Genomic DNA, 57002 nt, shown 5'->3' with positions numbered 1-57002 from the left:
TTCGCCTCGGTGCTGGGTGATCTGTTCGAGAGCCTGATCAAGCGCCACGCCGGTGCCAAGGACTCGGGCAACCTGATTCCGGGCCATGGTGGCGTGCTCGACCGTGTCGATGGCGTCCTCGCCGCCGTGCCGGTGTTCGCGCTGGGCAAGGAAATCTTCGGGTTCTGACCATGAATGCTGTCGCAGACCTGCGCCGGGTCGCCGTGTTCGGCGCCACCGGCTCGATTGGCGCCTCCACGCTGGACGTGATCGCCCGCCACCCGCAGCGCTACCAGGCCACCGTGCTTGCCGCCGGCCGCCAGGTGCAGGCGCTGCTGGCGCTGTGCCGCGAGCATCGCCCTGCGCATGCGGTGATCGCCGATGAGTCGTTGTACACGGAGCTGCGCGACGGCCTGCGCGAGGCAGGGCTGGCCACACAGCCCCATGCCGGCCATGCCGCGCTGGACCAGCTGGCCGCCAGCGATGCCTGCGACACTGTGGTAGCCGCCATCGTCGGTGCGGCCGGGCTGTCTTCCACCCTGGCCGCCGCTGCCGCCGGCAAACGCATCCTGCTGGCCAACAAGGAATCCCTGGTGCTGGCTGGCGAACTGCTGACCCGCACCGCCGAGCGCGCCGGCGCCGAAATCATCCCGATCGACAGCGAACACAGCGCGATCTTCCAGTGCCTGCGCTCGCGCGACGCCAGTGCCGACGGCGCGGGTGTGCGCCGCATCCTGCTGACCGCCTCGGGTGGCCCGTTCCGCGGCCGCAGCCGCGCAGCGCTGGCCGAGGTCACCCCGGCCCAGGCTGTTGCACATCCAAAATGGTCGATGGGCCCGAAGATCTCGGTCGATTCGGCGACGTTGATGAACAAGGGCCTGGAAGTGATCGAGGCCCATCACCTGTTCGCCGTCCCCGGTGAGCGCATCGAGGTGCTGGTGCACCCGCAGAGCCTGGTCCATTCGCTGGTTGAATTCGTCGACGGTTCCACCCTTGCACAGATGGGCCTGCCGGACATGCGCACCACCCTCGCCGTTGGCCTGGGCTGGCCGCAGCGCATCGAATCGGGCGTGGCCGGGCTGGACCTGCTGGCCCAGGGCCGGCTGGATTTCGAGGCCCCGGACACCGATGCCTTCCCCTGTCTGGCCCTGGCCTGGCAGGCGATGCAGGCCGGTGGCACCGCGCCGGCAGTACTGAACGCCGCCAATGAGGAGGCGGTTTCAGCGTTTCTTCAGGGCCGGATCGGTTTCCTGACCATCCCGGCGCTGGTTGCTAACGCTCTTTCAACACTGCCGACCCAGCCAGCCGATACACTGGAGGTCCTGTTGTCCGCGGACCAGCGGGCACGCCAGCTGACCCTGAACACCATCGCCGCCGCCTGAACGACCGCCTCGCCCAGCATGACGACGCCGCCCCTGCCCGCCAATGTGAGCCTGCATGACTGACTTCATCGGATCGGTCTGGTGGATGATCGTCAGCCTCGGGCTGCTGGTCACCTTCCACGAGTTCGGGCACTACTGGGTGGGGCGCCTGTGCGGGGTCAAGGTACTGCGCTTCTCGGTCGGCTTCGGCCGCCCCCTGTGGTCGCGCCGCGACCGGCACGGCACCGAGTTCGCCATCGCTGCCATCCCGCTGGGCGGCTACGTCAAGTTCCTCGACGAACGCGAGGTTGAAGTACACCCGCACGAGCGTGGCCAGGCCTTCAACCACAAGACGGTGTGGCAGCGCATTGCCATCGTCGCCGCTGGACCACTCGCCAACCTGCTGCTGTGCATCCTGCTGCTGTGGGCCATGTTCGTGATCGGCAAGCAGGACTACTCGCCCACTGTCGGCCGCGCCACCGGCATCGCCGCCAGCGCCGGCCTGTCCAGCGGCGATCGCGTGCTGCGCGTGGACGAACGCCCGGTGGTTACCCTGGGCGAGGCCAGCATGGCATTGACCGCCGCCGCGATGGACCGTCGCGACGTAAAGCTCGAGGTACTGGACCCCACCGACCAGGTACGCGTACGGACCCTGCCGCTGTCGCAACTGCCGCCCGGCTTTGATGAACGGCGCGTGCCGGTGCTGGCCGGACTGTACTGGCAGTCATGGCTGCAGCCGGCCCAGGTGGAGTCGCTGACCGCCGATTCGGTCGTGGCCGGGCAACTGCAGCCGGGTGACCTGATTGTGGCCATCGACGGGCAGCGCATCGACGGCGCCGATCAGGTCATCGGGGAAATCCAGGCCCTCGGCCGCGCCGGTGGCCCCGGCATGATCGAAGTCCTGCGCGGCGGCGAGCGCCTAGCGCTTGAAGTGACCCCACGCCAGGGCAAGGATTCCAAGGGCGGGCCGATCTGGCAGATCGGCGTGCAGTTCCCGACCTCGTTCAGCCCTCCCTATGACACCCTGCTGCGCTACGGCCCGCTCGACGCGGTGACCGTGGCCGTGCGCGAAACCGGGCGCCTGGCTGCCGATTCGCTGGGCATGATGGGCCGCATCATCACCGGCAAGGCTTCGCTGCAGAACGTTTCCGGGCCTGTCACCATCGCCCGCGTGGCCAACATCTCGGCCAAGCGCGGCCTCGACTGGTTCCTGCAGTTCCTTGCCCTGCTGTCACTCAGCCTGTGCATCATCAACCTGCTGCCGATCCCGATCTTGGACGGCGGCCACCTGCTGTATTACCTTATCGAGTTGGTCAAGGGCAGCCCGCTGAGCGAGCGTGCCATCGCCGCCGGCCAGTACATTGGCCTGGCGTTGCTGGCCGGGCTGATGGGGTTGGCGTTCTACAACGACATCCTCGGCCTGGTCCCGCGATGAACTTTTCCACGTTGTTGCCGTCTACAGCGTCGGCATCCCGCACCAATGAAATCGACCTTCCTACCGGACGTGACATGACGCGACTCCCCAATCGCCGCCTGCTGGCCCTCGCCCTCGCCGCCGTCACCGGCGCTCCCGCCCTGGCCCAGGCAGCCGAGCCCTTCACTGTCAGCGACATCCGCGTGGATGGCCTGCAGCGCATCAGCTCGGGCACGGTATTCACCTACCTGCCGGTGGAGCGTGGCGAGACGGTCACCGACAACAAGGTCGGCGAGACCATCCGCGCCCTGTACAAGACCGGTTTCTTCGAGGACGTGCAGCTGGACCGCCAGGGCAGCATCCTGGTGGTGACCGTCAAGGAACGCCCGGCGATCAACAAGCTGACCGTGACCGGCAACAAGGACATCAAGTCCGAGCAGCTGCTCAAGGGCCTTTCCGACATCGGCCTGACCGAGGGCGGCACCTTCGATCGCCTGAGCCTGGACCGCGTGACCCAGGAGCTGCGCCGCCAGTACAACGACCGCGGCAAGTACAACGTCGAGATCACCCCGACGGTGAGCCCGCTGGACCGCAACCGCGTGGACATCGCGATCGCCATCAAGGAAGGCAAGGCGGCCAAGATCCGTCACGTCAACCTGGTCGGCACCGAGAAGTTCGAGAGCAAGGACATCCTGGAGACCTGGGAGTCCAAGGAGCACAACTGGGCGTCGTGGTACCGCCGTGACGACCAGTACTCCAAGGAAAAGCTGTCCGGCGACCTGGAAAAGCTCAACTCCTGGTACCTCGACCGCGGCTATGTCGACTTCAGCATCGATTCGACCCAGGTGTCGATCAGCCCCGACAAGCGCGACATGTTCCTCACCGCCGGCGTGACCGAGGGTGCGCAGTACAAGATTTCTGAGATCAAGGTCAGCGGCGACACCATCCTCCCGCAGGAAGACGTCGAGCGCATGGTGATCCAGAAGTCCGGCGACACGTTCTCGCGTGCACTGCTGGAATTCAGCTCGGATACCATCACCAACTCGCTGTCCAACATCGGCTACGCGTTCGCCAAGGTGAACCCGATTCCGACCACCAATCGTCCCGAGCAGACCGTGGCGATCAACATGCAGGTCGTGCCCGGCCCGCGCGTGTCGGTGCGTCGCATCCTGTTCCGTGGCAACACGCGCACCTCCGACGAAGTGATGCGTCGCGAAATGCGCCAGTTCGAGAACAGCTGGTATTCGCAGGCCGCGATCGACCGCTCAAAGATCCGCCTGCAGCGTCTGGGCTACTTCGAGTCGGTGGACGTGGAAACCCCGGCCGTCAGCGGCAGCAACGACCAGGTCGACGTCGTCTACAACGTCAAGGAAACCACGTCCGGCAGCTTCGTCTTCGGCCTGGGCTACTCCCAGTCCTATGGCATGACCACCTCGGTGCAGCTGTCGCAGAACAACTTCCTGGGCGGCGGCAACCGCGTCTCGGTCGAAGCCTCGCGCAGCAGCTACCTGCAGCGCTATGGCTTCAGCTACACCAACCCGTACTTCACCGATGACGGCGTGTCGCTGGGCTACAACCTGTCCTGGCGCGAGCTGGACTATTCCGACTTCAATACCGCGCAGTACAACAGCACCAATGGTTCGGCGCAGGTGGTGTTCGGCGTGCCGATCACCGAGACCGATACCGTCTCGCTGATGTTCGGCATCGACAGCAACCAGATCACCACCTACCAGGGTTCGACCCCGCAGTCGATCATCGACTACATCAATGCGGTGGGCAAGCGCACGTTCCACGCCTGGCGCACCGAACTGGGCTGGGCGCGCGACTCACGCAACGACTACTTCATGCCGACCCGCGGTACCTACCAGCGCATCGGCCTGGAGACCACGCTACCGGGTTCGACCATCGAGTACTACAAGCTGAACTACCAGATCAGCAAGTACTGGCCGATCATGCCGTCGCTGGTGATCAATACCCGTGCAGAAGTGGGCTACGGTGATGCCTATGGCAACGACTACACCCGCACGCTGACCAACCCGGACGGCACCACCCGTACGGTAACCGCCAGCGGCCTGCCGTTCTTCGAGAACTTCTACGCCGGCGGTACCAACTCGGTGCGTGGCTTCGAAGACAACACCCTCGGCCCGCGCGAAGTCACCAACGGCTATCCGGAAGGCCAGCCGCTGGGTGGTTCGCTGAAAACCGTCGGTTCGGTCGAAGCCTACTTCCCGCGCCTGTTCGACAGCCCGTCGGCACGCGTGTCGGCCTTTGTCGACTTCGGCAACGTCTACAACGGCGTGGACAACTTCAAGGCCAACGAACTGCGCGTGTCCACCGGCGTGGCCCTGCTGTGGCGCGCTCCGGTCGGCCCGATCTCGATCAGCTACGCCTTCCCGCTGAAGAAGGAAGACGATGACAAGATCGAACGGCTGCAATTCACGTTCGGTGGCCAGTTCTGAGGAACGTCGTTCCTCAGAACTGATCCACCTCCGGTGAATTGCCCACGCATTTCACCTATCCCCCGCGCCGCTGGCGCGCCCCCCTTAACAAAGGGGGGCTCTCCACCAGACGGGGTGCGAAGCGCCGGGCTCTGCCCGGCGTTTTCGTTTTCTGTTGATTGCCGCGCTCACACGCATTGAGCCGAGCATGGCTCGGCTCTACAGGAAACGGGTTTCGAGGACTGGCCGCCCGCATGAAACTGTCCAGAGGCGGCGGGTGGCCCTGGGCAGGACCGTTGGCGCCATGGATGGCGCCACCGAGCACCATGGAGGGGATCTTGCGTGTCCTGACCAGAGCCACCCGTCGCCTCCGCCCGGTAGCAGGCAGACGCCATGAAACCGCCCCCGCATGACCGCAATGCCGTCACACGTTAAACTCCCGCCGTGAATACTCCCACCTACACCGCCCAGCAACTCGCCGAGCAGTTCGGCCTGCAGGTCCATGGCGACCCCGCCACCGCCATCCATGGCGTGGCCACCCTCGCCCATGCCGGTCCTGGCCAGCTGACCTTCCTCGCCAATCCACGCTACCGCGCCCAGCTGGCCGACAGCCAGGCCTCGCTGGTGGTCCTGCGTGCCGACGACGCCGAGGCCGCCCCCGGCGCCGCGCTCGTGGCCAAGGACCCGTACACCACCTTCGCCAAGATCGCCGCGCTGTTCGACATCGCACCGACGCGCCCGCCGGGCATCCATCCCAGCGCCGTCATCGATCCCAGCGCCCAGGTCGCCGCCAGCGCCCATATCGGTCCCTTCGTCTCCATCGGGGCGCGCAGCGTGGTTGGTGAGAACTGCATCATCGGCACCGGCAGCGTGATCGGCGAAGACTGCAGCCTGGACAACGGCTGCGAGCTGATCGCGCGGGTCACCCTGGTCACCCGGGTCAAGCTCGGCAAGCGCGTTCGCGTGCATCCCGGCGCCGTACTCGGCGCCGATGGCTTCGGCCTGGCCATGGACGCCGGCAAGTGGATCAAGGTGCCGCAGCTCGGCGGCGTGCGCATCGGCGACGATTGCGAAATCGGCGCCAACACCTGCGTTGACCGTGGCGCGCTGGAAGATACCGTGCTGCACGAAGACGTGCGCCTGGACAACCTGGTGCAGATCGCGCACAACGTGCAGATCGGCGCGCACTCGGCCGTCGCCGGCTGCACGGGCATCGCCGGCAGTGCCAAGATCGGCCGCTACTGCCTGCTCGGCGGCCACGTCGGCGTGGTCGGCCACCTCGAGATCTGCGACAAGGTCGTGATCACCGGCAAGTCGGTGGTCCGCAATTCCATCCATGAGCCGGGCGAGTACTCGTCCGGCACCCCGTTGACCGACAACCGCACGTGGCGCAAGAACGCCGCGCGCTTCAAGCAGCTGGACGCATTGGCTCGCCGCGTCCTGGCTGCTGGCAAGGAGAAAGAATGAACGACACGCTGCAGCTTCCGATCGACGTCTGCCAGATCCAGGAACTGCTCCCGCACCGCTACCCGTTCCTGCTGGTAGACCGGGTGCTTGAGCTCGACATCGAGGCCAAGCGCATCCTTGCGCAGAAGAACGTCAGCATCAACGAGCCGTTCTTCCAGGGTCACTTCCCGGGCCGCCCGATCATGCCCGGCGTGCTGATCATCGAAGCGCTGGCGCAGGCCGGTGGCGTGATGACCCAGCTCACGCTCGGCCGTGACTCGCAGTCCAAGCTGTTCTACATGGTCAAGGTGGAAAACGCTCGCTTCAACAAGCAGGTCGTTCCCGGCGATGTGCTGATGCTGGATGTGCAGATGAAGCGCCTGATCCGCAACATGGGCTGGTACTACGGCGAAGCCAAGGTCAACGGTGAAGTCGTTGCCTCGGCCGAAGTCATGTGTGCCGGCGCCAAGGGCTGATCCACTGGAGGCAGGAATGACTGACAACGCACCGCGGATCCACCCGACCGCCGTCATCGACCCGGCCGCGCGCCTGGCCGATGACGTCCAGGTGGGCGCGTTCACCCTGATCGACGCCGATGTGGAAATCGGTGCCGGCACGGTGATCGGCCCCCACTGCAGCATCCACGGCCCGACGAAGATCGGCCGTGACAACCGCTTCATCGGCCACGCGGCGGTCGGTGGCGAGCCGCAGGACAAGAAGTTTGCCGGCGAACGTACCGAACTGGTGATCGGCGACCGCAACGTGTTCCGCGAGTTCGTCACGCTGAACCGTGGCACCGGCGGCGGCGGCGGCATCACCACCATCGGCGACGACAACTGGATGCTGGCCTACACGCACGTGGCGCATGACTGCCATGTCGGCAACTTCTGCGTGTTCTCCAACAACACCACCCTGGCCGGCCACGTGACCGTGGGCGACTACGTGATCATCAGCGGCTTCGCCGGTGCCCATCAGTTCTGCCGGATCGGCGCACATGCCTTCCTCGGCATGGGGGCGCTGACCAATGGCGACGTTCCGCCGTTCACCATGGTCGGCACCGATTCGCTGGGCCGCCCGCGCGGCATCAACAGCGAAGGCCTGAAGCGCCGCGGCTTCGATGCCGAGCGCATTTCCGCCATCAAGCGTGCCTACCGCACCCTGTACGTGGCGGGCCTGCCGCTGGCCGAAGCCAAGGTGCAGCTGACCGAACAGGCGCGTGACAGCGATGACGTGAAGGCCATGCTGGACTTCATCGAGCACGCCGAGAGGCCCTTGCTGCGATGAGCAGCACGACCGGCCAGGCGCCGGCCGGCGCCGCTGTGATTCCGCTGGCCTCGATGACCGGCAGCGTCCCCGCGCAGCGGGTGCTCAGCGAGCGCCCGTTGCGGATCGCACTGGTGGCCGGTGAGGCCTCCGGCGATCTGCTCGGTGCGGGCCTGGTTCGCGAACTGAAAGCGCGCTTCCCAAATGCCGAATTCGCCGGCATCGGTGGCGACGCCATGCGCAGCGCCGGCTGCCAGACCTGGCACGATGCCAGCGAGCTGGCGGTGATGGGCCTGACCGAAGTACTGCGCCATCTGCCGCGCCTGCTGAAGCTGCGCTCGGCGTTCCGCCAGCGTGCGCTGGACTGGCAGCCGGACGTGTTCATCGGCATCGACGCCCCCGACTTCAACCTGGGCATCGAGCGCTGGCTGAAGCAGCGTGGCGTGCGCACCGTGCATTACGTCAGCCCCTCCGTCTGGGCCTGGCGTGAGAAGCGTGCCGAGAAGATCGGCAGCAGCGCCGACCTGGTGCTGTGCCTGTTCCCGATGGAACCGCCCATCTATGCCAAGCACGGCATCGACGCGCGCTTCGTCGGCCATCCGATGGCTGACGACATTCCGCTGCAGGGCAACCGCGAGGAAGCACGCGCCGCGCTTGGCCTGCCGACCTCGGCCAAGGTGCTGGCGGTGCTGCCGGGCAGCCGCCTGGGCGAAATCTCGCGCCTGGGCGAGCCGTTCTTCGAAGCCGCCTGGCAGGTCTCCGAGCGCATCCCCGGCCTGCACGTGGTGGTGCCTGCCGCCAACCCTGCATGCAAGCGGCTGATCGAAGAGCAGCTGTCGCGCTCGGCGCTGCCGGTCGCGTACTCGCATGTGCTCGACGGCCAGGCCCGCAACGCCATGATCGCCGCCGACGTGGTGGTGCTGGCGTCCGGTACCGCGACCCTGGAAGCGATGCTGGTGAAGCGGCCGATGGTGGTCGGCTACCGTGTCAACGAACTGACCTACCGTCTGGTCAAGGCATTCGGCCTGATCAAGGTCGACCGCTTCGCCCTGCCCAACATCCTGGCCGGGCAGGACCTGGCACCGGAACTGATGCAGCACGACTGCACGCCGGACAAGCTGGCCGCGGCCATCCAGCAGTGGTTCGACCACCCGCAACGGGTAACCGACCTGCAGGACACCTACGCCCGCCTGCACGAACGCCTGCGCCGCAATGCCTCGGCACGTGCAGCGGACGCGGTCGGCGAACTGCTGATGCGCGACCAGGCCCAGGCATGAGCCGCCGACACGCCGCAGCGGCCAGCCTCGCCCTGTTCGACGGTGCGGCGGTGGTCGAGCCGGAACGCCTGGTTGCCGGCGTCGATGAGGCCGGCCGTGGTCCGCTCGCCGGGCCGGTGGCGGTGGCGGCGGTGGTGTTCGACCCGGCACGGCCACGCATCAACGGCCTGGACGATTCAAAGCAGCTCACCGCGGTGCGCCGCGAGCAGCTGCATGACCGCATCATCGAGCGCGCCCTTGCCTGGCACGTGGTGCTGGTGGACGTGGATACCATCGACCGCCTGAACATCTACCAGGCCACCCTGCAGGGCATGCGCGATGTCGTCGCCGCGGTCGCCCACGTGGCCGGCTTCGCGCGCATCGACGGCAACGTGGTGCCCAAGGGCCTGGTACTGCCGGCGCAGGCGCTGATCGGCGGCGATGGCATCGACCGCGCGATCATGGCCGCATCGATCCTGGCCAAGGTCTCGCGCGACCGCTACATGCAGGATCTGCATGCGCGCCATCCTGAATATGGCTTCGACCAGCACAAGGGCTACGGCACCCCGGCGCACCTGGCCGCGCTGCGTGCGCATGGCCCCTGCGCCGAGCACCGGCGCAGTTTCGCGCCGGTGCGTGACTGCCTGGAATCCGCGCCGCCGGCCAGCGCCGCGATTGCCTGAACATCGCACGCAACCCGTCTGGAGCAGAGTCCCCCTGAGTCAGGGGGACGCGCCAACGGCGCGGGGGTCTGGGAGCGTGGTAAGACGGGGCCCGCGGTTCGCTTGCGAACCGTGGGGGGCGATAGCGCGAATGCGATATCGCCCACCGTCAAGTCCTTGTCGCCACCCCCTGCCCTCGCTACCCTGACCGGGCACTCCAGCGCTTCCCGACCCCGGCGACGATTCCCCCGTCAGCACCCGGGGCCCGCGCGCTCCAACCTGGTCCGGCATGTCCAACTCCCGCTTCGTACATCTCCACGTCCACACCGAGTTCTCGCTGGCGGACTCCACCATCCGTGTGCCGGCCAAGCCGGACCAGGCGGACCCGAAGAAAGCCAAGCAGGCCAACCTGCTGTCGCGCTCGGTGGAACTCGGCCTGCCTGCGCTGGCGGTGACCGACCTCAACAACCTGTTCGCGCTGGTCAAGTTCTACAAAGCCGCCGAAGGCGTGGGCATCAAGCCGATCGCCGGTGCCGACGTGCTGATCGCCGAGGAAGGCCAGGACCCGTGGCGGATGACCCTGCTGTGCCGCGATCGCGAGGGCTACCTGAGCCTGTCGCGGCTGCTGACGCGCGCCTGGATGGAAGGCCATCGCCCTGAAGGCGGCGTGGCCATCCACCCGGACTGGCTGAAGTCCGGCAACGCCAACCTGTTCGCATTGGCCGGGCGGCAGAGCCTGGCCGGGCGGTTGGCACTGGACGGCAAGCATGAGCTGGCCGAGCAGCAACTGGCCGACTGGCAGCGCGTGTTCGGCGATGGCCTGCACCTGGAACTGACCCGTACCGGCCGCGAGGGCGAGGAAACCTTCAACCAGTTCGCGCTGATGGCGGCCGGCCAGCGTGGCCTGCCGGTGGTGGCCAGCAACGATGTGCGCTTCCTGTCGCCGTCGGACTTCAGCGCGCACGAAGCGCGCGTGTGCATTTCCACCGGCCGCGTGCTGGATGACCCCAAGCGCCCCCGTGAGTACAGCGACCAGCAGTACCTGAAGTCGGCCGAGGAAATGTGCGCGCTGTTCGCCGACATCCCTGATGCGATCGACAATACGCTGGCGCTGGCCGAGCGCTGCAACATCGAGATGCGGCTGGGCACCTACTTCCTGCCCAACTATCCGGTGCCGGACGACGAGACGCTGGACACCTGGATCCAGAAGATGTCGCGCGATGGCCTGGAAGAGCGCCTGGAGAAGAATCCGCTGGCGCCGGGCAAGACCCGCGAAGAGTACTTCGAGCGCCTGGAGTTCGAGCTCAACACCATCATCAAGATGGGCTTCCCGGGCTACTTCCTGATCGTGGCCGACTTCATCCAGTGGGGCAAGAACCAGGGCATCCCGATCGGTCCCGGCCGTGGTTCGGGTGCCGGTTCGCTGGTGGCGTGGGCGCTGAAGATCACCGATCTGGACCCGCTGCCGTACAACCTGCTGTTCGAGCGGTTCCTGAATCCGGAACGCGTGTCGATGCCCGACTTCGACATCGACTTCTGCATGGACCGCCGCGACGAGGTGATCGACTACGTCGCGCGCAAGTACGGGCGCGAGCGCGTCAGCCAGATCATCACTTACGGCACCATGGCCGCCAAGGCGGTGGTGCGCGACTCCGGCCGCGTGCTGGGCTTCCCGTACGGCCTGGTCGACGGCGTCTCCAAGCTGATTCCGAACATCCTCGGCATCCACCTGAAGGATGCACTGGGCAAGGGCAAGGAAGGCCCCAGCTCGGAAATGGCGTCGGCCGAACTGATCCAGCGCTACGAGACCGAGGACGATGTCCGCGACCTGATCGATCTGGCGCTGCAGCTGGAAGACCTGACCCGCAACGCCGGCAAGCATGCCGGTGGCGTGGTGATCGGGCCCGAGCCGCTGAGCGAGTTCTGCCCGCTGTACGCCGAACACGACGAGAACGGCCTCGGCAAGAACCCGGTCACCCAGTTCGACAAGAACGACGTGGAAGAAGTCGGCCTGGTGAAGTTCGACTTCCTCGGCCTGCGCACGCTGACCATCATCGACTGGGCGGTGAAGGCGATCAACAAGCGCCACGAGCGCGCCGGCATTCCGCCGGTGGACATCGCCGCGATCCCGCTCGACGACACCCCCACCTATAAGGACATCTTCGCCAACGGCAATACCGGCGCGGTGTTCCAGTTCGAATCCTCGGGCATGCGCCGCCTGCTGAAGGACGCGCGCCCCGACCGTTTCGAAGACCTGATTGCGCTGGTGTCGCTGTACCGCCCCGGCCCAATGGACCTGATTCCTTCGTTCAACGCGCGTAAGCACGGCCAGGAAGAAATCATCTATCCCGATCCGCGCACCGAAGCCATCCTGAAGGACACCTACGGCATCATGGTGTACCAGGAGCAGGTGATGCAGATGGCGCAGATCGTCGGCGGCTACTCGCTGGGCGGCGCCGACCTGCTGCGCCGTGCGATGGGCAAGAAGGTGCCGGCCGAAATGGCCAAGCACCGCGAGATCTTCCGCGAAGGCGCGGCCAAGGACGGCGTGGACGAAGCCAAGGCCGATGCGATCTTCGACCTGATGGAGAAGTTCGCCGGCTACGGCTTCAACAAGTCGCACGCCGCCGCCTACGCGCTGGTCAGCTACCAGACCGCATGGCTGAAGCGCCACTATCCCGCCGAATTCATGGCGGCCACGCTGTCGTCCGATCTGGACAACACCGACAAGGTGGTCGGCTTCCTCGACGAAGTACGCAATCTCGGCCTGACAGTGCTGCCGCCGAAGGTGAACCAGTCGGCCTTCATGTTCGAAGCAGTGACGCCGGACACCATCCAGTACGGTCTGGGCGCGATCAAGGGCGTTGGCCAGGGCGCCTGCGAAGCGGTGGTGGACGAGCGCCTGAAAGGCGGCGAGTACACGGACCTGCTCGACTTCTGCACTCGCGTCGGCTCGGCCAAGCTCAACCGGCGCACGCTGGAAGCAATGATCAACTGTGGCGCGCTGGACGAGCTCGGTCGCAACCGTGCCTCGCTGATGCTGCAGCTGCCGGAAGTGATCAAGGCCACCGATCAGATGGCACGCGAGCGTGCCTCGGGCCAGAACTCGCTGTTCGGCGGGCCCGACCCGAGTACCGTCTCGATCCAGCTGGACCTCCCCGAAGCAGAGGAATGGCCGTTGCTGCAGCGCCTGAACGGCGAGCGCGACACGCTTGGCTTCTACCTCAGCGGCCATCCATTCGATCCGTGGCGCGACGATGTGCGCGACCTGGTCGGCAACGATCTGGGCGCGGTGGAGAAGATCTGGAGCGCCAACAGCGGCGGCGGCGGCGGCGAAAAGCGCTGGCGGCCCGAAGTGCAGACCGTGCTGGCCGGCCAGGTGGTCGGCGTGCGCCGCAAGGGCGAAAGCCAGATCTTCATCCAGCTGGAAGATGGGCGCGGCCGCGTCGAGTGCAGCGCGTTCTCCGACGCGATGGCCGAGTTCGGCCACCTGATGACCAAGGACCGCATCCTGGTGGTCAAGGGCGGCCTGCGCGAGGACGAATTCAATGGCGGCTACGCACTGCGCATCCGCCAGTGCTGGGACTTCGACGAGGTCTGCGCCAACTACGCTACGCGGCTGTCGCTGCGCCTGGACCTGCGCCAGCAGCGCCCGGTCTGGGAGCGCATCGACGCCCTGCTCGACCGCCATCGCCCCGGCCGCACCCCCCTGCGCCTGGACCTGCTGCTGAAGGGGCCGCAGGGCGGCGTCGCCGGCATGCTCGATGTGTCCGGGCAGAGCGCCGTACGCATCGATTCCAAGCTGATGGAGGCGCTGCGCGCCGACCCGGCCGTTCGAACGCTGAAAGTGCGTTACAGCCCGCCATGGGCGAGCTGAGGCCGGCCCACGCCCTGGGCTGACTGGCGCCCCTTGCCCGGCTGCGCTACCGTCGCCTTCCAGACGAAGGCGTACGGGTGGTTTGCACGCATTCGGCTAGAATTCCCCTCTTCTTTACACGACGGCTTCCGATGAATCCGAACTACCTCGACTTCGAGCAACCCATCGCCGACCTGGAAGCCAAGATCCAGGAACTGCGCAACGCCAGTGCCGGGCCGGCGGTCAATGTCGAGGCGGAAGTGCACGCGCTGCAGGACAAGCTGCGCATGCGCACCGCGCAGATCTTCCGCAACCTGACCTCGTGGCAGGTGCTGCAGCTGGCCCGCCACCCGTCGCGCCCGTACACCGCCGACTACATCCGCATCATCTGCGATGAGTTCCAGGAACTGGCCGGCGACCGCGCCTTCGCCGACGACAAGGCCATCATGGGCGGCCTGGCCCGCATCAATGGCCGCGCGGTGATGGTGATCGGCCACCAGAAGGGCCGCGACACCAAGGAAAAGATCAAGCGCAACTTCGGCATGCCCAAGCCGGAGGGCTACCGCAAGGCCCTGCGCCTGATGAAGATGGCCGAGCGCTTCGGCCTGCCGGTGCTGACCCTGATCGACACCGCCGGCGCCTGGCCGGGCATCGACGCCGAATCGCGCGGCCAGTCCGAAGCGATCGCGCGCAACCTGATCGAGATGGCCGAACTGAAGGTGCCGATCATCTGCACCGTGATCGGTGAAGGCGGCTCCGGCGGCGCGCTGGCGCTGGGCGTGGGCGACCGCACCGTGATGCTGGAGTACTCGGTGTACTCGACCATCACCCCGGAAGGCTGCGCTTCGATCCTGTGGAAGGACGCCGGCAAGGCCAAGGATGCCGCCGAGCAGCTGGGCCTGACCGCCCCGCGCCTGAAGAGCCTGGGCCTGGTCGACAAGGTCGTGCGCGAGCCCACCGGCGGCGCCCACCGCAACCCGACGCAGATGGCCAAGCGCCTGAAGGCCGTGCTGCTGAACGAACTGGACGCGCTGGACAAGCTGTCCACCGAGCAGCTGCTGGAGCAGCGCTATACCCGCCTGCGCAGCTACGGCACGTACGAGGCAGCCTGATCGCTACCTGGCGTCGGATAGAAAAGAGCCGGGCAGATGCCCGGCTTTTTTGTTCGAACGCCCTGGATCTCAGAACGGCTTGGCCAGCACCAGCCACACGATCGGAATGAAGGCCAGCAGCGGGATCTCGTTGATCCAGCGCAGCGCGCGCGACGACGGCAGCGCCCTGCCCTTGGCCACGCCCTTCAACAGGCGGCCGATCCAGCTGAAGTACACCAGCAGCAGCACCACCAGCCCCAGCTTGGCATGCAGCCAACCGGCACCACCGGGCGCGACCATGGTCGGGAAATCCGGGATGACCTTGTAACCCAGCCACAGCACCAGGCCGAGCAGGAATGCCAGGCCGAACATCGAGTGGCCGAAGCGGTACAGGCGTAGGCCTATCAGCTGCAGGCGCTCGGTCACGGCCTGCTGGCCTGCGGTCTCGGCCAGGTTCACCAGGATGCGCGGCAGGTAGAACACCGTGGCCATCCACGCCACCACGAACACGATGTGGAAGGTTTTCACCCAGTAGTAGCTCTGCATGCGCTCGCTCCAGCGGCTGGCGTAGATGGGCGGCCATTCTCGCACGCGGTGAACACCGCGCCCCACGCACCGCCGCCGCGACACATCGACGCATGGCGCGCCGCAACACCGTACGATAGGCGCCGTTTTCCCCGATCGCGCACCGCCCCATGGACAAGACCTACGACGCCGCCTACTTCCAACGCTGGTACCGCCGTGCCGACATCGGTGGCAGCGCCCGCCTGGCGCGCAAGGTCGCCCTGGCCGTGGCCAGCGCCGAGTACTACCTGGAACGACCGATCCGCAGCGTGCTGGACATCGGCTGCGGCGAAGGCGCCTGGCGCGCACCGCTGTTGAAGCTCCGTCCGAAGGTCGAATACCTGGGCTTCGACAGCAGCGAGTACGCTGTGCGCCGCTACGGCCGCACCCGCAACCTGAACCTGGCCGCCTTCGGCGACTTCGCCTGGCTGCGGCCCTGCGCCCCGGTCGACCTGCTGGTGTGTTCGGACGTGATGCACTATGTGCCCGACCGCGAGCTGCGCACCGGCCTGGCCGGCGTGGCCGAGCTGACCGGCGGCGTGGCCTTCCTGGAGACCTTCGCCGCCGAGGACGCGTTCGAAGGCGACCACGAGGGCTTCCAGGCCCGTCCGGCGCGCTGGTACCGCCGCACGCTGGCCCGGCACGGCCTGCTGCCGGTTGGGTCGCACTGCTGGCTCGGCCCCGCTCTGGCAGGCGATGCGGCCGCGCTGGAACGGATGTGAATCCGGATTCATTATTTTCAGTCAACTTAACCTGCGGGACACCGGGATGGGATATGCTGCGCGGCAACATATGACCATACATATTCGGTCGTCATGCTCTATCAACTGCACGAACTGACCCGCAACCTGCTCGCCCCCTGGGTGCACCAGGCCCAGGCCAACGCCAGGTTCTTCGCCAACCAGGGTCACTGGTGGTCGCAGATGCCGGGCGCTGATCGCCTGGCGGCGGTCAATGAACTCTTCCATCGCATCGGCAAGGATTACGAGAAGCCCGAATGGGGCATCAACGAAATCGATGTCGATGGCGAACGCGTGCCGATCGTCGTGCACGAAGAAGTGAGCAAGCCGTTCTGCAAGCTGCTGCGCTTCAAGCGCCACAGCAATGAAGCCGACCAGCTGCATACCATGCTCAACCAGCCATTCGTGCTGGTCGTTGCGCCGTTGTCCGGCCACCACGCCACCCTGCTGCGCGACACCGTGCGCACGCTGCTGCGCGACCACCGCGTGTACGTCACCGACTGGGTCGACGCGCGCATGGTGCCGTCCAGCGAAGGCGAGTTCGGCCTGGACGACTACATCGCCTACATCCAGGAATTCATCCGCCACCTCGGCGTCGAACGCCTGCACGTGGTCAGCGTGTGCCAGCCGACCGTACCGGTGCTGGCCGCGGTTTCGCTGATGGCCAGCCGTGGCGAGCCCACGCCCCGCTCGCTGGTGATGATGGGCGGTCCGATCGATGCGCGCTGCAGCCCCACCGCAGTGAACAACCTGGCCACGCAGAACCCGCTGTCGTGGTTCGAGAACAACGTCATCCACACGGTGCCGGCCAGCTACCCCGGCGTGGGCCGTCGCGTGTACCCGGGCTTCCTGCAGCACGCCGGCTTCCTGTCGATGAACCCAAGCCGCCACTTCAGTTCGCACTGGGATTTCTACACCGACCTGGTCAAGGGCGACCTGGAAGATGCCGACGCGCACCGTCGTTTCTACGACGAGTACAACGCAGTGCTGGACATGCCGGCCAAGTACTACCTGGACACCATCCGCGTGGTGTTCCAGGACTTCCTGCTGCCGCGTGGCGAGTGGGTGGTCAACGGCGAGAAGGTCGATCCGTCAGCGATCCGTGATACCGCGCTGCTGAGCATCGAAGGCGAGCTGGACGATATCGCCGGTCTCGGCCAGACCGAAGCCGCGCAGGCGCTGTGCACCGGCATCACTGCGGACCGCCGTGAGCATTTCATCGTCGAAGGTGCCGGCCACTACGGCATTTTCAGCGGCCGTCGCTGGCGCGAAGTGGTGTACCCGAAGGTGCGCGACTTCTTCGCCGCGCATGCCGAAGCACCGGCGGTGAAGGCGACGAAGAAGAAGAGCAACGTCACCCCGCTGCGGCGAAAGGTGGGGTAACTCGCCCTTGGTGGGTGCCGACCATGGTCGGTACGCTCTGGTAGATGCCAACCTTGGTTGGCGCTCTACCATGAATCCCGGTATCTGATGGATTGTGCCAACCAAGGTTGGCACCTACCAAAGCGAAGTCCGCCAAGCGCCCCTGCGCTGATGGATCGTGCCAACCAAGGTTGGCACCAACCAGAGCGTCGGCCCCTGCTTACAACCGCACCAGCAGGTTCTTGGCGATCAACCCATGCAGCTTGCCGATGCCGCGCGCCAGATGCATCGTCAACAGCAGCAGCAGCACGCCCACCGCCGCGATCACGACGCCCACCAGCGGCGATGCGGCCATCGGCAGCACGTTCACGCCGTCGACGTACACGCCCGGAATGTCACCGCTGAACAGCGCGGCCACCGGTGCCCATATCAGGCCCAGTGACAGCGACAGCAACGTCACCGCGATGGTGAAGTAGACGACGCCCAGCGGCAGCATCAGCACGAAGTACAGCAGCGTCAGCCAGGTGCGGCCGTCGGTGAACATGTCACCGATGCGCTGCAGCCACGTGCGGCTGCGGTCGGTGTAACGCGGACGACGCGGCATGCGTTCGCCCAGCAGCGCTTCCACCAATCGCCCTTCCAGCAGCGCCAGCCCGCGTACCGAGCCGAAGAACAGCACGGTCAGCGGAATGCCGATGATCAGGATCAGCAGGCCCAGGGACAATGACAGGCCGGTTACCACCCAGGTGAAGAAGAAGATGCCGGTGGCCAGCGACAGCAGCATGTAGAACAGCGCGCCGTAAGCATGCGGATCGGCCACCACGCCAAAAAAGCGCGCCAGCAGCGAGCGTTGCACCGGCGCCGGCGGCGGTGCGGCCGGTTCGACGCCACTGGCTTCGGCCGCCGCACGCAGCATCGGCGCGGTATCCGCACGCGGCGTGCGCAGCGCGCGGTTCACCGTCACTTCGGTCTCGCGGTAGATGTCGGCGACTTCGTCCGGCGCGCCATAGCTGCCGGCCACGTCGGCGATCACCTCGGCCTCGCTGCGGCCGGGCTGTGCCGCCAGCTCCGAGCGGAGGTACTCCTCGGCGTCGTACAGCGCGTCCTGCACCATCGCCGGGTCGGCACCTTCCAGCGCCGCGCGCAGCTGCGCCAGGTACTGCGGGATGGTGGTCGGCAGGGTTCGGCCTGCCAGGTTCGGGTCGTTCATTGCGGTACCCCCTCCAACACGGAATCGACGGAATCGCGGGTGGCCTGCCAGGCCTGGCGCCACTGCGCCAGCACCTGAAGGCCACGATCATTGATGCGGTAGTAGCGCCGCGGCGGCCCGCTGCTGGACGGCTCCACATGGCTTTCCAGCAGCCCGGCCCCTTCCAGGTTGCGCAGCACCGGGTACAGCGCGCTCTGCTTGCCGCTCAGCACGCCCTCACCCACCCGCTCCAGCTCCTTGGCAATCAGGTACCCGTACAGCGGCTCGTCGGCCCGGGCCAGCACCGCCAGCAGGGCCAGCGATACCGTTCCGGCGCTGAGCTCCTTCTGGAACTTCTTCAGGTGGACATCGTCTTCGACCATGACCGCCCCTCCACTACGTTGAAGTCCACAGTAGTGCGAAGTTAGGTATAGTGAATGTGTCGTTAGTCATCGTGCCGGTTGGCGCGGCTGCGCGGCTCACGCAGAATCGAACCCTCGTTCATGTTCCGGGGTTCCCATGCCGCACCGCCGTCGCCTTGCACTGACCGCCCTCGCCCTGGCCTGCCTGCTGCCCTCGCTGGCCAGCGCTGCCGCCCCGTATCGCAGCCCGCAGCAGATCCTCGATGCCTCGGCGGCCAGCGACTGGCGCACCCCGGACCCGGCCAACCTGCTGTACATGGACCTGCCGGCCGGGCGGGTGATCATCGAGCTGGCGCCGCAGTTCGCCCCGCGCCATGTGGCCAACATCCAGACCTTCGCCCACGAGCATTTCTGGGACGGCACCAGCATCTACCGGTCGCAGGACAACTTCGTGGTGCAGTTCGGTGACGCCGACGCCGATGACGCGGCCAGGGCCAAGCCGTTCGGCAGTGCCGCGCGCAAGCTGCCGGCCGAATTCGAACGCGCCAGCGCCGGTCTCAAGGTGAACGTGCTGCCGGACCGCGATGGCTGGGCCGCGCAGACCGGCTTCGTCGACGGCTTCCCGGTCGGCCAGGACCCGCAGGCCGGCAAGGCCTGGCTGGCGCATTGCTACGGCATGCTCGGCGCCGGCCGCAGCAACGAGGAAGACAGCAGCATCGGTGCCGAACTGTACGTGGTGACCGGCCAGTCACCGCGCCAGCTGGACCGCAACATCACCCTGGTCGGCCGCGTGCTGAAGGGCATGGAGCTGCTCAGCGCGATTCCGCGCGGACCGGCGCCGATGGGCTTCTACACCGACGCGAAGCTGCGCACGCCGATCGTGTCGATCCGCCGCGCCAGCGATGTGCCGGCGGCCGAGCGCACGCCGATCCAGGTGCTGCGCACCGATTCGAAGACCTTCGCCGATACGGTGGAGGCGCGGCGCAATCGCGTGGATGATTTCTACAAGCGCCCAGCGGGGCATATCGATCTTTGCAATGTTCCGGTGCCGGTGCGGTGATGGTTTCCGCACGTTACGCGTGCTGAAGGCGCTTCATCGTTCATGGGCGTTACTTTTCTTTGTACGCAAAGAAAAGTAACCAAAAGAAACGCGCCGCCAGGTCGCGAGCCGCCGTGCTTCGCACGCCGGTCCCCTGCGCTTCTCGGTGAATCAGGGGACGGCGCCGAACTCGCTGCGCTCAGACATCGGCGCCTCTTCGCCCCTGATTCCCCTGCGATGCTCGGCTCGCTCAAGGCGGACTGGAAGGTCAAGATCAACCGCAAAAGCATCCACGCATGGCGTGGATCTACTGGGGGCAGCTGTGGCCTTTGATCTGGGTCCGCCTTGAGCGAGCCGAGCACCGCAGGTCCGGCGAGGGCGAAGAGGCGCGGGTGTCTGAGCGCAGCGAGTTCCCGCGCCGTCCCTCGACGGGCCGAGGAGCGCAGGGCACCGATGCGCAGCATCGGCTCGTGACCGGCGGAACGTTTCTTTTGGTTACTTTTCTTTGCGTACAAAGAAAAGTAACGCCCATGAACAATGAAGCGCCTTCAGCACGCGCCACGTGCAAAACACCTCAACCCTTCTGACTCACCGCCACGCTCCCCAGAATCAACGCACCGGCAATCAGCATCTGCACCGTCACCGCCTCGCCCAGGAACAACCACGCAAACGCCGCGCCGAACAGCGGAATCAGGTAGGTCACCGTCGACGCGCGTGACGGGCCGATGCGGCCGATCAGGCGATAGAACATGAGGAACGCCAGGCCGGTGCAGGCCACGCCCAAGGCGATCGCTGCGCCCCAGGCCTTCAACGGAATCGCCGCCTGCGGCCAGTGGCTCACCGCCATCGGCAGCATCCACAGCGAGGCGCACGACAGCGTCGCCGCCGCAGCCGCTGCCGAGGGCAACCCGGTCATGTGACGCTTCACCAGATTGACGCCCAGCCCATACAGCAGCGACGCCGCTGCACCCGCGATCACGGCGGTGCCGATGCTGAGGCCCGAGACTTTCGCCGTGGCCAGTACCACCACGCCAGCAAATCCCACCAGCAAGGCGCCGGCGCGGCGCACGCCGATCTTCTCGCCGAAGAACAGGAAGGCGATCAGCGCGGCGAACAGCACGGTCATCGCATTGCAGATCGCCCCGATCGCGGCTGGTGCCTGCTCTGCCGCATAGGCGAACAGCACAAACGGCAGCGCCGAGTTGATCAGCCCGATCGGCGCCAGCCACAGCCAGCGACGCGGCGGGAACTGGGCGCGGGCACGCCACAGGAACGGCAGCAGCACCAGCGCGCCCAGCACCAGCCGCACCTCCACCAACGCGAACGGGCCGAACGAGGGCACCGCCACCCGCATGAACAGGAACGAGCAACCCCAGATGGCGCCCAGCAGGGTCAATTCCAGCGGCGTGCGCCAGTCGCGCTCGGCCGCCTGTGGGACCGCATTCATGCCTTGCCTCCGTCCATCGTCAATTCCTCGCCAAGGCGGACAGGATCGGGCGCAGACGCCCGCCGCACAAGCGCGTAGTATCGCTGCCAGCCACAAATATGGCTTGAGGCTGGATATGCAGCTACGCCCTTCCCTGCTCCCCGCACTGGCCGTGTTCGCGGTCGCCGCACGCCACCAGAACTTCGCCCAGGCCGCGCAGGAACTGCACCTGACCGCCAGCGCGGTCAGCCACCATGTGCGTCGTCTGGAGGAGGTGCTGGAGACCCGGCTGTTCCTGCGCCACGCCCGTGGCGTGCGCCTGACTGCCGAGGGCAGGCAGCTGGCCGACGCGGCCAGTGCGGCATTCACCGATGTCGCCGCGGTCGCCCACCATCTGCACCCGGATGCCGACAGCGTGCCGCTGCGGATCACTACGCTGCGTTCGCTGTCCTACTGCTGGCTGTTGCCACGCCTGCCGCGCTTCACCCAGGCCCATCCGCACATCCGCATCGAACTGCACACAAGCAGCGGGCTTGATCGCTACGACGACAACGGCCCGGAGGTCGGCATCCGCTACGGACTGGGCCAATGGCCGGGCCTGCGCACGCAGCATCTGATGGATGACTATCTGTTCCCGGTGGCCTCACCCGCGCTGGCCGGCGTCGAAACCCTGGACGATCCGGCCCACATCGCCGAGCTACCACTGCTGACCGACCTGTCGCCGCAGGGCTGGCGCGACTGGTTCCGCCACGCCGGCGTGCGCCCACCGTCGCCGCTGCCACCGATGCACACCTTCGCCGACAGCACCGATGCGATGCGCGCGGCGGTATATGGCATGGGCGCGGTGCTGGCGCGTACCCACATCGCCCAGCCCTACCTGCAGCGCTACGAAGTGGTTCGATTGCCCGGCCCGGCGCTGAAGGCGCGCTACGCCTATCACGTGGTGCATGCCGAAGGACAACCGCCGAGCCCTGCGGCACGCCTGTTCATCGACTGGTTGCTTGAGCAGGCGCAGGACGAGCGCACGCCGATTCCCGCGCTGCCGGACAGCCTGCTGGGCCGCCCGGCCACACGCGGCTGACTGCGCCCTCACCCGCTCTTTGCTTCACGCTGGCTAGGCTGCAGGCAACCCCACAACGTACCTATGCCATGGCCATGCTGCGACTGCGCATCACCGGAACCGAAGACGACGCCCGCGCCATCAGCGACCTGCTGCTCGGCCTGGACGGCATCGAACATGTCGAGGAAACCGACGACCTGATGCCGCACATGGACGACGACGATTCCAGTTCGGCCGGGCTGTCCGATGACATCGGCCCGGGCATCCACGAGCTGGAAGTGGAAGTCGGCAATGAAAGCACCGCGCAGAAGGTGCGCGATGCTGTGCAGGAACTGGCACTGGAGCTGGATGTGTTCGTCGAGTACGAGACCGACGAGGGGTGATGCCGGCTGGGTGCCGGCATCAACCTCCACCTCAGAGGTTGGGCGACAGCTTGCGACGGCGGCGACGCCACCACGCCCGCACACCCCAGGCTGCGATCAGGGCCAGCACTGCCACCGGCAGCAGCGCGGCCGCGGCGCGGATCAGGAACGCAATACTGGTGCTGAGGATGCTGCCCGACTCGCTCAGCGCCTCACCGATCTCGCTGCGGCTGCGCTGGCCGGACGTCGTATCGAAGTGGATCGTCACCAGCTGGGTATCGATGCGCCGGCGCTGCTGCGCGGCGTCCTTGCTGGCCTGCTCGACGCCCGCTTCGATCTCCGACAGCCGCGTGGTGATTGCCATCAGGTCCTCGATCTTCAGGTCCTTGCGGTCCTGGTAGGACAACAGCCGCGCGTGCTCCTTTTCCAGCCGCGCCTTGGTCAATGCGGTGTCGGCCACCTCCTGTGCAAGATCCTCGGCGCGCGTGTTGCGCGACTGCAGCGTGCCGCCTTCACCCGCCATCGCGATCAACGGCTCTGTGCCCTTCGGCGCGATGCGGACCTTGACCTCGCCGCTGGGCTGCTCGCCACTGCGCTGGTCGACCTGCAGCACCGCACAATCGCCGAATTTCGCGCTCTGGCAGGCCTGCGCCACCTGCTGGATGCGTGGTGCGATCTGCGCCGCTTCCAGCTGCACCTGCACGTCGTGTTCGTAGGCGAGGAATGCACCTTCCGGCGAAGCGACGGCAGCTTCGGCGGCACTGGCGCCCGCATCGGCCGCTGCATCGCCGTGTTTGGCACAAGCTGCCAATGCAAGCAGCATTACCGGCATCACCACCACGCGCGTCCACGCGCGCACCGGCCTCACAGTGCGGCTCCGTCGTAGGAAGTCACCGCCAGCGTGGCCAGATTCACTGCAGGCACGCAGCGCACGTTCACCGCCACCATCGGCGTGCCGCTGCGCGGATCCACCGCCTCGCTGTAGGGAGCGATGCCGCATTCACGGCAGTGGTGGTGGTCGATGTGGGCCTTGTTGAAGTGGTAGGTGGCCACGTCCGCCGGATCGGTGCTCAGCTGGAACGCTTCGCGCGGGGCGAACCACAGCAGGCTGCCACGGCGGCGGCACATCGAGCAGTTGCAGTCGATGACGTCGCTGATCGGCGCCTGCGCCTGTACGGTGAATGCGATCCTGCCGCAATGGCAGCTTCCCTGGTATTCCATGTCCTGCGCTCCGCTGGAGGGTCCGTGTCGGCGCCCATGGTAATCCTATGGCACGGGGACAAAGCAGCCCCGGGGCCCTATGCTCGGGGTTTGACCCCGTACAGGAACGCCGATGCGCCCGCATCTTCTTGCCCTCGCCCTGGTCGCCGCCCTCGCCGGTTGCCAGCCGGCCGACGCCCCGACCAACGGTTCCACCCCGGCCAGCAGCCAGCAGGCCGGTGACGCGGCGGTCGATGCCGCCTTCGCCGATCTGTCCAAGCGCGCCCTCGATACCTGGATGCAGCTGTCGCCGGTCAGCGCCACCCAGATCGGCGACCACCGCTACGACAGCGAGCTGGATGACCTGAGCGTCGCCGGCCAGCAGAAGACCCTGGCCGCCTACAAGGCGCTGCTGGGCGAGCTGGACAAGATCGAGGTGGCCAAGCTGGGCCGCGAGAACCAGGTGGACGCGGCAATCCTGCGCAACCAGCTGCAGTCGGAAATCTGGAACGCCGAAGTGCTGCAGTCCGGCAAGTGGGACCCGCAGCTGTACAACGGCATCGCCGGCAGCGCGATCTACGGCCTGATGGCGCGTGAGTTCGCGCCACTGCCGGAACGCCTGAAGTCGGCCACCGCACGCATGGAAAAGCTGCCAGCGATCTTCGCCCAGGCCCGCGAGAACCTGGATCCGGCCCGTGTGCCGAAGATCCATGCCGAGACGGTGGCCAAGCAGAACAAGGGCATCCTGAGCATCGTCGATACCTTCATCACCCCGCACATCGGTGAACTGCCGCAGGCCGACCAGCAGCGCCTGCAGGCCGCCATCGACGGCCTGAAGAAGGCCGTGGACGAGCAGCAGACCTGGCTGGACAAGACCCTGGTGCCGAACGCCAAGGGCGACTTCCGCGTCGGTGCGGAAAAGTACGACCAGAAGCTGAAATTCGCGCTGAACTCGTCGCTGTCGCGCCAGGAGATCGGCGAGCGAGCACGCGCCGAACTCAAGCGCGTGCGCGAAGACATGTACGGCATCGCGCAGACCGTGCTGAAGGACAAGCCGGACGCACCGGAGATGCCGGCACAGCCGACCGACGAGCAGCAGCAGAAGGCGATCGAGGCCGCGCTGGAGCTGGCCTACGCCGACAAGCCGGCGCGCGACAAGGTCGTCGACGATGCCAAGGCCGCACTTGAGCAGTCCACCGCATTCGTGCGCGAGCACGATCTGATGACGCTGCCCGACGCGCCGGTGGACATCATCCTGATGCCGGAATTCCAGCGTGGCGTGGCCGTGGCCTACTGCGATTCGCCGGGCCCGCTGGACAAGAACCTGAAGACCTTCTACGCCGTGTCGCCGATTCCGGAGGACTGGAACGATAAGCAGGTCGACTCGTTCCTGCGTGAGTACAACTCGCGCATGATCCACCTGCTGAGCATCCACGAAGGTACTCCGGGCCATTACCTGGAAGGCTGGCACTCGGCCAAGTTCCCCTCCACCCTGCGTGCGGTGCTGCGTTCGGGCCTGTTCGCCGAAGGCTGGGCGGTCTACACCGAGCGCATGATGCAGGAGCAGGGTTACCTCGACAACGACCCGCTGTTCCACCTGGTGCAGCTGAAGTTCTACCTGCGCACCATCTCCAACGCGATCCTCGACCAGGGTGTGCACGTGGACAACTGGGATCGCGAGAAGGCGATGCACCTGATGACCCATGACGCCTTCCAGCAGGAAAGCGAAGCCTCGGGCAAGTGGGTGCGCGCGCAGCTGACCTCGGCACAGCTGCCGACCTACTTCGTCGGTGCGCAGGAACACTTCGACACCCGCAAGGCGATGCAGGACAAGCTGGGTGACAAGTTCAACCTGAAGGCCTATCACGACCAGATGCTGTCCTACGGCGCACCGCCGGTGCGCTTCGCGCGCCAGCTGATGCTGGACCAGCCGATCGAGTGATCGATCGGGTGTGAGATGGAAACAGAACGGCCCGGGAAAACCCGGGCCGTCTTCTGTTCTGGCGGTTGCGAACTGCCATCCTGGTGGGTGCGAACCTTGGTTCGCACCGCTTCTGCCGCCACTCAATCAGACTATGTGGATATACAGCTTCCTCGAGTTCAATCTCAAATCGAGGAAGTACTCCACACCACCCCGCGGCAGGCAGCGGGACAATCCTCATCGCTCCCACGTTGGTTCTCAGGGGCATCGGCCACCACCGGAGACCCACAATCAAAACACGTAAAGGCAATGCTGCTGCCATGGGGGATCGGCCCTTGTTTCATCTCCATCATCGTCCATTACAAGAAAGTCCGTGATGTTCATCATTCACCGGGATCGCTTGGTTGATCGCTGGAGACTACTCGAATCCGAGCATAAGGGGCGCGAAGCTGCTTCAGTCTCATCACAATGCGACGCTGCCATCCATCCCGGATTCAAGGTGAATGCAACAGCTTCTTGAACTGCGCTTCACTGCAACCCGACCGCGCGCAGCCCGGCAGCATCAGCTGCACCCGGCCCGGCGGCTGTGCGTCGGTCAACGGGATCGCACCACGCAGCTGCTCGCGCGTGGGATAGACATACACCAACCGGTAACGCACTTCACCGGCCCCACGATCACGCCAGCGCTCGAACTGCAGCAAGCCGCCGATCGGCGTCTTCTCGTACTGGCCCGGCAGGCCGTACTCGCTGACTCCCAACGCCGCCAGCACCGAACCGATATTGGAATCGTGACCGAACAGCAGGCTCACCTTCGGCGATGCCGGGTCCTCGAACAGTGCATTCACTCTTGCCAGCAGCGGAGCGGCCACATCGCGCGCCACTTCGGGCGTTCCAAACAGGATGTCCTGGTAGCGGTTGCGGATCTGCGCCAGCGCCTGCCATTGCGCCTCGGTGGTCAACCGGCCCCAACCTTCGCGGGGGATGCCACTGCCCTGGTAGTGCTCCATCAACAATGCATCGACCAGCCCGCTGGCCAGGGCCAGTGATCCGGACGCGCGAGGCTCCTTGCCCGGTTCCGCACTGAAGGTGGTATCGGCCAGCGCCAGATGGCAGTTGCTGCGGCCCGTACATGCCGCCGACTGCGGGTAGAGGGTGATCCCCTCCACCACGGACAGTGCCGGTGCCAGATCGGATGTGGACAGCGCCTGCTGCATCGCCGATACCGCACGTGCGCGGAACGCCGCGTCATCGCGGTGTATAACCGGGTCGAACAACGGATCCATCGTGCTCAGCGGCATGCGCTGTTCGACCGCGACATGACAGCCCGGGAAGGCACCGGCAACGAAGAACTCCGCGGTGGCCTGGGTGCGCTGCAGGCTGTTGGCATGGGCGTGGAAGTCAGCCGGCTGCGGGCAACCCGACACCGGCAACAGCTGTGCCTCGCGCAGCCACTGGCCGATGTAGCGGCCCATGTAGACCTCCAGCACGCCGCCCTTGGTGGTCAGCTCGCCGGGGCCTACGTCCCAGCGTGGCCAGCGCTCCGGCGTCGCATTGGCCAGGGCGCCCGAAGCCACCACCGGCGCACGCAGGTTGTGGCGGCTGAGCAGGACGACTTGCTCGAGGGCTTCGCCTTCCACTGATGGCGATGCAGCGGCTGCGGCTGTGACGACCAGTGCCAGCGCCAGCAGCAGGGGCCGTAGAGAACGAATCATGCGGGTTTCCGAGCCCAAGGGATGCATCCAGGCATGGCGTGGATCTACTGGTCGGCAGCCACAAAACCACCGGTCTGCCGCGCCCACAAGCGTGCGTACAGGCCACCGGCCGCAATCAGCTCGGCATGGGTTCCGGTCTCGACGATGCGGCCCTGGTCCATCACCACCAGCCGGTCCATGCGCGCGATGGTCGACAGCCGGTGCGCGATCGCAATCACCGTCTTGCCACCCATCAGTTCGTCCAGGCTGTCCTGGATCGCCGCTTCCACTTCCGAATCCAGCGCCGAGGTCGCCTCGTCCAGCACCAGGATCGGCGCATCCTTCAGCAGCACGCGGGCAATGGCGATGCGCTGGCGCTGGCCACCGGACAGCTTCACGCCGCGCTCGCCCACATGCGCGTCGTAGCCACGACGCCCCTGCCCATCCACCAGCGTATCGATGAAGGCTTCGGCACGTGCTTTGGCTACGGCTGCGCGCAACTGCTCATCGGTCGCGTCTGGACGGCCGTACAGCAGGTTGTCGCGGATCGAGCGATGCAGCAGCGAGGTGTCCTGGGTGACCACGCCGATCTGCTGGCGCAGGCTCTCCTGGGTGACGTAGGCGATGTCCTGGCCATCGATCAGGATGCGGCCGCTTTCCAGGTCGTACAGGCGCAGCAGCACATTGACCAGGGTCGACTTGCCGGCACCGGAAGGACCGACCAGGCCGATCTTCTCGCCCGGCTTCACCACCAGGTCCAGGCCGGCGATCACGCCGCCCTTCTTGCCGTAGTGGAAGTGGATGTCCTGGAAATGCACGCCACCACGGGTCACCTGCAACGGCACCGCATCCTCGCGGTCCTGCACGGTCAACGGCTGGGCGATGGTGGTGATGCCATCCTGCACCGTGCCGATGTCCTCGAAGATGCCGTTGATGGTCCACATGATCCAACCGGACATGTTGTGGATGCGGATCACCAGACCGGTGGCCAGCGTGATCGCGCCGACGGTGATGTGTCCACCGTTCCACAGCCACAGCGCCAGCCCGCAGGTACCGGCGATCAGGAAGCCGTTGACGATGGCAATGGTCAGGTCCATGCCGGTGGTGATGCGGGTCTGTGCGCGGTGCTTGACCGCCAGCTCCTGGATCGACTCGGCCACGTAGGCCTGCTCGCGCCCGCCATGGGCGAACAGCTTCAGCGTGGGAATGTTGGTGTAGCCATCGACGATGCGGCCCATTGCCTTGGAACGCGCCTCCGACGCGATCCACGCGCGTTCCTTCGCGCGCGGCACGAAGTAGACCATGATCACCGCGTAGGCCAGCAGCCACAGGATCAGCGGCACCATCAACCGCCAGTCGGCCTGCGCGAACAGGTACAACGCGGTGCCGGTGTAGACAACGATGTACCAGAGCGAATCGACCATCTGCACCGCCGACTCGCGCAGCGACGTGCCGGTCTGCATCACCCGGTTGGCCACGCTGCCGGCGAAATCGTTCTGGAAGAAGCTCAGGCTCTGCCGCACCACGTAGTTGTGCATCAGCCAGCGCGAGCGGTTGCTCAGTCCGGGCACGATGGCCTGGTTGACCAGCAGGTTGTGCAGGCCCACCAGGATGGGCCGTGCGATGACCGTGATGAACAGCATCCAGCCCAGTTCATTGGCATGGCGCTTGAAGAAATCGGAACCCGGCCGTTCGGCGACCATGTCGACGATGCGGCCCAGGTAATCGAACATCGCCACTTCCACCAGCGCCAGCAGCAGGCCGGCGATCAGCGTGGCCAGCAGCACTGGCCACACCGGGCGCAGGTAGTGCAGGTAGAACGGAAACACCTTGCGCGGTGGCATGCGCCCGTCCACGGGCGGGAACACCGGAATCAGGGATTCGAACCAACGGAACATTGCACTCCCTCGCCTCTTGCAAGCGGCGAAGTATCCCACGCCGGATGTGTACGCCAGCCGACGATGACCGCGGCGCCGGTAGTGCCGGCCGCTGGCCGGCAATCCCATGATCGCCGCAAACATCGCGAGGTTGCCGGCCAGCGGCCGGCACTACCCCTTACGTTGCCGGGGTGAACAGCAGGTCCTGGAAATCGAAGCTGAAATCGGTCAGGTCGGAAATCGGCTGCATGCGCACCTCGCGCACCTTGCCGTCCGGGTCCAGGCTGAAGTTCACGAATGCGTCGGCGTTGAGCGAACGGTCGTCCCAGCGCACGATGAAGGTGTCGTGCTGCCAGTGCTCCAGGCGTCCGCTCAGCTGCGCGGTCTTGGCAAAGCGCAGGCGCAGGCCCTTGCCCTCGCTGCTGACCCGCATGTCGCCATACCAGCGGTCCCGGAAGGTGCCGGTGTAGCCGGCCAGTGCCAGCGACGGCTTGCTGCCCTTGTCGCGTGCATTCTGGTGCTTGGCCCACGCCTCGTCGGCCTTGTCCTGGCCCTTGGCCACGGCCTTGGCATAGGCGTCCACCCAGTCATGCTTTTCACCGCCCAGGTAGGCGTCGAGCACGCTCAGGGTGATCACGTTGAACGCCGCGCCCACCTCCTGGTTGGTCAGCACCACCACGCCCAGCTTCTCGCCCGGCACCAGGGTCAACCGCGAGACCATGCCCGGCCAACCGCCGGTGTGCCAGACCAGCTTCTGCCCGCGGTAGTCGCTCAGGCTCCATCCTTCGCCGTAGCCGGCGAAATTGGCCCGCGCCGGCGCCAGCTCCGGCACGCTCGGCGCCGGGATCGACTGCGGCGTGATCATCCGCCACATCTGCTGCTGGCTCTTTTCGGTGAACAGCGGCGTGCCATCGGCCAGCTTGCCTTCGGCCAGCTGCACCTGCATCCAGCGCGCCATGTCATGCGCGCTGGAATAGATGCCGCCGGCGCCGGCGTTGTTCGACCAGGTCAGCGGCGCAACGGTGCGCAGCTCCTTGAAATCGTACTTGGCGTGACCGATCGCGGCCTTGTCACCGGGCTTCAGGTGATCGGCGTTGTAGCGCGTCCCGGTCATACCCACTTTGTCGAAGATGCGCGTCTGCAGGAACTGCTGGTAGCTCATGCCGGAGACATGCTCGATCACCTGCTGGGCAACCGCGTACAGGATGTTGTCGTACGCATAGCTCTCGCGGAAACCGCCCTTCAGCGGCACCTTGCCCAGCCGCTCCACCACTTCGGCATTGCTGTAGGAGGTGGTCGGCCAGAACAGCAGGTCGCCTGCTCCCAGGCTCAGCCCGCTGCGATGCGACAGCAGGTCGCGGATCGTCATCTGCCCGGTCACGAACGGATCGGACATGCGGAACGACGGCAGGTGGTCGATCACCTTGTCGTCCATCTTCAGTTTGCCGTCCTCGGCCAGCAGGTTCAGCGAAGTGGCGGTGAACGCCTTGGTGTTGGAAGCAATGGCGAACAGCGTATCGGCCTGCACCGGTTCCGGCTTGCCCTGCTCGCGCACGCCCCAGCCACGTTCCAGCACCACTTCGCCATCCTTGACCACCGCCACGGCAATGCCGGGCACGTCGAACTGCGCGCGCACGCGCTCGACGGTCGCATCCAGGTCCTGCAGCTGCGCCGGGGTGGCAGCGCTCGCCATGGTCGTGCACGCCAGCAGCACGGCTCCTCCAATCCAGGGTTTCATCCAGCACGATCTCCGAACAGGGGTGGCGGCCATGTGCAGGCCGTCACCGGGGTTTCGCGCGATGGTAACGGTCTGCGGCGCACCCTGCCCTGTGCCATAGGAGGGGTGTCATGGGCGGGAACGGCCAACCGAGCAACGGCTCCACCATCATTCCGTGCCTGCGCTATCGCGACGCGCAGGCCGCCATCGACTGGCTGCAGCGCGCCTTCGGCTTCCATGCCCAGGCGGTCTACGCCGATGGCGATACGGTATTCCATGCGCAGCTGACCTTCGGCACCGGCATGATCATGCTCGGCTCGGCAAGCAATCAGAGCGCATGGAGCGAACACGCGGCGATGCCCGATGAGGTCGGCGGCCGCCAGACCCAGAGCGCCTGTGTGATCGTCACCGACGCCGACGCACACTACGCGCGAGCCAAGGCCGCCGGCGCCCGCATCGTCATCGACATCGCCGACCAGGACTATGGCGGACGCGGCTACGCCTGCGCCGATCCGGAAGGCTATCTGTGGTGGTTCGGCAGCTACGACCCATGGCGCGCGGACCACGGCCAGTGACCGCGACCGCCCGGCAGGCGGAGATCCGCTGCGGCATTGGTGGCTGGGTGTTTCCCGAATGGCGCAGCGGCGTTTTCTACCCCGTGGGCCTGCCCCAGCGTGAAGAACTGGCCCACGCCAGCCGTGCCCTGCGCTGCATCGAAATCAACGGCACCTTCTACCGCACGCCAACCGCGGCGCAGTGCGCGCAATGGGCCGCACAGACACCCGACGGTTTCCGGTTTTCGATGAAGGCACCACGCTATCTGGTGCAGCGCCGCGACCTGTCCAGCACGGTGGAAGCTGCCACGCCCTTCCTGCAGGCGGCGATTGCACTCGATGACCGGCTCGGCCCGTTGCTGTGGCAGTTCGATCCGCGCCATCCGGCCGATGCCGATGCATTGGGTGCCCTGATGGCGCAGCTGCCGAAGCAAATGGAAGGGGTGACGCTGCAGCATGCGTTGGAGGTCCGCAATGCCGAGGCACATGGCCCGGCACTGGTTGCTGCCGCCCGTCGACACGGGGTGGCGCTGGTGATCGAGGACAGCGACGAGGCCCCATTACACGGCGATGTCAGTGCCGGCTTCGTCTACGCCAGGATCAAGCGCAGCCAGGCCCGCTTGAACGAGGGTCTGCCGGCACCCGTGCAGCAGCGCTGGGCCGAACGCGCGCTCCACTGGTCACGCGGCGAACAGGTGGACGAGCTGCCCTGCCTGGCCGGGCCGGCACCGTCAGAGCCGCGCGAGGTCTACCTGCTGTGCATTGGTGCGGGCAAGGCACGCAACCCGGCGGCGGCGATGGCCCTGCAGCGGCGGGTAGATGGGGCCAGCAATTCCTCACGCGGATAGCGCTGCGGTCATCGCCTTGCCTCACAATAGGCGGATGAGCACACCCGACACCCGCAAAGCGCTGTGGCAGATCCATTTCTGTGTCCTGCTGTGGGGCGTCACCGCCATCCTCGGCAAGTTGATCACCCTGCCGGCGCTGCCGCTGGTGTGGTGGCGCATGCTGCTGGTGACGGCGATGCTGGCCCTGCTGCCGCGGGTCTGGCGCGGGCTGCACACCCTGCCCCTGCGGCTGGTGGCGGGCTACGCCGGCATCGGGGCGCTCGTCGCCCTGCACTGGCTGACGTTCTATGGGGCTGTGAAGCTGGCCAATGCCTCGGTGGCCGCCACCTGCATCGCGCTGGCGCCGGTGTTCACTTCCATCATCGAGCCGTGGGTTGCCAAGCGGCCGTTCCAGCTGCGTGAGCTGGCCTTCGGCCTGGCGGTGCTGCCGGGCGTGGCGCTGGTGGTCGGTGGCGTGCCCGATGGCATGCGCCTGGGGGTATTGATCGGCGCGATCTCAGCGTTGCTGGTGGCGGTGTTCGGCTCGCTCAACAAGCGCATGGTCAGCCATGCCGATCCGCTTACCGTCACCGCGCTGGAACTGGGCGCCGGCACCCTCACGCTGACCCTGCTGGCCCCCCTTATGCCCTACCTGCTGCCAGCGCTGGCCAGCCCGTTGTGGATCATTCCGGACCTGCACGACGGCATCCTGCTGCTGGTGCTGGCCGGTTTCTGCACGCTGCTGCCGTTCGCCCTGGCCCTGGTCGCGCTGCGCCACCTGAGCGCCTACACAGTGCAGCTGGTGACGAACCTGGAACCGGTCTACGCGGTGGTGCTGGCGGTGGTGCTGCTACGCGAGCAGCACGAGGTCACGCCGTGGTTCTACCTGGGTGTGGCGATCATCGTCGGCGCGGTGTTCCTGCACCCCTTGTTGAACCGCCGCAAGCCGGTGCAGCATCCGGAAATCCTTGGCACGGCCGAGGCGCGCAACATCGCCGATTGAGTGCATCCACGCATGGCGTGGATCTACCAGGCGTGCATCGACGTTTCAGCGCTGCGGCCAATGCCATGCCGGGGCATCCAGCAGCCCCTGCCCGCTCAACAACGTCCTGCCCTGTTCCTTGTACAGATGCAGCGAATGGCAGCCCGGGGCCTGTTCCAGTGCCGCGATCAGGCGGCTGGCGTGTGACACCACCCATACCTGGCTGCGTGCACTGGCGGCGATGATCAGCCGCGCCAGCGCCGGCAGCAGGTCCGGATGCAGGCTGGTCTCCGGCTCGTTGAGCACCAGCAGCGGCGGCGGGCGTGGCGTGTGCAGTGCAGCGGCCAGCAGCAGAAAGCGCAACGTGCCGTCGGACAGTTCGGCCATCGACAACGGGCGCAGCAACCCCGGCTGGTGGAAGCGCAGGGCGAGTCGACCGTCCAGTTCCTCGAACCCCACCGTGGCGCCCGGGAACGCATCCTCCACGCTGCGCGCCAGTCCGCCCGGATCACCGATCTCGAGGATGGTCACCCAGGCCGCCGCCAGATCGCGACCGTCGTGATGCAGCACCGGCGTGCGCGTGGCCATCGTCGGTTGCCGTGCCGGGGCATCGGCGTCGCTGCGGAAATGGTCGTAGAAGCGCCAGCGACGGATGTACTCGCGCAGGGCGATGGTTTCCGGCATGCGCTGCGGATCGCCAACCTGGGTGAACAGACTGTCGAACAGCGACAACCGGTCATCGACCAGATCCCAGCCGCGCGCATGGCGTTGCCGCACCATTGCCCCACGTCGGTCGACCAGCAGGTTGGCGCTGCGCAGGAACGGTCCGGCCCAGATCGCCTCGGCCTTGATCTGCGGGTCCAGTGCGAAGGCCGAACGGCTGGGCGGTGGGTAGCCCAGGTCGATGGCATAGCCGAACTCGTCGGTGGTGAAGCCCAGCTTCAATCCCACCGATTCCTGACGTGGGCCGCCCTGCAAGGGGATTTCGCCGGCAGCAACCCGACGGTCCATTTTTTCCGGCCCCGCCCACAGCGCCGAACCGAGCCCACCTTCGCGGGCCAGAACCGCCGCGACGCCGCCCTGCGCGGTCTCCGCCAGCAGGCGCAGCGCGCGGTACAGGCTGGATTTGCCACTGCCATTGTCGCCGGTCACCACATTCAACTGCTGCAGCGGCAGTACCAGCCCGTGCAGCGAGCGATAGTGGGCGATGGCCAGGGTCTGCAGCATGGTTGTGTCCGTGGGAACAGGGACGTCATGCTGGCCGGTTCTGATCGCAGGAGCTGCGACGCGACGTGAATCGGGAAGAGCATCCACGCATGGCGTGGATCTACTGGAACGGCATCGAATCATCCACACGTCGCATGCGTTCAGCGCGCGAGTCGCCGGTGTCTCAGCCCGCCCGTTCCACCCGGTTGCGACCATTGCCCTTGGCCCGGTACAGCGCCTTGTCGGCGCGCGCCAGCATGTCATCCACGCTTTCACCTGGCTGGTGCTGGGCAACACCGATGCTGACCGTGACCGGGAATCCAAGCGGCAGGTCAGCCACGGCCAGGCGCAGGAACTCGCATTGCAGTTCGGCCGTGTGCAGGTCGGTGCCCGGCATTACCGCCACGAACTCCTCGCCGCCGTAGCGCGCCGCCATGCCGCGGCCAGCGAAGTGCGAGCGCAGCAGCACGCCCAGCTCGGCCAGCACCCGGTCGCCTGTAGCGTGGCCCTGGAAATCATTGATGTGCTTGAAATGATCGATGTCGAGCAACGCAACGCAGGCGACGCCCGGTTGCCCATCGATCTTCACCACCGCCTCTTCCAGTGCCGCCGCCATTGCGCGGCGGTTGGGCAGGCCGGTCAGCGCATCGGTGCGGCTCTGCTCGGCCAGGTCGGCATTCTGCGCCAGCAGCACGTCCTGGTACTCCGCCAACAGGCGCTCGTAGTCATCGCGTTCCAGCATGTGCTTCTGGATGTCGAGCGCGAAACGGCGCAGCTCCATCACCAGCATCACCTGCCGTGACAGCGCGGCCAGTGCCTCGGCCTTGTCGCTGGGCAGGCGCTGCGGATGTGCATCGAACACGCACAACGTGCCCAGTGGCAGGCCATCGGAACTGATCAGTGGCGCACCGGCGTAGAAGCGGATGTGCGGGTCGCCGGTCACCACCGGGTTGTCATGGAAGCGGATGTCCTGCAACGCGTCCTCGACCACCATGATTTCCTGCGGCTGCAGGATGGCGTGGCCACACATCGATTCGCTGCGCAGGTTTTCCGCCGCGTCGATGCCCTGGATCGACTTGAACCACTGCCGTTCGACGTCGATCAGGGTCACCGCCGCCATCGAGGTACCGCAGACTGCCTTGGCGATCGCGACCAGGTCGTCGAATGACTTCTCGCGCTGCGAATCCAGGATCCGGTAGCGGTACAGCGCCTCGAGCCGAAGGGCTTCGTTGGCAGGCTTGTCGGGCTTGATCATGCAGCGTCACGTTCCGGCAGGTCACTGCGGAGTCTAGCTGATGCCGGTGCGCAATCCGCACAACGGGGAGTGCCGGCCGCTGGCCGGCATCCCGCGCTCATTCGATGCCTGGTGCAGCCGGCCAGCGGCCGGCACTACCGCGCGTTACCAGTCCAGCTGCTTCGGCAGCAGGCCCTGCAGCTCCTGCTCGGTCAGGTTGCGCCACTGGCCCGGCTTCAGCGCACCGATCTTGATGTTGTCGATGCGCACGCGGCGCAGCTGGGTCACGCGATAGCCGAATTCGGCGGCCATTAGGCGGATCTGCCGGTTCAGTCCCTGCTGCAGGGTGATGCGGAATCCGAACTTGGCGATGCGCGAGGTCTTGCACGGCAGCGTCATCTGGTCGTGGATGCGCACGCCGCGCGCCATGCCACGCAGGAACTCGTCGGTGACCGGCTTGTTCACCGCCACCAGGTACTCCTTCTGGTGGCCGTTCTCGGCACGCAGGATCTGGTTGACGATGTCGCCGTTGCTGGTCATCAGGATCAGTCCCTCGGACTCCTTGTCCAGGCGCCCGATCGGGAAGATGCGCTGTTCGTGGCCGACGAAGTCGACGATGTTGCCCTTGACCGAGGTTTCGGTGGTGCAGGTGACGCCCACCGGCTTGTTCAGCGCAATGTAGACGTGGCGGCGGGCGCCGGGCTTGCGTGCCACGCGCGCGCGCAGCGGCTGGCCGTCGACCAGCACCTGGTCTTCCTCGCCCACCACCGCACCGGTGCCGGCCGCGTGACCGTTGACGGTGACGCGGCGGGCGGCGATCAGGCGATCGGCCTCGCGGCGGGAGCAGAAGCCGGTGTCGGCGATATGTTTGTTGAGTCGGGTGGTCATCGGTCCATTATCCGGCATCGCCGCCCGCTGCGCTTCATGCCGGGGCCGGCGGATCGAGCTCTTCGCCGTCGAACACCCGGTTGCGACCCGCCCGCTTGGCCACGTACATGGCATGGTCGGCCCGCCGCAGTAGCCCGGCCAGGTCATCCTCACCCGGCCGCCACTGCGCCAGTCCGATGCTGGCGGTCACTTCCAGGCCCGGCACCTGCAGGGCCTGGCCGGCTTCGGTGATGCGCTGGCGCAGGCGGTCCAGGCGCGCCGACGCCGCCTCGCGCGGCATGCCCGGCATCAGCAGCAGGAACTCCTCGCCGCCCATCCGCACCACTTCGTCCTGGCTGCGGACTGCCGTGCGCAGGGCTCGCGCTACCGCCACCAGCACCTGGTCGCCCACCGCGTGGCCATGGCGGTCGTTGATGTCCTTGAACAGGTCGATGTCGAGGAAGCCGATCACCAACGGGCCGCGCTCACGGTCGACCTGTGCCAGGTGACGGGCCAGCTGCTGCAGGCCGGCCCGGCGGTTGGGCAGCCCGGTCAGGCCATCGGTTTCGGCCAGCTGGCGCAGTTCATCGCGCTGCTGGCGCAGCCGGCCCAACCGCTGGTTCATGGCATAGGCGGCCATCATCAGCAGCCAGGTCACCGACAGCTGCAGTGCTTCCACCCGGTACTCCAGCAGCCACCCCGCACTGCTGGCATCGGCTGCGATCATCACCAGCAGTGGCACCAGCGCCGCCAGGCCCGCCAACGCCCAGCAGTCACCGCGCAACCAGGCACGCATGCCAGCGGCCAGTGACAACAGGCAACCGAGGATGAAGGTCAGCTGCAGGCTCTGCGCGACCAGCGCCAGGGTGTCCCAGCGCAGCCACGGCACCAGCGCGGCCAGTCCCATCAGGCCCCACAGCACAGCCTGCTGTGCCGGCCGCGAGCGCGGCAGCAAGCGGTCCCCGCCGTTGAGGCGCCACAGAGCGGGCAGTACCAGCGCCTGGGTCGCGGCGGTCAGCGCCAGCAGCCACCATGCGCCGCGCTCGCCCACCGGCAGCCACGGTTCGGGGTAGCCGCTCAAGCCGCCAAGAACCGCCTGCCACACCACCACCACGATCGTCGCGCCGATGTAGACCAGGAAGCTGCGGTCACGGGTGGTCAGGTAGGCCATCAATGCCGACAGCGCCAGCGCGATCGCCACCGCGATGCAGGCCGCGCGCACCAGCAGGCGGGCGGTATCGTTCTGCTGGACCGGACTGGGCGCCCCCAGCCGCAAGGTTGGCACCCAGCGCGCTTTCAGCGGCGCCTGCCACGACACCAGGAACGGCTCATGGCTGCCTGCCGCTGGCACCGCCACCAGGCCGATGCCGGCGCGGAAGCGCGAATCACGGGTGCGCGCATCGTGCATGTTGCCGCAGATCTCGCGGTCACCATGCTGTACGCGGACTTCGCCAGCGAACACGTTGAACACATCCAGCGCCTGGGGTTGCCCCGACCAGCCCCCGGGCGGCGCCGGTACCTCTACCTGCTCGCGCGGCCCGGCCAGCATCGCGGGCGTACAGCCACGATGGGGTGTCGGTTCGTCCGTCGGTGCGCCAACCAGCAGGAAATCCCGGCCGGCCTCGGCCAGGCGCGCGTGCACCAGACCGGGAAGCAACACTCCCATCAGCAGGACGACCAGCAGCGCCCCTGTTTCGTACCGCCACTGCCTGACGCCCACGCCACATCCTGTTCCTGCTTACGTCCGCGCCCACTGCGCGTCGCCCCTGGCGCGCATTATCGCAGCCGGGCACGCCGCGCATGTGTAGACCAAAGTCGCCGTGCGCCGTTCAGCCAGCGGCCGGAGGCCCCTTCACCGCCACCAGGCGGACCGGCCTCAGGTCACTCAGGGTCATCCGTTCCAGCGGCTGCGGCCGCTCGATCGCGTAGCCCTGCAGGCCCTGCACACCCAGCCGGGTCAGCGCACCAGCAACCTCCGCGGTCTCCACCCACTCGGCCACCACTTCCATCTGCAGCTCACGCCCGAGCTCGCTGATCGCACGGACCGTGGCATGGCTGACCGGATCGGTATCCATGTCGCGCACGAAGGCGCCATCGATCTTCAGGATGTCCGCCGGCAACTGACGCAGATAGCCGAATGAGGACAGGCCGGAACCGAAGTCATCCAGCGCCATCCGGCAACCGCGTGCCTTCACTGCGTCGATGAAAGCGCGGGCCTGGCTGAGGTTGCTGATCGCAGCAGTCTCGGTGATCTCGAAGCACAGCTTGGAGGCCAGCGCGCGGTTGCGTTCCAGCAGATCGCAGACGAAGGCGAGGAAGCCCGGTTCGGCAATCGACTGTGCGGATACGTTGACGTTGCACAGCCCCAACTGGCGAACATGCGCCGGGCATACCTGCAGGTGGCGGAACAGCAGCCCGAGCACATGCCGGTCCAACGCCACCGCCATGCCATAGCGTTCCACCGCCGGCATGAACTGGCCGGGCATGTGCAGGCTGCCATCGCTGCCGCGCATGCGCACCAGCACTTCGTAGTGCAGGTAGGACGGATCGCCCACCCGTGCAATGCGCTGCGCGTACAGCAGCATGCGGTTCTCGGCCATCGCCAGGCTGACCCCCTGCAGCCGCTCGGCTTCCTGGCGCCGCTCTTCCAGCGCCATGCGGTTCTCATTGAAGCAGTGAACGCGATTGCGCCCGGCCTGCTTGGCCGCGTAACAGGCGCTGTCGGCGGCGCTCATCAGCCAGTTCACGTCGGGCGCATCCGCACTGACCTCGACCACGCCCACGCTGCAGCTCAGTTGTGGGCTGCCCTCGCTGATCGGGAACGTCGCCTGGCCCAGGTTGCGGATCACCCGCTGCAGAACGCGCTTGGCTTCATCCTGACCGGCATGGGCGAGGAAGACCGCGAACTCATCGGCGCCAAGTCGCCCGACCCAGTCACCGTCGCGTACTGCGGCCACCAGGTAGTCGGCGAAGCTTCGCAGCATCTGATCGCCGGCTGCATGGCCGAAGCTGTCATTGACCAGTTTGAAGTGGTCCAGGTTGATGTAGCACAGCGCGTGCGTGCCGCCATCGCAGCGGACCTGCAGCAGTGCGCGCTCGAGCAGTCTCTCGATCTCGCGGCGATTGATCAGACCAGTCAGAGGATCGTGGCTGGCATGGTGTTCGATCTCGCGCGCCAGGGCGTGGTTCTGGCTGACATCCTCGATGATCGCAAACACCGACAGGCCACCGCCGGTACTGCGCACGCCGGTTCCACTCCAGCGTCCCCACACCAGGCTGCCATCGCGGCGGCAGAAGCGCAGCTCGCTGGGCCGCAGCTGCCGATCCCAGTCAATGCGCCCGACCCCGTCGATGACCAGCTCCCCCTCCATCAACAGATCCCGCAGTGACATCTGCAGCAGCACGTCACGCCGGTAGTCGAGGATATCGGCCATGGCCTGGTTGGCTTCGACCACCTTGCCTTCGGTGTCGAGCTTCAGCATGCCGACATTGGCCTGGTAGAAGGCTGCACGGAAGCGGCTCTCGTGCTCGGTCAGATCCTTGCCGACGCGGCGTGCAAGGGCCACCGCCATCAGGCTGATCGCCAGCACCGACAGTCCGCCCACCACCAGCGTTGCGATCCGGACCATCGTGGCCATGCGCAGCAACGCCTGGGAGAATGCCTGCGCCTGCACCTGCAGGCGACGATCGAGATCGCGCAATTGCTGCAGGTACTGATCGCGCGCCGCCACCGGCATCCCGCCTTCGACGTGCCGCGACTGCAGTTCCGCAATCAGCCGCTGCACTGCCAGCAGATCACCATCGCTCTGGCGCCACAATGCGGTCGCTTCACGGAAGGCGCCGATATCACGTGCGTAGCGGAACGAGAACACCAGGCGTGGAATATCGGCGCGCGCATTGCCCCCTTGCAGGAACCCCTGCCTGGCCTTCTCCTCGTCCGGAGCCGCCTGCTCCAGCGCCAGCCTCGCCTGCAGATCGCCCAGTGGAATCCTCAGGGCCTGCCGCGCGTCGTCCAGGTCCTGCGCATGGCCGCGTGCCAGATAGCGGCTCAGCGCAGCGGTCGCATCCTGCTGCCCCCGCGACCAGTAACCCTGGCCGGCGATCCACGCGGTGGAGGCCGCCTGCAGTTCCTGGATCAACGCGGACAATGCGACAAGACCGATCGCCATTCCCGTCAGCAATACAAATCGCAAGCCCAGGCCGCGGGTCATAGGGATCCGTCGACTCTGCTGGTCCGTGCCACTCCTACCCATCCCGGATCCCCCCGAATGTGATGCGGTGACAACCTCCATTGGAACCGGCTCAGCCTAGGGCCGGGAATGTGTTGGCCATGCGAAAAAGGGGACGGAGGGGATTAAGTCGTAAATGGCCAGCTTGGCGGCTTATGCCAAAAACGACTTAATCCCCTCCGTCCCCTTTTTGCCTTCCCACAACGGACAACGCCAGCCCGGAGGCTGGCGTTGTTCACTCGACCGCGAGGGGTTCAGTAGCTGCGCGGACCGCGCGGCTTGAAGCCGTCACGGCGCGGCGGGCGGCTGTCACGGTCACCGCCGCGCTCGCCACCATGGCCACCCGGACCACCACGACGCGGGCCACCCGGGCCACCCGGACCGCGCTTGTCGAAGCGCGGCTTGAACGGACGCGGAGCCGGGTTGGTGTCTTCACCCGGGGCCAGCGCACGCATCTGCAGCTGCTGGCCGGACACCCACACCTTCTGCAGGTGAGTCAGCACGTCCGGGGGCATCTGCGCCGGCAGATCCAGCAGCGAGAAGTCGTCGTGGATGTCGATGCGGCCGATGAAGCGGCTTTCCAGGCCGGCTTCATTGGCGATGGCGCCGACGATGTTGGCCGGCTTCACGCCATGCTGGTGGCCGACCGAGATGCGGTAGGTCTCCATGCCCTGCTCCGGCGCACCACGCGGCGGAACCTCGCGGCGCGGACGCTGCTCGAAACCACCTTCGGCGTCGTCACGGCGCGGACCGCGCTCGAAACGCGGGCCACGCTCATTGCGGTCGAAGCGATCACCGCGTTCCGGGCGGTCGCCACGGTCGAAGCGCTCGCGCGGCGCACGTTCTTCACGCGGGGCACGCACCGGCGGCTGCAGCAGGAACGGGGTATCGCCCTGCAGCATCTTCGCCAGCGCGGCTGCCACTTCGATGGCCGGCACGTTCTGCTCGTTCTCGAAACGCTCCAGCAGCTGGCGGTAGAAGTCCAGGCCGCCGGCACCGAGGGTTTCGGTGATGCGCGAGGTGAACTTGTTGATGCGGGTGTCGTTGACCGCTTCCACGCTCGGCAGCTGCATCTCTTCGATCGGCTGGCGGGTGGCGCGCTCGATCTGGCGCAGCATGCCCTTTTCGCGCGGGGTGGCGAACAGGATCGCCTCGCCGCTGCGGCCGGCACGGCCGGTACGGCCGATGCGGTGCACGTAGCTTTCGGTGTCGTACGGGATGTCGTAGTTCAGCACGTGGCTGATGCGCTCCACGTCCAGGCCGCGCGCGGCCACGTCGGTGGCGACCAGGATGTCCAGCTTGCCTTCCTTCAGCATGGCGATGGTGCGCTCACGCTGGGCCTGCTGCATGTCACCGTTGATGGCGGCAGCGGCCAGCCCGCGGGCCTGCAGCTTGCTGGCCAGTTCTTCGGTGCCGGCCTTGGTGCGCGCGAAGATGATCATCGCGTCGAACGGCTCGACTTCCAGGATACGGGTCAACGCGTCCAGCTTGTGCATGCCGCTCACCCACCAGTAACGCTGGCGGATGTTGGCCGAAGTGGTGGTCTTGGCCGCGATGGTCACTTCCACCGGGTCCTGCAGGTAGGTCTGCGCGATGCGGCGGATCTGCGGCGGCATGGTGGCTGAGAACAGGGCCACCTGACGCTGCTCCGGCAGCTTCTTCAGCACGGCTTCGACGTCGTCGATGAAGCCCATGCGCAGCATTTCATCGGCTTCGTCCAGCACCAGGGTCTTGAGCTCGGACAGGTCCAGGGTGCTGCGGTCGAGGTGGTCGATCACGCGGCCCGGGGTACCGACCACGATGTGCACGCCACGACGCAGGGCCGACAGCTGCTGGCCGTACGGCTGGCCGCCGTACACCGGCAGCACGCGGAAGCCCGGGATCTTCGACGAATACGACTGGAACGCCTCGGCGACCTGGATGGCCAGTTCGCGCGTCGGCGCCAGGATCAGGGCCTGCGGCTTGATCTGCTGCAGGTCAATATTGGACAGTACCGGCAGTGCGAACGCTGCGGTCTTGCCGGTGCCGGTCTGGGCCTGACCCAGCACGTCGCGGCCTTCCAGCATCGCCGGGATGGTAGCGGCCTGGATCGGCGACGGGGTTTCGTAGCCGATGGCGGTGACCGCCTGCATCACGGACTCGGACAGGCCGAGCTGCGCAAACTGCAGCGGCGCTTGGGAATCTTGGGACATGGGGAACTCCGAAGACACTGCCGTCTTCCTGGCAGTGCGATAAAAAAGGTGATGGTCCGCGCTTTGGGCGCCCTTCTTATCGCGTGCCCTGGCGCTGCTCGGTTGGAGGAGATTTCACTCGCTCAGAGCGGAATCATACCGCATTGATCCTGAACAAGGCGTACAGCTTGCCGTGCGCGTGCCGTCATGCCCCGTGCTGGCGCACAATACGCGCCCTCTTCCCGGCCCGGCCGCTGGCCCACGCCCCTCTTCAGGAAACCGTTCCATGCAGATTCTCGAATTCGACCTCGACGGCGACTACGTCGAACTCAAGCAGCTGCTCAAGCTGGCCGACCTGGTCACCAGCGGCGGCGAGGCCAAGATGGTCATCGGCGATGGCCAGGTACGGGTCGATGGCGAAGTCGAGCTGCGCAAGGCCTGCAAGATCCGCGCAGGCCAGGTGGTCGAGTTCGCCGACAGCCAGATCCGCGTGCTGGCTGCCGGTTGATCTGAACCGGTTCAGGCCACGCGTTGGGTCAGGTGCGAGGCGATCAACTGCCTGAACGGTGCCACGCCCTGTGCCAGGCGCAGGCCGGCCGCACGCAGCAGGCGCGCCGGACGGCGATCGTCGGTGTACAGGCTGGCGATCGCGTTGGTGGCCTCGTACAGGGGCCGCGACGCCAGCCGGTGACCCCGCTGGTAGCTGGCCAGCATGCCGGCGGCAGCGATGTCGGCACCGCGACGCTGCTGTTCGACGATGCCCTGCGCCAGCCGCTGCGCGCTGGCCAGGCCCAGATTGAAGCCATGTGCGGTGACCGGATGCATGCCCACCGCGGCATCGCCGATCAACGCCGAACGCTCGCCGACAAAACGGTGCGCATAGACGCCGACCAGCGGATACGCCTGCGGCGTCGCCACCGGCTGCATGCGGCCCAGGCGGTGCTCGAAGCAACCGCTGATGGCCTCACCGAAGGCCACCTCATCCATCGCCAGCAGTTCTTCAATCTGGCGCGGCGGCAAGGTGATCACCGCAGACGCTTGGCCCTCGTTGAGCGGCAGCAGCGCCATCGTGCGGCCGTAGCCGAACCACTCCCAGGCAGTGTGGTGATGATCACGCTCAACCTGCATGCGGCACACCAGCATCGACTTGCCGAAGTCGCGCATCTGCGCGCCGATGCCGAGCATGCGGCGGGTTGCGGAGAAGCGGCTGTCAGCGGCGACCAGCAGGCGCGCATGAAGTTGGCTGCCGTCATCGAGTTTGACCACGTGGCCCTGCGCATCGGCCTGCACGCCCAGCACCTTGCGCCCGTCGAACAGCTCCAGGCCGTCCTGCCCCTGCACGGCATCCCATGCAGCGCGGCGGATCAGATGGTTGGGCACCAGCCAACCCAGCGGCTGACCGTCCACCTGGCTGCTGGCGAAGGTCAGCGCGAACGGCGAGCCGCCGTTCATCACCTTGGCATCGCGCAGTTCAGCGACTTCGGCCTGCGGCAGGCGCTGCCACAGCCCCAGCTGCTCCATGCTCTGCCGCGAGGCATGGGTCAGCGCGATCTCACGGCCATCGAAGGCGGCCTCGGCAAGGGCCTGGCGCGGTTGAACTTCGACCAGCCCGACCTGCAGGCCGCTACCGGCCAGCGCACGCGCGAAACACAGCCCCGCCGGTCCGGCGCCGACCACCACCACGTCCATCCTGCGCATGCGCGCCTCCTGCCGTTGATTCAGTCCGCGCCAGCATAGCGCCGCGCGCATGACTGGCCTTGATCTGGATCAGGCCCGGTTCACAGCAGCGCGAACACCAGCGCCAGGATCGACAGCAGCGACACCGCCCACACCAGGCTGCGCACATAGGGCACACCTGCGGCATACAGCGGCAAATAGGTCACGCGCGCCCAGAAGTAAGCCTGTGCAGCCAGCGCGGTGGTGTCGTTGGCACGCCCGGCCACCACCACCGCAATTGCGGCGGCTGCAAAGAACGGGAAGGTCTCCAGGAAGTTGGCCTGGGCCCGCTGCAGGCGACCGGCCAGCGGGCTGACCGGCTTCGCGTCGCCATCGCGTGCCGAGGCATTCCACTTCATCCCGCGTTCGCGGGTGACCATGGTGGAGGTGGCGAAGATGTAGATGAAGCCCAGCAGCACCGACCAGGCCAGCATCGTCAGTTCAGTTGCCATCATCATTCGCCTCAGGGACCCGAGGCGCGCAGGCTGTAACCGGCCAGTCGCCACACCTGATCCTCATCGAACCGGAACGAGACCAGCTCGCGCACCGGCTGCGCGCTGTTGGCGAAACGAGTGGGGAAGCTGACGTTGATGTACAGCCCCTCCGGCACCGCGGCACCGGCGCTGTACTTGACCCGGGTGATGGCCGGCTGGCCACGCCCGGCCATCGCACCCAGGCGCGTGCGCTCGGCAGTCAACTGGCTGACGAAGGCGGCCTTCGGTACTGCACGGCGCGCGACGGCCGAAGCGCCATCCCACAACTCGCCTGCGCGGTTGGCATCGACCAGCTGCGCCGCCTTCACTGCGGCCGCGCCCATTTCCGCATCCTGCTTCTGCACCTGCGCCTGCTGCGCGGCGGTCAACGCCGGAGCGCCGGCGGTAGCCGGTTCTGCAGCCGCCGGCGCGGCCGGTGCCGGGCGCGCGGGTGCCGGGGCGGGCGTGGCCGGCGCAGGTGCCTGCGCCAATGCGGTCAGGGGCAGCAGGGACAGCAGCAGGAGCACGCGCTTCATGGACACCGCCGGTTATCGGGAAAGAACCGCAGTCTACGCCAGCGCGGTGATCTATCCGTCAGCGCGCGTTGGCGCTGCCTTCCACCACGGCGGCATCGGCCTGAGCGGCAGGCGTGCCGGTGGCTGCCGGCGCCTGTTCGGCCACCGGCGGCGGCTCCGACGGTGCCGGCGGCAGCGTCGCCACGTCGATTTCCGACAGCGGGCTTTCTTCCGGGCACACCGCATCCGGGAAACCGAACCGCTGCTTCAGTGCCTGGCCGCAGCTGTTGATCGATTCCATGTCGGCGCCTTCGCGTTTGCACTGCTGGTCGAAGGCGATCAGGAACGCGTCCTTGCGCTGCACGAAATCGTCGCCGCAGGCCCGCATCTGCTTGATCCGTTCCAGATCGTCCTGCACCGCGTTGGTGCCGTCCAGGCCGTACTGGCGCAGCTCGTCCGGGGTCAGCAGGCGCAGGCTGCGGTTGGGCACGGTCATCATCAGATCGGCTACGCCCACCGCCACGCCGTTGCGCTGCAGGTAATCCTTCACGTTGTCGTAGACCTCGTGCAGCTCGCGGTTGAGTTCCGCGCGCGAGGTGGCCTTGGAGCTGATGCGCATCATGCGATGGATGCCGACCTTGCCCGACAGCAGGCGGTTGTCACCTGCCGCCAGCACGAACACGCAGGCGCTGTGGCAGATCGAGCCTTCGCGTACCCAGATGGTCCAGCCGGATTCACCGATGCTGTCACCGGCGACGATCGCCGATTCCACCTGCCCGCCACTGGAATCCAGATCGAGGATGCGCTTGTGGATCTTCTGTTCGTCGGCGACCACGGCCAACCGCCACATCATCTCGGCGAAGCCCGGATTGATCTTGCCCGAGTAACGCACGCGCATCAGGCCGCGCTCGGCGCAGGGCGCCAACGCCTGGCTGATCTGCTCGCGCTGCAGGCCTTCCAGCTCGACCCCGTCGCCGGCATCGCCCGCATATTCCGTGCTGCAACTGACCCACGCACGCCCATTTTCCAGCTGCGCCTGCGGCCACGGCCGATCCGCCTGGCTGCGCGGCGGTGCCGGCGGCGGTGGCGCGTCGGCGGCATTGATCGACACCATGTTCTCGCCATCGCTGGCCGGCGCCCGCGCCGCCTTGTCGGCAGCGGTCACATTGCCCGGATTCTCCAGCTGACTGCAGCCCGCCAGGGCCAGGCACAACAGGGGCAACCAGCGGAATTTGGCGGACATCGGGCAACCGGGATTCATGGGAGCAAGAGCCACAGTCTACCCGTCCAGGGCGCGCATTCAGCGCGTGGCACTGAACCCCTTCTGACCCTTGGGAAAAAAGCGTGCCGACCAACGGTCGGCACCCACCAACTGCAGCGACAAACTGTCAGAGGTGGGGCGGTGTGGGCTGACAGGACCGTTGGCGCCATGGATGGCGCCATCGAGCCCCCATGGACGGGTTTACGGCGTGTCCTGCCAGCCCACACCGCCCCGCCATCCCACGGACTGCCAGCTTTTGATTGAGACGTTGACGTTGACGTTGCGGGTGCAGGGCTGCAAGCCCTGCCAGAACCCCCTCCAGCATCCATGTCCGAATCCGGCGAGTATCGCCGCCCGCACGCGCCTAGACTGGCGCCATGGACACCGCCCTCGCCCTCGACACCGCCGCCTGCGACCGCGCCCGCCTGGCCCGCGACGCGCGCTTCGACGGCGTGTTCTTCACCGCCGTGCGCAGCACCGGCATCTACTGCCGCCCGGTGTGCCCGGCACCACCGCCGAAGCCGCGCAACATCACCTACTACCCGACCGCCGCCGCGGCCGCTGCGGCCGGCTACCGCCCCTGCCTGCGGTGCCGTCCCGAGTTGGCACCGCAGGCCCAGCAGGCATTGGCCGGGCAGACCGTGCAGCGCGCCCTCGCCCTGATCCATGGCGGCTTCCTGCAGGAGCAGCCGGTAGCGGACCTGGCGCAGAAAATCGGACTCAGCGCGCGCCAGCTGCAGCGCCTGTTCGTCGAACATCTCGGCGCCACACCCGGCCAGATCCACGCCACCCACCGCCTGCTGCTGGCCAAGCAGCTGCTGACCGAAACCACGCTGCCGGTCACCGATGTCGCTCTGGCCGCCGGCTACAACAGCCTGCGCCGCTTCAATACGGCCTTCCTGCAGGGCTGCGGCATGGCGCCGACCGCACTGCGTCGGCAGCACCAGCCGCGGGCCACCGACGACGGCTGCCTGGTGCTGCGCCTGGGCTACCGGCCGCCCCTGGATTTCCCGCGCATGCTGGCCTTCCTGCGCAAGCGCAGCCTGCCTGGCATCGAACTGATCGGCGAAGACAGCTACCAGCGCGTGCTCGGCACACCCGAGCGCCCCACCCTGCTGCGCGTCACTGCCGACCCCAAGCGCCCGGAACTGCGCCTGCAGCTGGGCGCGGTCGATCCGCGCCTGATCCCGGACATCGTGCGCCGCGTACGTCGCGTGTTCGATCTGGACGCCGACCTGCAGCAGGTACACGCCGCGCTCGGCGAAGAGCCGCTGCTGGCGCGCGGCATTGCCGAACGTCCCGGGCTGCGCGTACCGGGCGGCTGGGATGGCTTCGAAGTGGGCGTGCGCGCGGTGCTCGGCCAACAGGTCAGCGTGGCCGCGGCCACCACCTTCGCGCGGCGGCTGGTGGATGCCTATGGCGCACACCTGCCGGGCATGTCATCGGAATTCGATCGCCAGTTCCCCGCGCCGGAGGTACTGGCCGAAGCGCCGCTGGAATCGATCGGCCTGCCGCGCACCCGCGCCGCCACAGTGCGTGCGCTGGCCGCCGCCTGCGCCGGCGGCGAGCTGGACTTCGGTCCCGGCCAGGCGTTGGAGGAGTTCGTGGCCCGCTGCGTGGCATTGCCGGGCATCGGCCCATGGACCGCGCAGTACATCGCCCTGCGCGGTCTTGGCCAGCCCGATGCCTTCCCCGCCGGTGATCTGGTACTGCAGCAGGTGCTTGGCCATGCGCAGGGCCAGCGCCTGAGCGAACGTGCCACCGAAGCCCGCTCGCAACCGTGGCGCCCGTGGCGCGCCTATGCCGTGCTGCACCTGTGGCACCTGTCCGGCACTTTCGTTGGAGAACCGACATGACCCTGTTGTTTGATCGTTTCGACAGCCCGATCGGCGTGCTGACCATCGCCGGTGACGAGCGTGGCCTATCGCATGTGCTGTTCCCCGAAAACCGCCATCCGGCACGCGGACGAGATGACTGGCACTACGCGCCGGAGGCGCTGCCGGAGGCGCGCGAACAGCTGCTGCAGTTCCTGCACGGCGAGCGCAACAGCTTCGACCTTGTGCTCGCGCCACGTGGCACGCCGTTCCAGCTGCGTGTGTGGCAGGCGCTGGCGTTGATCCCGTTCGGCCAGACCTGGAGCTACCTGCAGCTGGCGCAGCACCTCGGCCAGCCCAGTGCGACCCGAGCAGTCGGCGCTGCCAACGGCCGCAACCCGCTGCCGATCATCCTGCCCTGCCATCGCGTGATCGGCAGCAACGGCGCGTTGACAGGCTTCGGTGGTGGTCTGGAAACCAAGGCCGCGCTGCTCCGGCTGGAACAACGCCAGGCACCGCTGTTTGCCTGAGAGTTGCTGGCCGGGCGGCGCCCGGCACCCGCAGAGGCAACGTCAAGATCAAGAGCCAATGCGGCTCTGATTTTCTACGAATCGGGCGGGGCGGTGTGGGTGGGCAGGACACGCCGTAAACCCATGCATGGGGGCTCAATGGCGCCATCCATGGCGCCAACGGTCCTGCCCACCCACACCGCCCCACCTTCGACAGATTCCCGCGGCTGTTGGTAGGTGTCGACCTTGGTCGACACGGTAGATCGACGCCATGCGTGGATGGAAACGTCTGTAATCTGACTGGAGAAGAGTCCCCTTGTTGTTGAAGGGGGCACGCCGACAGGCGCGGGGATAAGGGAAAATGCGCGGGCACGCTGCGCCCTTCGGTGCAGCGTGTCTTGGGCACGTCATTGCCGCCGCTTATGATGTTGCGATGACTTCCGTACGCCTGACCTGCGCGCTGGCGCTGCTGCTGCCACTGGCCGCCTGCACCACCGCGCCCGCCCCTTCCGCCTCTGTTCCCGCAGCTGTTGCAACAGCTGCGCCGCCGAAGCTGCTGTTGATCTCCATCGACGGCCTGCGCGCCGATGCGCTGGACCGCGGGCTGACCCCGAACCTGCAACGACTGATCGACGGCGGCGTCCGCGCGCGCTGGATGACGCCTTCGTACCCCTCGCTGACCTTCCCCAACCACTACACGATCGTCACCGGCCTACGTCCGGACCACCACGGCATCGTCAACAACAGCATGGACGACGCCACGCTGGGCCGTTTTGAACTGAGCAACCGCGATGCGGTCACTACCAGTGCCTGGTGGGGCGGTGAACCGATCTGGGTCGGCGCTGAGAATGCCGGCGTACGTTCGGCCACCACGTCATGGCCGGGCAGCGAGTCGGAGATCCGCGGCGTGCGCCCCAGCCAGTGGCGTGTATACGATGGCAAGGAGCCGCTGGAACAGCGCGCCGGCATCGTCCTCGACTGGCTGGCACAGACCGACGCCGATGCGCCGCGACTGACCACGCTGTACATGGAACACGTGGACAAGGCCGGCCATCACTACGGTCCGGATTCGAAGCAGTACGCCGACGCCATCGTGCGTGCCGACCAGATCATCGGGCAGGTACTCGACGGACTGCAGCAGCGTGGGCTGGCATCAACCACGAACGTGATCGTGGTGTCCGACCACGGCATGGCCAGCGTGGCCGACGGCCACGTGATCGCGACCGAATCGATGGTGGACCCCGCCATCGCGCGCAATGTCAGCCAGGGCCAGTCGGTCGGGTTCGCCCCTCTGCCCGGCCGTGAAGTGGAGGCCGAGCGCGCCCTGCTTGGGCGCCACGCACACTACGAGTGCTGGAAGAAGGAAAACCTGCCGCCGCGCTGGCACTACGGCACGCATCCGCGCGTTCCGCCGATCATCTGCGCCATGGATGAAGGCTGGGATGCACTGCACCGCGAGAAGATCGCCACGCGCGACAAGCAGGATCGCGGCTCGCACGGCTACGACAATGCACTGCCGTCGATGCGTGCGGTGTTCGTGGCCAGCGGCCCGTCGTTCCGCCAGGGTCTGGTGATCGATGGCTTCGACAACGTCGACGTCTACCCGCTGCTGGCGCAGCTGCTGCAGGTGCCGGCCGCGCCGAACGACGGCAATCCGGAAACGCTGAAGGAGACCCTGCGCTGATTCGATTGTAGAGCCGAGCCCACGCTCGGCTGCATTGCGCCAGCCGAGCATGGGCTCGGCTCTACAGAAGCGTGCATAAAAAAACGCGGCGCCAAGCGCCGCGTTTTTCGTTGAACCGGTCTGGGCCGGATCAGGCCTTGGCGACGGCCTTCTTCGCCACAGCCTTCTTCGCCGGAGCCTTGGCCACGGTCTTCTTGGCAACCGGGGCGGCGGCGCCTACGGCGACCTTGCTCGCAGTGTGCGAACGGGCGTTGCCGTAGCTGGCGTTGTAGCGCTTGCCCTTGGCGGTCTTGCGGTCACCCTTACCCATGTCTTCAACTCCTCAAGTGTGAAATCTGGTTACCCCGTACTGACACGGGTTCGGCGGGGCCGCCTTGCTGGGCGCCCCCGCGCACGATCGAAAATCCTATCACGGAGCGCCTAGTGCGCGCAGCTGGCGTCGTGCACGTGGCCGTGGTTCAGGCGCAGGTTGACCAGATGGGCGACCCCCACCAGCAGGCCGCCGATGGTCATAACCACCGCGTGCGGCACCGCGTTGTGGTGCAGCGGGTCGTACAGCACCCCGGCCCACAGCGCGACCAGGCCCGGGATGAGGAAACCGAGTGCACGCAGGGCGCCGTGGCGACGGTAGCCCCAGACCAGGCTGAACAGCCCCAGCAGGGTCACGAACACCACCAGCGCCTGCTCCACGCCGTCGCTCAGCCAGAACGACAGGCCCAGCGAAGGCGCTGCGGCCAGCAGCACAGGAATCACCGCGCAATGCACCGCGCACAGCATCGAACCAGTGGCGCCGAAGCGGTCGAGCAGGTGGCGCAGGCGTGAGGACAAGGACATGACTTCCAGCAGGGTCGGCGAATCGTTATGGAATAATATAACATCCCTTCCCGACCCGCACGGTTTCCCTCCCCCTGTCCCGCCGACGGGATGCGTGCGCCCAGCGATTGATACAGTGTAACAAAGGACTTACCCATGCCCGCCCGTACCCTGCGGTTGAAGCCGCATTCCCTCGCCCTGGCCCTCACCGCCCTGCTTCCGACCGTTGCCTTCGCCGCCAGCGAAGACGGTTCCCATCGTGACCGCCACCTGACTGAACTGTCGTCGGTGCAGGTCACCGCTTCGCCGCTGCAGGGTGACGCCGAATCGCTGGCGCGCCCGGTGGAGGTCCTGGCAGGTGAGCGTCTGGATGAGCAGAAGGCAGGCACCCTCGGCGATACCGTGGCCAAGCTGCCGGGCGTGCAGAGCACCTTCTTCGGCCCCGGCGTAGGCCGCCCGATCATCCGTGGCCAGGAAGGCCCACGCGTAGCCGTGCTGTCCAACGGCATGGGCAACATGGACGCCTCTACCGTCAGCGCTGACCATGCCACCAGCATCGAGCCGTTCCTGGCCGACCAGATCGAAGTACTGAAAGGTCCGGCCACGCTGCTGTTCGGCAGCGGTGCAATCGGTGGTGCGGTCAACGTGGTCGATGGCCGCATCGCGCGCGATCTGCCGGAGCGCCCGCTCAGCGGCCGCGCCGAACTGCGCGGCAATTCGGTGAACAACGAGCGCAGCGGCATGTTCCGCCTCGATGGCGTCAGCGGCAATGTCGTGCTGCACGTGGACGGCCTGGTGCGCAATGGCGACGACTACCGCATCCCCGGCTACGCGGTGATCGACGGCCTGGAAGATCACCATGACCACGATCACGACCACGATCACGACGCGGCCGAGGGCGAAGAGCCGCGCCGCGGCCGGCTGGACAACAGTTCGATCCGTACCCGCGCCGGTGGCGTCGGCGCCACCTGGCTGGGCGAAGGCGGCTACTTCGGCGTGTCGGCCAGCACCTACCGCACCAACTATGGCATTCCCAATGGCGCGCACGTGCACGCCGATGGTGATGATCATGGCCATGACCACGGTCACGACCATGGCGACGAAGAAGAAGGCGGTGACGAGCATGACGTGCGCATCGACATGGTGCAGAACCGCTTCGAAACCAAGGCCGGCATCTACAACCCGGTCTCGTTCCTGAAGAACATCAACGCACGCGTGGCCTACACCGACTACGAGCACGTGGAGCTTGAGGCCGGCACGCCGTCCACCCGTTTCACCAACCGTGGCATCGAGGCACGCCTGGAAGCAGTGCAGCAGCAGATCGGCGGCTGGGATGGCGCCTTCGGCCTGCAGTTCGGCAACAGTGATTTCGGCGCCAAGGGCGAAGAAGCATTCGTACCGGATACCAGCACGAAGAACATCGGCCTGTTCGTACTGCAGGAAAAGCAGTTCGGCCCGTTCAAGCTGGAACTGGGCGGCCGCCACGACCAGGTCAAGCTGGACCCGACCGGTGACTATCGCCGCCGCACCTTCGGCGCCACCAACCTGTCTGCGGCCGGCATCTGGAAGCTCAACGACACCGTCGACCTGCGCATCGGCGTGGACAGCTCCGAGCGTGCACCGACCAACGAAGAGCTGTATGCCGCCGGCGCGCACATCGCCACCCGCTCGCTGGAAATCGGCGACGCCAACCTGAAGACCGAACGCGGCCAGCGCGTGGAACTGGGTATCCACACCCACAGCGAACGCCTGGACTTCTCCGCGTCGGTCTACCAGACCAGGTTCAAGGACTTCATCTACCTGGCCGACACCGGCGTCACCGAGGGCCTGCCGGTTCGTGCCTGGACGCAGCAGGATGCGGTGTTCCGCGGTGCCGAAGCCGAAGCGCTGGTGCACCTGTTCGAAGGCGGCGCCGGTGATTGGGACCTGCGCGTGTTCGGCGACTACGTGAAGGCCAAGCTGGATGGCAACGGCAGCCGCAACCTCGACATCGCCGTGCCGCATGGCGACCACAACCACAACTACAGCGTGGAGCTGGCCAACACCGGCTACCTGCCGCGCATCGCCCCGGCCCGCGTCGGCGCCGACCTGCGCTGGTCGAAGGACGGCTGGCGCGCCTCGGTCGGTGCGGTCCGCTACAGCCGCCAGAAGGATGTCGCCCAGAACGAAGCGCCGAGCGACGGCTACACCCTGGTAGACGCGCATCTGGCCTACCGCTGGGATCGCAACGCGAGCAACAGCTACGAGGTGTTCCTGGATGGCAGCAACCTGACCAACCGCGAAGTGCGTCCGCATACCTCGTTGCTGCGTGATTACTCGCCGCTGCCGGGCCGTGGTGTCGCATTCGGCATCCGCGCGTTCTTCTGATCGCGTAGTGGAGTCGGATCCCATTCCAGAGGAATGGGTTCTGACCCCAGCCTCAGCCCACGCATGGCGTGGATCCAATGCAAGCAGATCCGATGGGGGCCTTCTGGCCCCCATCTCTTTGTGCAGCATCCATCACGCATTCGTCACAAAGATGTGCGTACCACAACAAGCGGACAATCCCGTCACTCAAAGTCTCGCCAATCGGACACTTTTGTCCGAAAATAATTCCATGACTGCCCAACGTGCCGATGCTGCTGCCCGCCGTGCCCTCATCCTCGACGCCGCCGATCATGTGTTCGGCCAACACGGTGTCACCGCCCCGCTGGACCTGGTGGTCGAACGCGCCCAGGTGGGCCGCGCCACCCTGTACCGCAACTTCCCCGACCGCACCGCGCTGATCCAGGCACTGCTGCAACGTACGGTCGACCGTATCCGGCGCCAGGTCGAGCAGCTCGGCGACCGCGACGATGCCCTGTTCGAGGTGTTCGAAGGCATGGCCCAGCGCATCATCGATTCGCCGGCATTGGCCGATTACTGGCGCGCGGTGGATTCGGACGTGCCAGCCATGCGCACCGCGCGCGAGACCGTGCGCGATCTGCTGGAAGCACCGATCGCCCGTGCCAAGGCCGCCGGACTGTGCCGTGCCGACCTGGAGAAGACGGACATTTCACTGATCTCGGGCATGCTGGGCGCAGCCCTGCGCGGCAAGACCCGCGACGAGCGCGCCCACCTGGCCGGGCGTGCCCTGCAGCTGCTGCGCGGGGGTCTCCAGGGAGCAACCAGCGAGGCCCGCTGATGGTCCAGCCGTATCTGAAGCCGGTTCCGGATTGGGAGGAGCACGAGAAGCCGACCATGCCCGGTTCGGCGTCGATGCCCTGGCACCCACCGTATCGACGCGTGGCCTATGCACTGGTGTCGCTGCTGGTGGCGATTACCGGCGGTCTTGGCAATGCACTGGTCACCGCCAACCTGCCCTTCCTGCAGGGCCAGCTGGCACTGACGCCGACCCAGGGCAGCTGGCTGGTGGCGGCCTATGCAATGGTCAACGTCACGGCCAACCTGCTGGCCTTCAAGTTCCGCCAGCAGTACGGCATCCGCCTGTTCGCCGAGATCGGCCTGGGCCTGTACGCAGCACTGGCGGTGCTGCACCTGTTCGTTGGCAGCTTCGAGACCACGATGCTGACCCGTGCCGCCAGCGGCTTCGCTGGCGCCGCCTGTTCGACACTGGGCACGCTGTACATGCTGCAGGCGCTGCCACGACGGTTCACCGGCAATCTGCTGGTGGTTGGCGTGGGCCTCTCGCAGCTGGCGGTGCCGATCGCCTGGATCGTCTCGCCGGGCCTGGTCGATACCGGCCAGTGGCACCAGCTCTACTCGTTTGAAGCCGGGCTGGCCCTGTGCGCGTTCGCGGCAGTGGTGGTGCTGAAGCTGCCGCCCGGCATCCAGGTGAAAGCCTTCGAGCCACTGGACTTCCTCACCTTCGCCCTGCTTGCGCCGGCTGTCGCGCTGCTGGTGATCGTGCTGGCGCAGGGCTACACCCGCTGGTGGCTCAACACGCCATGGCTGGGCTGGGCGCTGGTCGCCTCGATCGTGCTCTCCACCACTGCCTTCATCATCGAACACTACCGGCGCAATCCGCTGCTGCAGATCCGCTGGCTGTCGAAGTTGCCGGTGCTGCACTTCATCGTCGGCGCGTTCCTGATCCGCTTCCTGACCACCGAACAGTCCTATGGCGTGGTCAACCTGATGCGCACGCTGGGCATGGGCCCGGACCAGATGCGCCCGCTGTTCGTAGTGATCCTCGCGGGCGTGGTCACCGGCATCGCCGGTGCCTCGCTGACCTTCGGCCCGAAGCGGCTGATCGCGCAGCTGCTGATGGCGATCCTGCTGCTCGGCGCTGCCGCCTTCTTCGATCAGCACCGCACCAGCATGGATCGACCGCACGATTTCTATGTCAGCCAGTTCCTGGCCTCGGTCGGTGCCGGCATGTTCATGGGCCCGTTGATCATGCTCGGCATTTCCGCGGCGCTGAAGCAGGGTGTGGACCACATGATCACCTTCCTGGTGACGCTGTCGATCACACAGACGCTGGGCGGCCTGGCCGGTTCGGCGGTGCTGGGTACCTTCCAGCTGCACCGCGAGCAGCTGTACTCCAGTGCATTGACCAGCCAGCTCGACCCGGCCGACCCGGTGGTGGCACAACGCCTGCGCCTCCAGCAGCAGCTGTACAGCGCACAGATCACCGACCCGGTGCTGCGCAGCGCGCAGGGCAGCGCGCAGCTGGCGCAGACCACGCGCCGCGAAGCCAACGTGCGTGGCTTCAATGATGTGTTCACGCTGAGCGGTTGGCTGGCGATCGGCTTCCTGGGCTGGTTGCTGCTGCTGTCGCTGCGCACCGCCGTGCTCAAGCAATGGCGCAAGCGCCACCCCACTTCCCCCGCTGCGGCCACGCCGGCCACGCCCCGCTGAGTCCTCCTCCATGCCTCCCGCCCCGCCCCGCCCCG

The 57002-nt window shown here is 66.7% G+C and carries 49 protein-coding genes (1 of these 49 running past the window's edge); 28 read left to right on the top strand and 21 right to left on the bottom strand.

The genetic code is table 11. The features are described from left to right. From D7Y61_RS16465 to D7Y61_RS16415, 11 genes are all read left to right on the top strand, one after another. Positions 1 to 168, top strand: partial view of a phosphatidate cytidylyltransferase gene (locus D7Y61_RS16465; RefSeq protein WP_180867817.1) — the 3' portion only. Its footprint begins 669 nt before the window's first position; the window shows 168 of its 837 coding nt (coding positions 670-837); its start codon lies off the left edge, out of view; the stop codon is at positions 166 to 168. Positions 169 to 170: 2 nt separating this feature from the next. Next, a complete protein-coding gene (locus D7Y61_RS16460; protein WP_180867815.1) occupies positions 171 to 1361 on the top strand; it encodes a 1-deoxy-D-xylulose-5-phosphate reductoisomerase in 1191 nt (396 codons plus the stop codon). Between the two features lie 55 nt (positions 1362 to 1416). Further along, positions 1417 to 2775, top strand: a complete 1359-nt coding sequence (rseP, locus tag D7Y61_RS16455) for an RIP metalloprotease RseP (RefSeq protein WP_180867814.1) — start codon at positions 1417 to 1419, stop codon at positions 2773 to 2775. A 74-nt stretch (positions 2776 to 2849) separates the two neighbouring features. Next, on the top strand, positions 2850 to 5213 hold the full coding sequence (gene bamA, locus D7Y61_RS16450) for an outer membrane protein assembly factor BamA (protein ID WP_180867812.1): 2364 nt from the start codon (positions 2850 to 2852) through the stop codon (positions 5211 to 5213). A gap of 423 nt (positions 5214 to 5636) precedes the next feature. Beyond that, a complete protein-coding gene (lpxD, locus tag D7Y61_RS16445) occupies positions 5637 to 6659 on the top strand; it encodes a UDP-3-O-(3-hydroxymyristoyl)glucosamine N-acyltransferase (RefSeq protein ID WP_180867810.1) in 1023 nt (340 codons plus the stop codon). Then, the gene (gene fabZ, locus D7Y61_RS16440) at positions 6656 to 7114 is read left to right on the top strand and encodes a 3-hydroxyacyl-ACP dehydratase FabZ (RefSeq protein WP_008265823.1); all 459 of its coding nucleotides are present in this window, start codon (positions 6656 to 6658) and stop codon (positions 7112 to 7114) included. Before lpxD ends, fabZ begins: the two co-directional genes overlap by 4 nt. A 16-nt stretch (positions 7115 to 7130) precedes the next feature. After that, the gene (gene lpxA, locus D7Y61_RS16435) at positions 7131 to 7922 is read left to right on the top strand and encodes an acyl-ACP--UDP-N-acetylglucosamine O-acyltransferase (protein WP_180867808.1); all 792 of its coding nucleotides are present in this window, start codon (positions 7131 to 7133) and stop codon (positions 7920 to 7922) included. Further along, positions 7919 to 9178, top strand: coding sequence for a lipid-A-disaccharide synthase (gene lpxB, locus D7Y61_RS16430; RefSeq protein WP_049455669.1), 1260 nt, complete (start codon positions 7919 to 7921; stop codon positions 9176 to 9178). Before lpxA ends, lpxB begins: the two co-directional genes overlap by 4 nt. Then, on the top strand, positions 9175 to 9840 hold the full coding sequence (locus D7Y61_RS16425; RefSeq protein WP_180867806.1) for a ribonuclease HII: 666 nt from the start codon (positions 9175 to 9177) through the stop codon (positions 9838 to 9840). Before lpxB ends, D7Y61_RS16425 begins: the two co-directional genes overlap by 4 nt. A 268-nt stretch (positions 9841 to 10108) precedes the next feature. Continuing rightward, a complete protein-coding gene (gene dnaE / locus D7Y61_RS16420) occupies positions 10109 to 13696 on the top strand; it encodes a DNA polymerase III subunit alpha (RefSeq protein WP_180867804.1) in 3588 nt (1195 codons plus the stop codon). 131 nt (positions 13697 to 13827) lie between these two features. Next, positions 13828 to 14787, top strand: a complete 960-nt coding sequence (locus tag D7Y61_RS16415) for an acetyl-CoA carboxylase carboxyltransferase subunit alpha (RefSeq protein WP_180867803.1) — start codon at positions 13828 to 13830, stop codon at positions 14785 to 14787. A gap of 69 nt (positions 14788 to 14856) precedes the next feature. Here D7Y61_RS16415 and D7Y61_RS16410 read toward each other — a convergent pair whose 3' ends face one another. Further along, positions 14857 to 15312, bottom strand: coding sequence for a CopD family protein (locus tag D7Y61_RS16410; protein WP_180867801.1), 456 nt, complete (start codon positions 15310 to 15312; stop codon positions 14857 to 14859). 149 nt (positions 15313 to 15461) lie between these two features. On the opposite strand from D7Y61_RS16410, the gene D7Y61_RS16405 reads away from it, so the two are divergent. After that, positions 15462 to 16052, top strand: a complete 591-nt coding sequence (locus D7Y61_RS16405; RefSeq protein WP_180867799.1) for a class I SAM-dependent DNA methyltransferase — start codon at positions 15462 to 15464, stop codon at positions 16050 to 16052. Between the two features lie 93 nt (positions 16053 to 16145). Beyond that, positions 16146 to 17453 carry a polyhydroxyalkanoate depolymerase gene (locus D7Y61_RS16400; protein ID WP_180867797.1) on the top strand — a complete coding sequence of 436 codons (1308 nt, stop codon included), beginning with the start codon at positions 16146 to 16148 and terminating at the stop codon, positions 17451 to 17453. Positions 17454 to 17652: 199 nt separating this feature from the next. On the opposite strand, the gene D7Y61_RS16395 is transcribed toward D7Y61_RS16400, so the two are convergent. Both D7Y61_RS16395 and D7Y61_RS16390 read right to left on the bottom strand, forming a co-directional pair. Continuing rightward, positions 17653 to 18642, bottom strand: coding sequence for a sensor domain-containing protein (locus tag D7Y61_RS16395; protein ID WP_180867795.1), 990 nt, complete (start codon positions 18640 to 18642; stop codon positions 17653 to 17655). Then, complete coding sequence (locus D7Y61_RS16390; RefSeq protein WP_180867793.1) at positions 18639 to 19004, bottom strand: PadR family transcriptional regulator; 366 nt, start codon at positions 19002 to 19004, stop codon at positions 18639 to 18641. The genes D7Y61_RS16395 and D7Y61_RS16390 overlap by 4 nt, the downstream gene beginning before the upstream one ends. A 136-nt stretch (positions 19005 to 19140) precedes the next feature. Here D7Y61_RS16390 and D7Y61_RS16385 point away from each other — a divergent pair, with 136 nt between their 5' ends. Both D7Y61_RS16385 and D7Y61_RS16380 read left to right on the top strand, forming a co-directional pair. After that, positions 19141 to 20043, top strand: a complete 903-nt coding sequence (locus D7Y61_RS16385) for a peptidylprolyl isomerase (RefSeq protein WP_180867791.1) — start codon at positions 19141 to 19143, stop codon at positions 20041 to 20043. A gap of 275 nt (positions 20044 to 20318) precedes the next feature. Continuing rightward, positions 20319 to 20609 (top strand): hypothetical protein, encoded by a 291-nt coding sequence (locus tag D7Y61_RS16380; protein ID WP_180867789.1) that lies wholly within the window; start codon positions 20319 to 20321, stop codon positions 20607 to 20609. Here the strand turns inward: D7Y61_RS16380 and D7Y61_RS16375 are convergent. Continuing rightward, positions 20597 to 21469, bottom strand: coding sequence for a DMT family transporter (locus tag D7Y61_RS16375; RefSeq protein ID WP_180867787.1), 873 nt, complete (start codon positions 21467 to 21469; stop codon positions 20597 to 20599). The genes D7Y61_RS16380 and D7Y61_RS16375 overlap by 13 nt on opposite strands. A gap of 115 nt (positions 21470 to 21584) precedes the next feature. On the opposite strand from D7Y61_RS16375, the gene D7Y61_RS16370 reads away from it, so the two are divergent. Both D7Y61_RS16370 and D7Y61_RS16365 read left to right on the top strand, forming a co-directional pair. Next, on the top strand, positions 21585 to 22529 hold the full coding sequence (locus D7Y61_RS16370) for a LysR substrate-binding domain-containing protein (protein ID WP_180867785.1): 945 nt from the start codon (positions 21585 to 21587) through the stop codon (positions 22527 to 22529). A gap of 68 nt (positions 22530 to 22597) precedes the next feature. Further along, positions 22598 to 22891: a hypothetical protein gene (locus D7Y61_RS16365; protein ID WP_005415831.1), complete on the top strand. Its 294-nt coding sequence runs from the start codon at positions 22598 to 22600 to the stop codon at positions 22889 to 22891. A gap of 31 nt (positions 22892 to 22922) precedes the next feature. Here D7Y61_RS16365 and D7Y61_RS16360 read toward each other — a convergent pair whose 3' ends face one another. Both D7Y61_RS16360 and D7Y61_RS16355 read right to left on the bottom strand, forming a co-directional pair. Further along, positions 22923 to 23702 (bottom strand): DUF4349 domain-containing protein, encoded by a 780-nt coding sequence (locus D7Y61_RS16360; RefSeq protein WP_180867860.1) that lies wholly within the window; start codon positions 23700 to 23702, stop codon positions 22923 to 22925. 32 nt (positions 23703 to 23734) lie between these two features. Next, positions 23735 to 24091: a GFA family protein gene (locus D7Y61_RS16355; RefSeq protein WP_180867783.1), complete on the bottom strand. Its 357-nt coding sequence runs from the start codon at positions 24089 to 24091 to the stop codon at positions 23735 to 23737. Positions 24092 to 24203: 112 nt separating this feature from the next. Here D7Y61_RS16355 and D7Y61_RS16350 point away from each other — a divergent pair, with 112 nt between their 5' ends. Beyond that, positions 24204 to 26012, top strand: a complete 1809-nt coding sequence (locus D7Y61_RS16350; protein ID WP_180867782.1) for a DUF885 domain-containing protein — start codon at positions 24204 to 24206, stop codon at positions 26010 to 26012. 473 nt (positions 26013 to 26485) lie between these two features. Here the strand turns inward: D7Y61_RS16350 and agp are convergent, their stop codons facing one another. The 3 genes from agp to D7Y61_RS16335 all read right to left on the bottom strand — a co-directional run bounded on the left by agp (position 26486) and on the right by D7Y61_RS16335 (position 31297). Beyond that, a complete protein-coding gene (gene agp, locus D7Y61_RS16345) occupies positions 26486 to 27703 on the bottom strand; it encodes a bifunctional glucose-1-phosphatase/inositol phosphatase (protein WP_180867780.1) in 1218 nt (405 codons plus the stop codon). Between the two features lie 44 nt (positions 27704 to 27747). Then, positions 27748 to 29580 (bottom strand): multidrug efflux ABC transporter SmrA, encoded by a 1833-nt coding sequence (gene smrA / locus D7Y61_RS16340; protein WP_180867779.1) that lies wholly within the window; start codon positions 29578 to 29580, stop codon positions 27748 to 27750. 157 nt (positions 29581 to 29737) lie between these two features. Beyond that, positions 29738 to 31297 (bottom strand): serine hydrolase, encoded by a 1560-nt coding sequence (locus tag D7Y61_RS16335; protein WP_180867777.1) that lies wholly within the window; start codon positions 31295 to 31297, stop codon positions 29738 to 29740. Positions 31298 to 31407: 110 nt separating this feature from the next. Here D7Y61_RS16335 and D7Y61_RS16330 point away from each other — a divergent pair, with 110 nt between their 5' ends. The 3 genes from D7Y61_RS16330 to D7Y61_RS16320 are packed head-to-tail and all read left to right on the top strand — an operon-like array spanning position 31408 to position 33660. Beyond that, positions 31408 to 31851 carry a VOC family protein gene (locus D7Y61_RS16330; RefSeq protein WP_099474180.1) on the top strand — a complete coding sequence of 148 codons (444 nt, stop codon included), beginning with the start codon at positions 31408 to 31410 and terminating at the stop codon, positions 31849 to 31851. Further along, on the top strand, positions 31827 to 32678 hold the full coding sequence (locus D7Y61_RS16325; protein ID WP_180867775.1) for a DUF72 domain-containing protein: 852 nt from the start codon (positions 31827 to 31829) through the stop codon (positions 32676 to 32678). The genes D7Y61_RS16330 and D7Y61_RS16325 overlap by 25 nt, the downstream gene beginning before the upstream one ends. Positions 32679 to 32712: 34 nt before the next feature. Continuing rightward, the gene (locus tag D7Y61_RS16320; protein WP_180867773.1) at positions 32713 to 33660 is read left to right on the top strand and encodes a DMT family transporter; all 948 of its coding nucleotides are present in this window, start codon (positions 32713 to 32715) and stop codon (positions 33658 to 33660) included. 45 nt (positions 33661 to 33705) lie between these two features. On the opposite strand, the gene D7Y61_RS16315 is transcribed toward D7Y61_RS16320, so the two are convergent. From D7Y61_RS16315 to D7Y61_RS16290, 6 genes are all read right to left on the bottom strand, one after another. Then, positions 33706 to 34866: an AAA family ATPase gene (locus D7Y61_RS16315; protein WP_180867772.1), complete on the bottom strand. Its 1161-nt coding sequence runs from the start codon at positions 34864 to 34866 to the stop codon at positions 33706 to 33708. 163 nt (positions 34867 to 35029) lie between these two features. Beyond that, positions 35030 to 36100, bottom strand: coding sequence for a sensor domain-containing diguanylate cyclase (locus tag D7Y61_RS16310; RefSeq protein ID WP_180867770.1), 1071 nt, complete (start codon positions 36098 to 36100; stop codon positions 35030 to 35032). Positions 36101 to 36244: 144 nt separating this feature from the next. Next, positions 36245 to 36967: a pseudouridine synthase gene (locus D7Y61_RS16305; RefSeq protein ID WP_049424580.1), complete on the bottom strand. Its 723-nt coding sequence runs from the start codon at positions 36965 to 36967 to the stop codon at positions 36245 to 36247. Positions 36968 to 37001: 34 nt separating this feature from the next. After that, complete coding sequence (locus D7Y61_RS16300) at positions 37002 to 38666, bottom strand: sensor domain-containing diguanylate cyclase (protein WP_125893802.1); 1665 nt, start codon at positions 38664 to 38666, stop codon at positions 37002 to 37004. A gap of 109 nt (positions 38667 to 38775) precedes the next feature. Beyond that, on the bottom strand, positions 38776 to 41199 hold the full coding sequence (locus D7Y61_RS16295) for a putative bifunctional diguanylate cyclase/phosphodiesterase (RefSeq protein ID WP_180867768.1): 2424 nt from the start codon (positions 41197 to 41199) through the stop codon (positions 38776 to 38778). 230 nt (positions 41200 to 41429) lie between these two features. Next, complete coding sequence (locus D7Y61_RS16290) at positions 41430 to 43367, bottom strand: DEAD/DEAH box helicase (RefSeq protein WP_180867767.1); 1938 nt, start codon at positions 43365 to 43367, stop codon at positions 41430 to 41432. Between the two features lie 265 nt (positions 43368 to 43632). Between D7Y61_RS16290 and D7Y61_RS16285 the strand changes: the two genes are divergently transcribed. Then, entirely contained in the window at positions 43633 to 43854 is a 222-nt protein-coding gene (locus tag D7Y61_RS16285; RefSeq protein WP_010486399.1) for an RNA-binding S4 domain-containing protein, read from the top strand. An 11-nt stretch (positions 43855 to 43865) separates the two neighbouring features. Here D7Y61_RS16285 and ubiM read toward each other — a convergent pair whose 3' ends face one another. The 4 genes from ubiM to D7Y61_RS16265 all read right to left on the bottom strand — a co-directional run bounded on the left by ubiM (position 43866) and on the right by D7Y61_RS16265 (position 47293). Beyond that, positions 43866 to 45044: a 5-demethoxyubiquinol-8 5-hydroxylase UbiM gene (gene ubiM, locus D7Y61_RS16280; RefSeq protein WP_180867765.1), complete on the bottom strand. Its 1179-nt coding sequence runs from the start codon at positions 45042 to 45044 to the stop codon at positions 43866 to 43868. An 80-nt stretch (positions 45045 to 45124) separates the two neighbouring features. Beyond that, a complete protein-coding gene (locus D7Y61_RS16275) occupies positions 45125 to 45514 on the bottom strand; it encodes an MAPEG family protein (protein ID WP_180867762.1) in 390 nt (129 codons plus the stop codon). A gap of 11 nt (positions 45515 to 45525) precedes the next feature. Beyond that, positions 45526 to 46071: a DUF4019 domain-containing protein gene (locus D7Y61_RS16270; RefSeq protein ID WP_180867760.1), complete on the bottom strand. Its 546-nt coding sequence runs from the start codon at positions 46069 to 46071 to the stop codon at positions 45526 to 45528. Between the two features lie 58 nt (positions 46072 to 46129). After that, positions 46130 to 47293, bottom strand: coding sequence for a hypothetical protein (locus D7Y61_RS16265; RefSeq protein WP_180867758.1), 1164 nt, complete (start codon positions 47291 to 47293; stop codon positions 46130 to 46132). Positions 47294 to 47688: 395 nt separating this feature from the next. Here D7Y61_RS16265 and D7Y61_RS16260 point away from each other — a divergent pair, with 395 nt between their 5' ends. The 3 genes from D7Y61_RS16260 (at position 47689) to D7Y61_RS16250 (ending at position 51318) form a co-directional block, all read left to right on the top strand. Next, complete coding sequence (locus D7Y61_RS16260) at positions 47689 to 49167, top strand: DNA-3-methyladenine glycosylase 2 (RefSeq protein ID WP_180867756.1); 1479 nt, start codon at positions 47689 to 47691, stop codon at positions 49165 to 49167. Then, complete coding sequence (locus tag D7Y61_RS16255; protein WP_180867754.1) at positions 49164 to 49655, top strand: methylated-DNA--[protein]-cysteine S-methyltransferase; 492 nt, start codon at positions 49164 to 49166, stop codon at positions 49653 to 49655. Before D7Y61_RS16260 ends, D7Y61_RS16255 begins: the two co-directional genes overlap by 4 nt. Before the next feature lie 412 nt (positions 49656 to 50067). Beyond that, positions 50068 to 51318 (top strand): ectonucleotide pyrophosphatase/phosphodiesterase, encoded by a 1251-nt coding sequence (locus D7Y61_RS16250; protein ID WP_180867752.1) that lies wholly within the window; start codon positions 50068 to 50070, stop codon positions 51316 to 51318. Positions 51319 to 51448: 130 nt separating this feature from the next. Here D7Y61_RS16250 and D7Y61_RS16245 read toward each other — a convergent pair whose 3' ends face one another. Beyond that, the gene (locus D7Y61_RS16245) at positions 51449 to 51628 is read right to left on the bottom strand and encodes a 30S ribosomal protein THX (protein WP_004150462.1); all 180 of its coding nucleotides are present in this window, start codon (positions 51626 to 51628) and stop codon (positions 51449 to 51451) included. 110 nt (positions 51629 to 51738) lie between these two features. After that, entirely contained in the window at positions 51739 to 52152 is a 414-nt protein-coding gene (locus D7Y61_RS16240; protein ID WP_008264835.1) for a MerC domain-containing protein, read from the bottom strand. Positions 52153 to 52287: 135 nt separating this feature from the next. Between D7Y61_RS16240 and D7Y61_RS16235 the strand changes: the two genes are divergently transcribed. From D7Y61_RS16235 to D7Y61_RS16225, 3 genes are all read left to right on the top strand, one after another. After that, positions 52288 to 54498, top strand: coding sequence for a TonB-dependent receptor (locus tag D7Y61_RS16235; RefSeq protein ID WP_180867750.1), 2211 nt, complete (start codon positions 52288 to 52290; stop codon positions 54496 to 54498). Between the two features lie 229 nt (positions 54499 to 54727). After that, positions 54728 to 55294 carry a TetR/AcrR family transcriptional regulator gene (locus tag D7Y61_RS16230; protein WP_010483118.1) on the top strand — a complete coding sequence of 189 codons (567 nt, stop codon included), beginning with the start codon at positions 54728 to 54730 and terminating at the stop codon, positions 55292 to 55294. Further along, positions 55294 to 56967: an MFS transporter gene (locus tag D7Y61_RS16225; RefSeq protein ID WP_180867749.1), complete on the top strand. Its 1674-nt coding sequence runs from the start codon at positions 55294 to 55296 to the stop codon at positions 56965 to 56967. The genes D7Y61_RS16230 and D7Y61_RS16225 overlap by 1 nt, the downstream gene beginning before the upstream one ends. Positions 56968 to 57002 lie beyond the last annotated feature (35 nt).

The sequence above is a fragment of the Stenotrophomonas maltophilia genome (assembly GCF_013464485.1).
Lineage (GTDB): Bacteria > Pseudomonadota > Gammaproteobacteria > Xanthomonadales > Xanthomonadaceae > Stenotrophomonas > Stenotrophomonas maltophilia_AW.
This window is presented reverse-complemented; position numbering and strand designations above follow the sequence as displayed.

Bases quoted from the DNA above. Each gene is read 5' to 3' on its own strand.
- D7Y61_RS16460 (WP_180867815.1), top strand. From the start codon at position 171: ATGAATGCTGTCGCAGACCTGCGCCGGGTCGCCGTGTTCGGCGCCACC.
- rseP (WP_180867814.1), top strand. From the start codon at position 1,417: ATGACTGACTTCATCGGATCGGTCTGGTGGATGATCGTCAGCCTCGGG.
- bamA (WP_180867812.1), top strand. From the start codon at position 2,850: ATGACGCGACTCCCCAATCGCCGCCTGCTGGCCCTCGCCCTCGCCGCC.
- fabZ (WP_008265823.1), top strand. From the start codon at position 6,656: ATGAACGACACGCTGCAGCTTCCGATCGACGTCTGCCAGATCCAGGAA.
- lpxA (WP_180867808.1), top strand. From the start codon at position 7,131: ATGACTGACAACGCACCGCGGATCCACCCGACCGCCGTCATCGACCCG.
- lpxB (WP_049455669.1), top strand. From the start codon at position 7,919: ATGAGCAGCACGACCGGCCAGGCGCCGGCCGGCGCCGCTGTGATTCCG.
- D7Y61_RS16425 (WP_180867806.1), top strand. From the start codon at position 9,175: ATGAGCCGCCGACACGCCGCAGCGGCCAGCCTCGCCCTGTTCGACGGT.
- dnaE (WP_180867804.1), top strand. From the start codon at position 10,109: ATGTCCAACTCCCGCTTCGTACATCTCCACGTCCACACCGAGTTCTCG.
- D7Y61_RS16415 (WP_180867803.1), top strand. From the start codon at position 13,828: ATGAATCCGAACTACCTCGACTTCGAGCAACCCATCGCCGACCTGGAA.
- D7Y61_RS16410 (WP_180867801.1), bottom strand. From the start codon at position 15,312: ATGCAGAGCTACTACTGGGTGAAAACCTTCCACATCGTGTTCGTGGTG.
- D7Y61_RS16405 (WP_180867799.1), top strand. From the start codon at position 15,462: ATGGACAAGACCTACGACGCCGCCTACTTCCAACGCTGGTACCGCCGT.
- D7Y61_RS16400 (WP_180867797.1), top strand. From the start codon at position 16,146: ATGCTCTATCAACTGCACGAACTGACCCGCAACCTGCTCGCCCCCTGG.
- D7Y61_RS16395 (WP_180867795.1), bottom strand. From the start codon at position 18,642: ATGAACGACCCGAACCTGGCAGGCCGAACCCTGCCGACCACCATCCCG.
- D7Y61_RS16390 (WP_180867793.1), bottom strand. From the start codon at position 19,004: ATGGTCGAAGACGATGTCCACCTGAAGAAGTTCCAGAAGGAGCTCAGC.
- D7Y61_RS16385 (WP_180867791.1), top strand. From the start codon at position 19,141: ATGCCGCACCGCCGTCGCCTTGCACTGACCGCCCTCGCCCTGGCCTGC.
- D7Y61_RS16380 (WP_180867789.1), top strand. From the start codon at position 20,319: ATGGCGTGGATCTACTGGGGGCAGCTGTGGCCTTTGATCTGGGTCCGC.
- D7Y61_RS16375 (WP_180867787.1), bottom strand. From the start codon at position 21,469: ATGAATGCGGTCCCACAGGCGGCCGAGCGCGACTGGCGCACGCCGCTG.
- D7Y61_RS16370 (WP_180867785.1), top strand. From the start codon at position 21,585: ATGCAGCTACGCCCTTCCCTGCTCCCCGCACTGGCCGTGTTCGCGGTC.
- D7Y61_RS16365 (WP_005415831.1), top strand. From the start codon at position 22,598: ATGGCCATGCTGCGACTGCGCATCACCGGAACCGAAGACGACGCCCGC.
- D7Y61_RS16360 (WP_180867860.1), bottom strand. From the start codon at position 23,702: ATGCCGGTAATGCTGCTTGCATTGGCAGCTTGTGCCAAACACGGCGAT.
- D7Y61_RS16355 (WP_180867783.1), bottom strand. From the start codon at position 24,091: ATGGAATACCAGGGAAGCTGCCATTGCGGCAGGATCGCATTCACCGTA.
- D7Y61_RS16350 (WP_180867782.1), top strand. From the start codon at position 24,204: ATGCGCCCGCATCTTCTTGCCCTCGCCCTGGTCGCCGCCCTCGCCGGT.
- agp (WP_180867780.1), bottom strand. From the start codon at position 27,703: ATGATTCGTTCTCTACGGCCCCTGCTGCTGGCGCTGGCACTGGTCGTC.
- smrA (WP_180867779.1), bottom strand. From the start codon at position 29,580: ATGTTCCGTTGGTTCGAATCCCTGATTCCGGTGTTCCCGCCCGTGGAC.
- D7Y61_RS16335 (WP_180867777.1), bottom strand. From the start codon at position 31,297: ATGAAACCCTGGATTGGAGGAGCCGTGCTGCTGGCGTGCACGACCATG.
- D7Y61_RS16330 (WP_099474180.1), top strand. From the start codon at position 31,408: ATGGGCGGGAACGGCCAACCGAGCAACGGCTCCACCATCATTCCGTGC.
- D7Y61_RS16325 (WP_180867775.1), top strand. From the start codon at position 31,827: ATGGCGCGCGGACCACGGCCAGTGACCGCGACCGCCCGGCAGGCGGAG.
- D7Y61_RS16320 (WP_180867773.1), top strand. From the start codon at position 32,713: ATGAGCACACCCGACACCCGCAAAGCGCTGTGGCAGATCCATTTCTGT.
- D7Y61_RS16315 (WP_180867772.1), bottom strand. From the start codon at position 34,866: ATGCTGCAGACCCTGGCCATCGCCCACTATCGCTCGCTGCACGGGCTG.
- D7Y61_RS16310 (WP_180867770.1), bottom strand. From the start codon at position 36,100: ATGATCAAGCCCGACAAGCCTGCCAACGAAGCCCTTCGGCTCGAGGCG.
- D7Y61_RS16305 (WP_049424580.1), bottom strand. From the start codon at position 36,967: ATGACCACCCGACTCAACAAACATATCGCCGACACCGGCTTCTGCTCC.
- D7Y61_RS16295 (WP_180867768.1), bottom strand. From the start codon at position 41,199: ATGGGTAGGAGTGGCACGGACCAGCAGAGTCGACGGATCCCTATGACC.
- D7Y61_RS16290 (WP_180867767.1), bottom strand. From the start codon at position 43,367: ATGTCCCAAGATTCCCAAGCGCCGCTGCAGTTTGCGCAGCTCGGCCTG.
- D7Y61_RS16285 (WP_010486399.1), top strand. From the start codon at position 43,633: ATGCAGATTCTCGAATTCGACCTCGACGGCGACTACGTCGAACTCAAG.
- ubiM (WP_180867765.1), bottom strand. From the start codon at position 45,044: ATGCGCAGGATGGACGTGGTGGTGGTCGGCGCCGGACCGGCGGGGCTG.
- D7Y61_RS16275 (WP_180867762.1), bottom strand. From the start codon at position 45,514: ATGGCAACTGAACTGACGATGCTGGCCTGGTCGGTGCTGCTGGGCTTC.
- D7Y61_RS16270 (WP_180867760.1), bottom strand. From the start codon at position 46,071: ATGAAGCGCGTGCTCCTGCTGCTGTCCCTGCTGCCCCTGACCGCATTG.
- D7Y61_RS16265 (WP_180867758.1), bottom strand. From the start codon at position 47,293: ATGTCCGCCAAATTCCGCTGGTTGCCCCTGTTGTGCCTGGCCCTGGCG.
- D7Y61_RS16260 (WP_180867756.1), top strand. From the start codon at position 47,689: ATGGACACCGCCCTCGCCCTCGACACCGCCGCCTGCGACCGCGCCCGC.
- D7Y61_RS16255 (WP_180867754.1), top strand. From the start codon at position 49,164: ATGACCCTGTTGTTTGATCGTTTCGACAGCCCGATCGGCGTGCTGACC.
- D7Y61_RS16250 (WP_180867752.1), top strand. From the start codon at position 50,068: ATGACTTCCGTACGCCTGACCTGCGCGCTGGCGCTGCTGCTGCCACTG.
- D7Y61_RS16245 (WP_004150462.1), bottom strand. From the start codon at position 51,628: ATGGGTAAGGGTGACCGCAAGACCGCCAAGGGCAAGCGCTACAACGCC.
- D7Y61_RS16240 (WP_008264835.1), bottom strand. From the start codon at position 52,152: ATGTCCTTGTCCTCACGCCTGCGCCACCTGCTCGACCGCTTCGGCGCC.
- D7Y61_RS16235 (WP_180867750.1), top strand. From the start codon at position 52,288: ATGCCCGCCCGTACCCTGCGGTTGAAGCCGCATTCCCTCGCCCTGGCC.
- D7Y61_RS16230 (WP_010483118.1), top strand. From the start codon at position 54,728: ATGACTGCCCAACGTGCCGATGCTGCTGCCCGCCGTGCCCTCATCCTC.
- D7Y61_RS16225 (WP_180867749.1), top strand. From the start codon at position 55,294: ATGGTCCAGCCGTATCTGAAGCCGGTTCCGGATTGGGAGGAGCACGAG.